At 71.3% G+C, this 57,671-nt stretch carries 51 protein-coding genes and 4 tRNA genes (2 of these 55 only partly in view); 31 read left to right on the top strand and 24 right to left on the bottom strand.

What is annotated here, in order from left to right:
* Positions 1-56, bottom strand: partial view of a hypothetical protein gene (locus QSK30_RS09710; RefSeq protein ID WP_285501513.1) — the 5' portion only. 775 nt of this gene lie to the left of the window's left edge; only the first 56 of its 831 coding nucleotides appear in the window; its start codon is at positions 54-56; its stop codon lies off the left edge, out of view.
* 194 nt (positions 57-250) lie between these two features.
* Positions 251-323, bottom strand: a tRNA-Lys gene (locus QSK30_RS09705).
* A gap of 63 nt (positions 324-386) precedes the next feature.
* Between QSK30_RS09705 and QSK30_RS09700 the strand changes: the two genes are divergently transcribed.
* The 3 genes from QSK30_RS09700 (at position 387) to QSK30_RS09690 (ending at position 2,723) form a co-directional block, all read left to right on the top strand.
* Positions 387-1,241, top strand: a complete 855-nt coding sequence (locus QSK30_RS09700; protein WP_502871810.1) for an exodeoxyribonuclease III — start codon at positions 387-389, stop codon at positions 1,239-1,241.
* A 176-nt stretch (positions 1,242-1,417) separates the two neighbouring features.
* Positions 1,418-2,131: a Crp/Fnr family transcriptional regulator gene (locus tag QSK30_RS09695; RefSeq protein ID WP_285501510.1), complete on the top strand. Its 714-nt coding sequence runs from the start codon at positions 1,418-1,420 to the stop codon at positions 2,129-2,131.
* 58 nt (positions 2,132-2,189) lie between these two features.
* On the top strand, positions 2,190-2,723 hold the full coding sequence (locus tag QSK30_RS09690) for a hypothetical protein (RefSeq protein ID WP_285501508.1): 534 nt from the start codon (positions 2,190-2,192) through the stop codon (positions 2,721-2,723).
* A 99-nt stretch (positions 2,724-2,822) separates the two neighbouring features.
* On the opposite strand, the gene QSK30_RS09685 is transcribed toward QSK30_RS09690, so the two are convergent.
* Complete coding sequence (locus QSK30_RS09685; protein ID WP_285501507.1) at positions 2,823-6,260, bottom strand: indolepyruvate ferredoxin oxidoreductase family protein; 3,438 nt, start codon at positions 6,258-6,260, stop codon at positions 2,823-2,825.
* A 136-nt stretch (positions 6,261-6,396) separates the two neighbouring features.
* On the opposite strand from QSK30_RS09685, the gene QSK30_RS09680 reads away from it, so the two are divergent.
* Positions 6,397-6,876, top strand: coding sequence for an Lrp/AsnC family transcriptional regulator (locus QSK30_RS09680; RefSeq protein ID WP_285501505.1), 480 nt, complete (start codon positions 6,397-6,399; stop codon positions 6,874-6,876).
* 123 nt (positions 6,877-6,999) lie between these two features.
* Positions 7,000-7,566: a hypothetical protein gene (locus QSK30_RS09675; protein ID WP_285501503.1), complete on the top strand. Its 567-nt coding sequence runs from the start codon at positions 7,000-7,002 to the stop codon at positions 7,564-7,566.
* A 359-nt stretch (positions 7,567-7,925) separates the two neighbouring features.
* On the opposite strand, the gene QSK30_RS09670 is transcribed toward QSK30_RS09675, so the two are convergent.
* From QSK30_RS09670 to QSK30_RS09650, 5 genes are all read right to left on the bottom strand, one after another.
* The gene (locus QSK30_RS09670; RefSeq protein ID WP_285501501.1) at positions 7,926-8,054 is read right to left on the bottom strand and encodes a hypothetical protein; all 129 of its coding nucleotides are present in this window, start codon (positions 8,052-8,054) and stop codon (positions 7,926-7,928) included.
* A 147-nt stretch (positions 8,055-8,201) separates the two neighbouring features.
* Positions 8,202-9,548 (bottom strand): sensor histidine kinase, encoded by a 1,347-nt coding sequence (locus QSK30_RS09665; protein WP_285501499.1) that lies wholly within the window; start codon positions 9,546-9,548, stop codon positions 8,202-8,204.
* Positions 9,545-10,234 carry a response regulator gene (locus tag QSK30_RS09660; protein ID WP_285501497.1) on the bottom strand — a complete coding sequence of 230 codons (690 nt, stop codon included), beginning with the start codon at positions 10,232-10,234 and terminating at the stop codon, positions 9,545-9,547. Before QSK30_RS09660 ends, QSK30_RS09665 begins: the two co-directional genes overlap by 4 nt.
* Before the next feature lie 12 nt (positions 10,235-10,246).
* Positions 10,247-10,399: a hypothetical protein gene (locus QSK30_RS09655; protein WP_285501495.1), complete on the bottom strand. Its 153-nt coding sequence runs from the start codon at positions 10,397-10,399 to the stop codon at positions 10,247-10,249.
* A complete protein-coding gene (locus tag QSK30_RS09650) occupies positions 10,399-10,782 on the bottom strand; it encodes a hypothetical protein (RefSeq protein ID WP_285501493.1) in 384 nt (127 codons plus the stop codon). Before QSK30_RS09650 ends, QSK30_RS09655 begins: the two co-directional genes overlap by 1 nt.
* A gap of 126 nt (positions 10,783-10,908) precedes the next feature.
* Between QSK30_RS09650 and QSK30_RS09645 the strand changes: the two genes are divergently transcribed.
* Complete coding sequence (locus tag QSK30_RS09645; RefSeq protein ID WP_285501492.1) at positions 10,909-12,132, top strand: MFS transporter; 1,224 nt, start codon at positions 10,909-10,911, stop codon at positions 12,130-12,132.
* Here the strand turns inward: QSK30_RS09645 and QSK30_RS09640 are convergent.
* Positions 12,028-12,597, bottom strand: a complete 570-nt coding sequence (locus tag QSK30_RS09640) for a DUF5134 domain-containing protein (protein ID WP_285501489.1) — start codon at positions 12,595-12,597, stop codon at positions 12,028-12,030. The genes QSK30_RS09645 and QSK30_RS09640 overlap by 105 nt on opposite strands.
* A gap of 34 nt (positions 12,598-12,631) precedes the next feature.
* Positions 12,632-12,853 (bottom strand): hypothetical protein, encoded by a 222-nt coding sequence (locus tag QSK30_RS09635; RefSeq protein WP_285501487.1) that lies wholly within the window; start codon positions 12,851-12,853, stop codon positions 12,632-12,634.
* 194 nt (positions 12,854-13,047) lie between these two features.
* On the opposite strand from QSK30_RS09635, the gene QSK30_RS09630 reads away from it, so the two are divergent.
* The 3 genes from QSK30_RS09630 (at position 13,048) to QSK30_RS09620 (ending at position 19,208) form a co-directional block, all read left to right on the top strand.
* Positions 13,048-14,370, top strand: a complete 1,323-nt coding sequence (locus QSK30_RS09630; RefSeq protein ID WP_285501486.1) for a GlnX family signal transduction membrane protein — start codon at positions 13,048-13,050, stop codon at positions 14,368-14,370.
* Entirely contained in the window at positions 14,367-15,350 is a 984-nt protein-coding gene (locus QSK30_RS09625; protein ID WP_285501484.1) for a glutamate ABC transporter substrate-binding protein, read from the top strand. Before QSK30_RS09630 ends, QSK30_RS09625 begins: the two co-directional genes overlap by 4 nt.
* Positions 15,351-16,943: 1,593 nt before the next feature.
* The gene (locus QSK30_RS09620; RefSeq protein ID WP_285501483.1) at positions 16,944-19,208 is read left to right on the top strand and encodes a serine/threonine-protein kinase; all 2,265 of its coding nucleotides are present in this window, start codon (positions 16,944-16,946) and stop codon (positions 19,206-19,208) included.
* A gap of 4 nt (positions 19,209-19,212) precedes the next feature.
* On the opposite strand, the gene QSK30_RS09615 is transcribed toward QSK30_RS09620, so the two are convergent.
* From QSK30_RS09615 to QSK30_RS09595, 5 genes are all read right to left on the bottom strand, one after another.
* Positions 19,213-19,641 carry an Imm1 family immunity protein gene (locus QSK30_RS09615; protein ID WP_285501481.1) on the bottom strand — a complete coding sequence of 143 codons (429 nt, stop codon included), beginning with the start codon at positions 19,639-19,641 and terminating at the stop codon, positions 19,213-19,215.
* Positions 19,638-20,426 (bottom strand): DddA-like double-stranded DNA deaminase toxin, encoded by a 789-nt coding sequence (locus tag QSK30_RS09610; protein ID WP_285501479.1) that lies wholly within the window; start codon positions 20,424-20,426, stop codon positions 19,638-19,640. The genes QSK30_RS09615 and QSK30_RS09610 overlap by 4 nt, the downstream gene beginning before the upstream one ends.
* A gap of 74 nt (positions 20,427-20,500) precedes the next feature.
* Positions 20,501-21,646, bottom strand: coding sequence for a metallophosphoesterase (locus tag QSK30_RS09605; protein WP_285501478.1), 1,146 nt, complete (start codon positions 21,644-21,646; stop codon positions 20,501-20,503).
* Positions 21,647-21,655: 9 nt separating this feature from the next.
* Positions 21,656-22,237 carry a PaaI family thioesterase gene (locus QSK30_RS09600; protein WP_285501476.1) on the bottom strand — a complete coding sequence of 194 codons (582 nt, stop codon included), beginning with the start codon at positions 22,235-22,237 and terminating at the stop codon, positions 21,656-21,658.
* A 46-nt stretch (positions 22,238-22,283) separates the two neighbouring features.
* Positions 22,284-23,552 carry an MFS transporter gene (locus QSK30_RS09595; protein ID WP_285501616.1) on the bottom strand — a complete coding sequence of 423 codons (1,269 nt, stop codon included), beginning with the start codon at positions 23,550-23,552 and terminating at the stop codon, positions 22,284-22,286.
* Positions 23,553-23,796: 244 nt separating this feature from the next.
* Between QSK30_RS09595 and QSK30_RS09590 the strand changes: the two genes are divergently transcribed.
* The 5 genes from QSK30_RS09590 (at position 23,797) to QSK30_RS09570 (ending at position 27,438) form a co-directional block, all read left to right on the top strand.
* Positions 23,797-24,252, top strand: a complete 456-nt coding sequence (locus tag QSK30_RS09590; protein WP_285501474.1) for a hypothetical protein — start codon at positions 23,797-23,799, stop codon at positions 24,250-24,252.
* Between the two features lie 2 nt (positions 24,253-24,254).
* On the top strand, positions 24,255-25,550 hold the full coding sequence (locus QSK30_RS09585) for a WXG100 family type VII secretion target (protein ID WP_285501472.1): 1,296 nt from the start codon (positions 24,255-24,257) through the stop codon (positions 25,548-25,550).
* On the top strand, positions 25,547-25,834 hold the full coding sequence (locus QSK30_RS09580; protein ID WP_285501470.1) for a hypothetical protein: 288 nt from the start codon (positions 25,547-25,549) through the stop codon (positions 25,832-25,834). The genes QSK30_RS09585 and QSK30_RS09580 overlap by 4 nt, the downstream gene beginning before the upstream one ends.
* A 265-nt stretch (positions 25,835-26,099) precedes the next feature.
* Positions 26,100-26,879, top strand: coding sequence for a hypothetical protein (locus QSK30_RS09575; RefSeq protein ID WP_285501469.1), 780 nt, complete (start codon positions 26,100-26,102; stop codon positions 26,877-26,879).
* Positions 26,880-26,901: 22 nt separating this feature from the next.
* On the top strand, positions 26,902-27,438 hold the full coding sequence (locus QSK30_RS09570; protein WP_285501468.1) for a hypothetical protein: 537 nt from the start codon (positions 26,902-26,904) through the stop codon (positions 27,436-27,438).
* 77 nt (positions 27,439-27,515) lie between these two features.
* Here the strand turns inward: QSK30_RS09570 and QSK30_RS09565 are convergent, their stop codons facing one another.
* Both QSK30_RS09565 and QSK30_RS09560 read right to left on the bottom strand, forming a co-directional pair.
* Positions 27,516-28,316 carry a helix-turn-helix transcriptional regulator gene (locus QSK30_RS09565; RefSeq protein WP_285501467.1) on the bottom strand — a complete coding sequence of 267 codons (801 nt, stop codon included), beginning with the start codon at positions 28,314-28,316 and terminating at the stop codon, positions 27,516-27,518.
* A 224-nt stretch (positions 28,317-28,540) separates the two neighbouring features.
* Positions 28,541-29,749 (bottom strand): L,D-transpeptidase, encoded by a 1,209-nt coding sequence (locus QSK30_RS09560; RefSeq protein ID WP_285501466.1) that lies wholly within the window; start codon positions 29,747-29,749, stop codon positions 28,541-28,543.
* Between the two features lie 383 nt (positions 29,750-30,132).
* Between QSK30_RS09560 and QSK30_RS09555 the strand changes: the two genes are divergently transcribed.
* Entirely contained in the window at positions 30,133-30,336 is a 204-nt protein-coding gene (locus QSK30_RS09555; protein ID WP_026425160.1) for a cold-shock protein, read from the top strand.
* A gap of 164 nt (positions 30,337-30,500) precedes the next feature.
* Here QSK30_RS09555 and QSK30_RS09550 read toward each other — a convergent pair whose 3' ends face one another.
* The 4 genes from QSK30_RS09550 to QSK30_RS09535 all read right to left on the bottom strand — a co-directional run bounded on the left by QSK30_RS09550 (position 30,501) and on the right by QSK30_RS09535 (position 33,965).
* Entirely contained in the window at positions 30,501-30,842 is a 342-nt protein-coding gene (locus QSK30_RS09550) for a hypothetical protein (RefSeq protein ID WP_285501464.1), read from the bottom strand.
* Between the two features lie 299 nt (positions 30,843-31,141).
* Positions 31,142-33,367: a heavy metal translocating P-type ATPase gene (locus QSK30_RS09545; protein ID WP_285501462.1), complete on the bottom strand. Its 2,226-nt coding sequence runs from the start codon at positions 33,365-33,367 to the stop codon at positions 31,142-31,144.
* Positions 33,368-33,369: 2 nt separating this feature from the next.
* Positions 33,370-33,579: a heavy-metal-associated domain-containing protein gene (locus tag QSK30_RS09540; RefSeq protein ID WP_285501460.1), complete on the bottom strand. Its 210-nt coding sequence runs from the start codon at positions 33,577-33,579 to the stop codon at positions 33,370-33,372.
* A 95-nt stretch (positions 33,580-33,674) separates the two neighbouring features.
* Positions 33,675-33,965 carry a metal-sensitive transcriptional regulator gene (locus QSK30_RS09535; RefSeq protein ID WP_285501458.1) on the bottom strand — a complete coding sequence of 97 codons (291 nt, stop codon included), beginning with the start codon at positions 33,963-33,965 and terminating at the stop codon, positions 33,675-33,677.
* Between the two features lie 225 nt (positions 33,966-34,190).
* Here QSK30_RS09535 and QSK30_RS09530 point away from each other — a divergent pair, with 225 nt between their 5' ends.
* From QSK30_RS09530 to QSK30_RS09460, 15 genes are all read left to right on the top strand, one after another.
* On the top strand, positions 34,191-34,436 hold the full coding sequence (locus QSK30_RS09530; RefSeq protein WP_285501456.1) for a hypothetical protein: 246 nt from the start codon (positions 34,191-34,193) through the stop codon (positions 34,434-34,436).
* A gap of 584 nt (positions 34,437-35,020) precedes the next feature.
* Positions 35,021-35,093, top strand: a tRNA-Glu gene (locus QSK30_RS09525).
* Positions 35,094-35,189: 96 nt separating this feature from the next.
* A tRNA-Asp gene (locus tag QSK30_RS09520) sits at positions 35,190-35,263 on the top strand.
* Positions 35,264-35,420: 157 nt separating this feature from the next.
* Positions 35,421-35,494, top strand: a tRNA-Phe gene (locus QSK30_RS09515).
* Positions 35,495-36,519: 1,025 nt separating this feature from the next.
* Positions 36,520-38,001 carry a sugar transferase gene (locus QSK30_RS09510; RefSeq protein WP_285501454.1) on the top strand — a complete coding sequence of 494 codons (1,482 nt, stop codon included), beginning with the start codon at positions 36,520-36,522 and terminating at the stop codon, positions 37,999-38,001.
* A 92-nt stretch (positions 38,002-38,093) separates the two neighbouring features.
* Positions 38,094-39,173 (top strand): Gfo/Idh/MocA family protein, encoded by a 1,080-nt coding sequence (locus tag QSK30_RS09505; RefSeq protein WP_285501452.1) that lies wholly within the window; start codon positions 38,094-38,096, stop codon positions 39,171-39,173.
* The gene (locus QSK30_RS09500) at positions 39,170-40,150 is read left to right on the top strand and encodes an NAD-dependent epimerase/dehydratase family protein (RefSeq protein ID WP_285501450.1); all 981 of its coding nucleotides are present in this window, start codon (positions 39,170-39,172) and stop codon (positions 40,148-40,150) included. Before QSK30_RS09505 ends, QSK30_RS09500 begins: the two co-directional genes overlap by 4 nt.
* On the top strand, positions 40,150-41,277 hold the full coding sequence (locus tag QSK30_RS09495; RefSeq protein WP_285501449.1) for a DegT/DnrJ/EryC1/StrS family aminotransferase: 1,128 nt from the start codon (positions 40,150-40,152) through the stop codon (positions 41,275-41,277). Before QSK30_RS09500 ends, QSK30_RS09495 begins: the two co-directional genes overlap by 1 nt.
* Positions 41,274-43,358 (top strand): glycosyltransferase, encoded by a 2,085-nt coding sequence (locus QSK30_RS09490; RefSeq protein WP_285501448.1) that lies wholly within the window; start codon positions 41,274-41,276, stop codon positions 43,356-43,358. The genes QSK30_RS09495 and QSK30_RS09490 overlap by 4 nt, the downstream gene beginning before the upstream one ends.
* Before the next feature lie 2 nt (positions 43,359-43,360).
* Positions 43,361-45,211 (top strand): asparagine synthase (glutamine-hydrolyzing), encoded by a 1,851-nt coding sequence (asnB, locus tag QSK30_RS09485; RefSeq protein WP_285501447.1) that lies wholly within the window; start codon positions 43,361-43,363, stop codon positions 45,209-45,211.
* On the top strand, positions 45,208-45,882 hold the full coding sequence (locus QSK30_RS09480; RefSeq protein WP_285501444.1) for an acetyltransferase: 675 nt from the start codon (positions 45,208-45,210) through the stop codon (positions 45,880-45,882). The genes asnB and QSK30_RS09480 overlap by 4 nt, the downstream gene beginning before the upstream one ends.
* Positions 45,879-46,988: a DegT/DnrJ/EryC1/StrS family aminotransferase gene (locus QSK30_RS09475; protein WP_285501443.1), complete on the top strand. Its 1,110-nt coding sequence runs from the start codon at positions 45,879-45,881 to the stop codon at positions 46,986-46,988. Before QSK30_RS09480 ends, QSK30_RS09475 begins: the two co-directional genes overlap by 4 nt.
* Positions 46,985-47,563, top strand: coding sequence for an acyltransferase (locus QSK30_RS09470; protein ID WP_285501441.1), 579 nt, complete (start codon positions 46,985-46,987; stop codon positions 47,561-47,563). The genes QSK30_RS09475 and QSK30_RS09470 overlap by 4 nt, the downstream gene beginning before the upstream one ends.
* Before the next feature lie 575 nt (positions 47,564-48,138).
* A complete protein-coding gene (locus QSK30_RS09465; RefSeq protein WP_285501440.1) occupies positions 48,139-52,092 on the top strand; it encodes a DUF4082 domain-containing protein in 3,954 nt (1,317 codons plus the stop codon).
* 19 nt (positions 52,093-52,111) lie between these two features.
* On the top strand, positions 52,112-53,155 hold the full coding sequence (locus QSK30_RS09460; protein ID WP_285501438.1) for a glycosyltransferase family 2 protein: 1,044 nt from the start codon (positions 52,112-52,114) through the stop codon (positions 53,153-53,155).
* A gap of 803 nt (positions 53,156-53,958) precedes the next feature.
* Here the strand turns inward: QSK30_RS09460 and QSK30_RS09455 are convergent.
* The 3 genes from QSK30_RS09455 to QSK30_RS09445 all read right to left on the bottom strand — a co-directional run bounded on the left by QSK30_RS09455 (position 53,959) and on the right by QSK30_RS09445 (position 56,450).
* Positions 53,959-54,936 (bottom strand): sporulation protein, encoded by a 978-nt coding sequence (locus QSK30_RS09455; RefSeq protein ID WP_285501436.1) that lies wholly within the window; start codon positions 54,934-54,936, stop codon positions 53,959-53,961.
* A gap of 137 nt (positions 54,937-55,073) precedes the next feature.
* Positions 55,074-55,943: a hypothetical protein gene (locus QSK30_RS09450; protein ID WP_285501433.1), complete on the bottom strand. Its 870-nt coding sequence runs from the start codon at positions 55,941-55,943 to the stop codon at positions 55,074-55,076.
* A gap of 9 nt (positions 55,944-55,952) precedes the next feature.
* Positions 55,953-56,450, bottom strand: coding sequence for a SigE family RNA polymerase sigma factor (locus QSK30_RS09445; protein WP_285501429.1), 498 nt, complete (start codon positions 56,448-56,450; stop codon positions 55,953-55,955).
* A 171-nt stretch (positions 56,451-56,621) separates the two neighbouring features.
* On the opposite strand from QSK30_RS09445, the gene QSK30_RS09440 reads away from it, so the two are divergent.
* On the top strand, positions 56,622-57,671 hold the 5' portion of the coding sequence (locus tag QSK30_RS09440) for an Ig-like domain repeat protein (protein ID WP_285501428.1). 516 nt of this gene lie beyond the right edge of the window; 1,050 of the gene's 1,566 nt are visible here — the first part of the coding sequence; its start codon is at positions 56,622-56,624; its stop codon lies off the right edge, out of view.

The following is a 57,671-nucleotide window of genomic DNA, read 5'->3' as shown; positions in this document are numbered from 1 at the left end:
GCGACGCGACAGGCGAGACGCTCCGCCCCATCCAGACCGTCGAGGGGGTCCTCCATCACCCGAGTGAACCACTGCGGAACCGGCATGCCCAGGCAGACACACTTGGGGTGACTCAGCACGTGTACATGGGGCAGGGCTCGGTGAGCCGGTCAGTAGCCGATGCGCTTGGGGACGTGCTCGGTGAAGCGCGGGGTAAACGCGGGGGATGATCTTGCGCAGCAAAGCCCCAGGTCGCTGACCTGGGGCTTTGTGGGCCGCCTGGGGCTCGAACCCAGAACCTACGGATTAAAAGTCCGCAGCTCTACCAATTGAGCTAACGGCCCGGGGTGCCCGAGTGTAGCGGCACCGGGTGGAGGGGGTGTTCGGGCCGGGCTAACGTGGGTGGGGTGCGGGTGGCTACCTGGAATGTGAACTCGGTCAAGCAGCGGATGCCCCGGTTGTTGCCGTGGCTCGATGAGCGGGCGCCGGACGTGGTGTGCCTGCAGGAGACCAAGCTCGCCGACGCGGCGTTTGTTGACTTGCTTGGGCCTGCGTTGGCTGAGCGTGGTTACGAGGTCGCCCTCAACGGTGAGGTGCAGTGGAACGGTGTGGCCATCCTGTCCCGGGTTGGGCTCGCGGACGTCGTCCAGGGCATCCCCGGTGGTCCGGGGTTCCCGCACCCGGAGGCTCGGGCGGTGTCGGCCACCTGCGGTGGTGTGCGGGTGCACTCCCTCTACGTCCCCAACGGGCGGGTGCCCGACTCCGACCACTACCACTACAAGCTGGCCTGGTTGGCCGCCCTGCGGGACCAGTTGGCCGACGGTCCGTCGGACGTCCTGGTGTGCGGGGACATCAACATCGCGCCCGCTGACGTCGACGTGTTCGACCCGGCCGCCTATGTCGGGCACACCCACGTGACGCCCGCCGAGCGGGCGGCGTTGGGGGAGATCCTCGGGCTGGGGCTGCGCGACGTGGTGCGGGACCGGTGGCCCGGGGAGCGGGTCTTCACCTACTGGGACTACCGGGCCGGGATGTTCCACAAGGACCTCGGGATGCGGATCGACCTGGTGCTGGCCGGGGCGGCGGTGGCCGGGCGGGTCGCGGCCGCGTGGGTGGACCGGCAGGCCAGGAAGGGGACCGGGCCCAGCGACCACGCGCCGGTGGTCGTGGATCTCGATGTGGCGCCGGATGGGGACATCGGGCCGTTGGTGCCCGCGCCGTCTGTGCGGGCGGTGACCGGGCGGCTTCCGCAATCCCGGTGACGGGTGTCGCCCGTCAGGAGCACCGGACTACCGTCGGTGGTCTTCTTTCCGCCGTGCGTTGTGGGCTGATCCGGGGCATCGGGTCGGCAGAGGGGTGATTGGTCGCCCGGCTCGGTGGGGTGGCGGCGTGATGACGGCAGGCTGACCTGCGTCCGCACCAGCGAGCGGGAGACGACTTGACCGAACCGCCGTGGCCCGCCGCCAGCCTGCTCGGTCGGCTGGGTGAGAAGACCAGGGCCGCGCTGCTCTCGGCCGGGGCCGAGGTGCGGTACCCGAAGGACCACTACCTGCTCCGCCAGGACGAGCTGGGCGACGTGGTCTACCTGATCATCGACGGCGTGGTCATGGTCTACGTCGAGACCGAGAACGGGGCGATGAGCGTGCTCGGCATCCGGCTCGCGGGCGACATGGTGGGCGAGCTGGGCGCCATCGAGCCCGGCGCCCGGCGCTCGGCCACCGTGCGCGCCTCGACGCCGCTGGCGGTGCGGTCGCTGTCCCGGGCCCGGCTGCGGGCGCTGATGACCCAGCACCCGGACCTCGCCATCGAGGTGAGCCGGATGATCGGCAACCGGCTGCGCTGGGCCAACCGGCGCCGGGTGGATGCCACCATCAAGGGCGCCAAGGTCAAGCTGAGCAGGCTGCTGGTCGAGGCGGCCGCGCAGTACGGCGAGCGGGTCGGCGACCGGTGGGAGCTGCCGATCCCGCTCACCCAGCACGAACTGGGGTACATGGCGGGCCTGGGCAACCGGACCGTGGAGAAGGCGCTGGCCGACCTCGAGGCGGACGGGGTGATCAGCAAGGCGTACCGGCGGATCAGCATCGTCGACCTGGGGAAGCTGCGCGGGATCGCCGGGTGGAACGAGAATCCGCCGCCGTGCGTAGTGCCCTGACGCGATGTGGCCCAGAGTGTCGACCGAGAGGCGCAGTCGACCCGAAAGGCTCAACCCCATGACCCCGACCGGCGCAACAGGCCGGCTGCCCTGTGTCGCGGTCGCCGTGCACGGCCACTCGCCGGGAGACCACCTGATGGCGGTCCTGGCCGACGCCGAGCACACCGCTCGACTCGATCACGCGGACTGGTGGCCGCAGCCGGACGGTGTGCGGCTCGCGGTCCTGCCGCCCGCCTCGGCCGACCGCTTCCCCCGCGCCCTGGACACCGCGCTGGGGCGGCACAACACCGAACACCCCCGCCTGCGCCTGCGCGTGGCCATCCACCTCGACCGCGCCCCGGCCGCGGCCGTCCGGCTCGTCGGGTCCCGCTCACTGCACGACGCCTTGGACGAGGCCCCGGACACGAACCTGGCGCTGCTGCTGTCCGACTCCGCCGCGCCGCTCTACTCGCTGCCGCGGCACAGCGCGCTGCAGCCGGACGAGCTGCACGAGGTCGTGACCCGCGACCGGCACGCCGTCACCGGCGCCTGGCTGTGGACACCGGCGTGGACCGCGACCACACTGTCCACTTCGGATGGTCGGCGGAACTGAGACCCCGGTGGGGTGACACCGGACAGGAGTGGGACGGGCCGCGTCACGGCTCGTCCCACTCCCTCAAGATCTCGGTCTCGCCGGTCTAACCTGGGCAGCTCACTTGGTGGAAGCCACCGGTTCTTGCGTCAGCTGCGCGAGCAGTTCTTGTTGGCGTGCGCGGTAACCCGCGATCGCGGTGAGTTTGATGTCCTCGTAGCCGCGCACCATGTCGGGCAGGTTCGCCAGTTCGACGGCCGTGTCGTAGTGCCGCAGCGATGACAAGAGGTGGCTGACAAGGCTCTCGTACTCGGTGATCAGGGTGCGTTCTACCTTGCGGAGGTGTGCTCGGCCGAAGGGGTCGAACGCGGTGCCGCGCAGGCCTCTTAGCGCCCGCAGCACGGTAAACGCGGGGCGGGCTGTGCGTTTGAGGGTCAGCTTCCGGCGCATGCCCATCGCGCGGAGCATTGGGGGGTGTAGCTGGTAGCCGACCTGGGTGCCTGGGCCGAATTGCGCCTCTACCTCGGCTTGCAGGGCTGGGGACAGGTGTAGGCGGGCGACCTCGTACTCGTCCTTGTACGCCATCAGCTTGAAGAGGTTGCGTGCGACGGCTTCGGTCAAGGTGCCGGGGAGGCCTGCGGTCTGCTCTGCCTCGTAGACCCGCTCTACCGTCGACAGGTAGCGCTGTGCGTACGCCTTATTCTGGTACGCCACCAGTTCCGGTAGCCGGATGTCCAGCAACCTGCGGAGTTCGCCGGTGAAGCCCTCGGCGAGGGGCGACCCAACGGCCGTTTGCGCTGGCGTGCCGGTCATCCAGGTCGGGTCGAGCACTGCCTTGCGGCCCGCGCGGAATGCCTGCGTGGTGGTGGTGACACCGACGCCGTTGAGTTCGATGGCCCGCTCGATCGCCTCGGCCGTCAGCGGCAGCACGCCCAGTTGGTAGGCCGCGCCGATCACCAGGAAGTTCGCCGCCGCCGTGCCGCCGAACAGGCGCTCGGCCAGGTCGAGGGCGTCGAACGCGCGCAGGTCCGCCGTCCGCGCGCCGATCCGGCTGACCAGGTCGTCGCGGCCGGGGTAGGACACGCCGGTGTCGACGACCATCCGGCCGGTCGGGACCTCCGAGGTGGACACCACCGCGACCGTGCGCTCGGCTGCGCAGCGGGACAGGTTCGGCTCCGCGGTGGCGGCGAGGGCGTCGAAGACCAGGTAGCCGTCGGCCGAGCCGGTGGGCACCAGCCCGGGCTGCTCGGTCGGCTCCGGGGTGATCCGCAGGTGCGAGACGACCGCGCCCGCCTTCTGGCTCAGGCCGGTCTGGTCGAGGGCGCGCGCGTCCAGGCCGCTGATCAGGGCAGCCGTGGCGAGGACCTGGTTCGTCGTCACCACACCGGTGCCGCCGATGCCGACCATCACCAGGTTCGCCGCCGTCGGCCGGGAAGCGGGCTCAGGCAGGTCGGCGGGCAGCTCCTCGTGCCTGGTCTTCTTGGCCTCCGCCTTGGCCGGGACCGCCTTGCCCGGGACCACGGTGACGAACGACGGGCAGTCGCCCAGCAGGCAGGAGTAGTCCTTGTTGCACGAGGTCTGGTCGATCTGGGTCTTGCGCCCGAACTCGGTGTCGGTCGGCTCGACGCTCAGGCAGTTCGACTTTCGGCCGCAGTCGCCGCAGCCCTCGCACACCGACTCGTTGATGTACACCCGGGTCGCCGGGTCCGGGGCCAGGCCGCGCTTGCGCTTGCGGCGCTTCTCCGCGGCGCACTCCTGGTCGTAGAGGATCACCGTCACCCCGGGGGTGTCGCGCAGCTCGCGCTGGACCTCGTCGAGGTCGTCGCGGTGGCGCACCTTCACCCCCGGCGCCCACTTGGTGCCACGCGCGTACTTGCCGGTGTCGTCGGTGACCACCACGGTCTTGGCGACGCCCTCGGCGTGCAGCATCCGGGTGACCGCGACCGGGTCGACCGAGCCGTCGGCGTGCTGGCCGCCGGTCATCGCCACGGCGGCGTTGTAGAGCAGCTTGAAGGTGATGTTGGTGCCCGCCGCGATGGCCTGGCGGACGGCGAGGCTGCCGGAGTGGAAGAAGGTGCCGTCGCCGAGGTTCTGGAAGAAGTGCGGGGTGTCGGTGAACCGCTCGGCGCCGACCCAGCTGACGCCCTCGCCGCCCATCTGGGTGAAGCCGACGCTGCGGTCCATGAACGTGGTCAGCGCGTGGCAGCCGATGCCAGCGCCCGCGAGCGAGCCCTCCGGGGTCTCGGTGGAGCGGTTGTGCGGGCAGCCCGAGCAGAAGAACGGGGTGCGGTTGACCAGCGTCAACGCGATCTTGGGGCGGTTGTTCCTGGGCAGCACGACGTGCTCGGTGCCAAGCCGCTCGGCCAGGAACGGGCCCAGTGCGGTGATCAGCCGGTCGGCCTCCAGCGCGCCGTGCACCGGGATCAGCTGCTTGCCGGTCGGCCCCTGCTTGCCGTACACCCGCGGTCGCACGGCGCGGTCGAACAGCGCCTCCTTGACCAGGGTCTCGATGAACGACCTCTTGTCCTCGACCACGACCAGCTCCTCGAGCCCGTCGGCGAAACGGCCCAAGAGGTCGCGGTCCAGTGGGTGGACCATTCCCAGCCGCAGGATCCGTACGCCGCGGTGGCGCAAGGCGTCCTCGGTAAGGCCCATGCGGTTAAGAGCGTCGCGCAGACACGCGTAGTTGTGTCCCGCCGCGACGATGCCGATGCGCGCGTCGCCGGTAGCGCCCTCGATCTGGTTGAGGCCGTTGGCCGCGCCGAACGCCACCGCGGCGGCGAGCCTGCCGTCGAGGACCTCGCGCTCCATCGCCAGCGCCTCGGGGATGCCCACCCCCGCCTTGTGCGTCGGCGCCCACGGGCGACCGTCCCACTCGAACTCCGGCACCACGATCCGCGGCGTGGCGCCCAGGTCGACGATCTCGTACGCGTCGCCGATCGCGGTGACCACGGTGAACCCGGTCCACGCGCCGCTGAAGCGGGACATCTCGAAGCCGAAGCGGCCCAGTCGCAGCACGTCGGCGACGTCCACCGGCGACAGCACCGGCAGGTAGGACTCGGCCAGCGCCATGGTCGAGTTCGACGGCAGCGAAGAGGACTTGCTCGCCGGGTCGTCACCGGCCACCACCAGCACACCCCCGCGCGGGGTGGTGCCCATCCAGGTGCCGTGCTTGAACGCGTCCACCGACCGGTCCACACCGGGCGCCTTGCCATACCAGAGGCCGAACACGCCCTCGAACCGCGCGCCGGGGAGCTGGGTGGCCAGCTGCGAGCCGTAGACGACCGTCGCGCCGAGCTCCTCGTTGACCCCGGGGATGAACTCGATGTCGTGCTCGGCGAGGAGCGCGGCGTTGCGGTCGAGGACCAGGTCGAGGCCTGCGAGCGGGGAGCCGCGGTAGCCGGAGACCAGACCCGCGGTGCGCCAGCCGCGCGCCTGGTCGGCGCGGTGTTGGTCGACCAAGAGCTTGCCGAGGGCTTGGACGCCGGTCAGCGCCCCGCGGCCGCTGTCGCGGCGCACGACGTCAGCGGGCCGATAGTCGGCCAAGAGCTCTGTCATGGACCACACACCTCTCACTTGGACTGCGCGCCACGGGTCAGCGAACGATTTCAGGTGAGCGCTGTGCAAGACTCCGCCCGAGACTTTAAGCGGATCGCTCAAAACTGGCCTGTCGGCGTCGGGAGGGTTGCGCATCGTGGGCATCGTCAACCGCCTCGACCTGCGGGTCATCCGGGAGCTGGTCACCAGCCCGCGGATCGGCATCACCGAGCTCGCCGAGCGGCTGGGCATCGCGCGCAACACCGCGCACGCCCGGGTCACCCGGCTCGAGCGCCAGGGGGTGGTGGGGCACCGCGGCCGCGCGGTGGACTACACCGCGATCGGGGTGGAGGTCACCGCGTTCGTCACCGTCCAGGTCGCGCAGGGCAGGTTGACCGCCGCCATAGAGGACCTGCGGAAGGTCTCTTACGTGCTCGAGGCGCATGGCATCGCCGGTGACGGCGACCTGCTGGTGCGGGTGGCCGCGCGCAACACCCGGCACCTGCACGAGGTGATCAACGAGGTGCTGTCCTGCCACGGGGTCATCCGCAGCACCACCGCGGTGGCGATGACCGAGCAGATCCCGTACCGGGTCGCCCCGCTGCTCGACGCGCTGGAGCGCTCGACCGAGACGTGAAAGTCCTCAGTGGACTGATCGACATGGTTACGGCCGTGCATCGACTTCGGTCGTTGAGCAGTCAACTCCGCCCCCGGTGCGCTACGTTGCCTCGCTACCAACGGTTGGCGAAGGGAACCGCCGATGGAGCACTTCGTCCTCGCGACGTTCAGCTTTCCGGTAGTGCTGTTCACGTTTCTGCTCGTGGTCGTGGCGGGCTACTGGGTGCTCGTCGCCCTGCGCGTGTCCCGTGTGGACGCCCTGGACCCGGTGGCGCCGGAGGCCCTCGGCCTGGGCCGGGTCCCGCTGAGCGTGGCGCTGTCGCTGGCCACGGTGATCGCCTGGGTGGTCAGCCTGGTGGGCGACCTGCTCGTCGGCGACTCCGCGCGGCCGGTGCCGGTGCTCGCCCTGCTGCACACCGCGGTGCTCGCCGCGGCCCTGCTGGGCGCGCTGTTCGGCACCCGGGCCGCGCTCGTCCCGCTGGGCCGCCTGTTCCGCGACGACCCCGCTCCCGCGCTGGTCGGCTGCCCGTGCGTGGTGCGCACCGGGCGGGTCGACCGGACCTTCGGCCAGGCCGAGGTCACCACGCGGGCGGGGGAGACGGTGATCGTCCAGGTGCGCCAGCCGGACACCCGGGCGATCCGCACCGGCAGCACCGCGACCCTGGGCGAGTACGACCGGTCCGGCCGCTTCTTCTGGCTCACGACCTGACCGGTCCGTGCACGCCCTGGCGTGGTGTCACAGTCCCGCGAACCACTGTGCGCGGTGGAAGGCGAAGCCCAGATCGCAAAGCGTGATCTTGAGGTAGCAGGCCAGGGCCGGTCGCAGGCCGTGCTCGCCGACGCTGAGGCCGTCGAGGTGCTGCCCGCGTGGGTTTGCTCGAGGTGTTCTGCGTGATGCCGGTGATTCGCACCCGGACCTGGCCGTCCTGCGGGACCTACTGCGGGCCGACCTCCGGGTCCGGCGTTAAGACAAGACGAGCTTGCTGCGCCCCCTGGTCGTGCTCGCGACCACGAAGGGCAACGAGAAGACCGCCGCGGCTATCGCGGATCACACGGTGCTGCCCACCGTCAGGGCATCGCCCACTGCACCCCGTCGGTCACCGCCTGCACCGAGGTCACCGCGACTCCGAACGCCGCCTCGAAGCGAGCCCCGTGGCCGGCGGTCCCACTGGTCGGCTTGGGCACCGACAGCGACACCGTGATCGCCTCCAGGCCGTTGGACGCCGCGATGATCTATGCGCTGCTTCAGGCCTTCTGGCGCACCCCGGTCCATCCGCGGCGTGGCCGGTGCTCGCAGTTGGGGACCCCAATATGTCCACCAGCCCGTCCAGTGGACAAGGTTGGTCAGGCTGTCGGCAGGCGGACGGTGAAGGCGGCACCGCCCTCGGGGGCGGGGGCCGCGGTGATCGTGCCCGACATGCGGGTGACCAGGCCGTGCACGAGAGCGAGGCCGATACCCGTGCCAACCGGGCGGCTCCCCGCGTACCGGGCGTTGAGCACGCCGCGGTCGAAGGCCATGGCGTACTCCTCTGGGGCTAGTCCTGGGCCGCCGTCGCGTACCTGCAAGACGGCTGTGCCCTGGTCTGTGGCCAAGGCGAGCACGATAGGTCTACCGGTGGGAGTTACCCGCAACGCGTTCTCCGCGAGCCCGTCTACTACCTGGCGGAGGCGGCGTGGATCGGCGAGTACCCATACCTGACCTGGGGCGGATTCCACGGCGAAGCGAACACCCGCTGTCTGGCAGCGGGCCGTCCATACCTCGGCGGTATCGCTAACCAGTGCGGATAGGTCCATCGGGACAAGGTCGAGCCTGAAGTCGTCCGCGCCGAGACGGGCCAAGTCGAGGAGGTCGCTGACCAGCCGGTCTAGGCGGTCTGCCTCTTGTTCGATAGTCCTACCGGCGGCCGGTACAGCATCCCCGGTGACCACGCCGTCCGCGAGAGACTCAGCGAATCCCTTGACTGCGGTGAGCGGTGTGCGCAGCTCGTGTGAGACGGACAGGAGGAAGTCGCGTTGGCGGGATTCGCTGCGCTGCAAGGCGTCTGCGAGTTCGTTGACCGACGCGGCGACCTCGGCGACCTCGCGCGGTCCGTCGACGGGGGCGCGCAGGTCGCGCCTGCCGTGCGTCATCGAGTACGCGACGCCCGCCGTCCGGCGCAGTGGGCGCGACAGCAGCCGGGCCAGGAACAGGCCCGCGACCGCCGCCACGAGCAGGCCGATGCCCAGCGCGACCACGATGTTGCCGATCAGCTTGCGGCCGACGCCCTTGGCCGTCTCGGACTCCCGGACCAAGGCGATCGTGCCGCGCTCGTCGGCGGGCCGCAGCTCGACCAGCAGCGTCCGGTCGCCGACCTGCACGGCCTTGTGCTCGGCCCCCGACACTGACAGCACCCCTGCCTGGCGTGCGGCCTTCTCGGCGGTGGCGTCGCCGCTCACCACGGTCCCGTTAGGACGTACCTGGACGACGGCGATCCCTTGTCCGCGCAGCACTTCCACGACGCGTCTTATCCCGATGCGGCTGTCCGCCAACTGGCCGGCTACCACATCTGCCTGGTCGGAGAGGGTCTGCTGAGACACCTCTCGGGCCGTTTGCACTACCAGGCGCGCGGAGATAAGACCGCCAAGAATCGCCACTACGCCCGCTACCGCTAAGCACAGTGCGGTAATCCGTACCGCGATCGAGCCCTTCACCCGCGCTCCGCCGAGTACCCCACACCGCGCACCGTGCGGATCGGGCTGGATTCGCCGAGCTTCGCGCGCAGCTGGGCGATGTGCACGTCCACGGTCCGCGTACCCGCCACCGCCGCGTACCCCCAGACCGCGCTGAGCAGCTGCGCCCGCTCGAACACCTGCCCGGGCCGCCGCATCAGGTGGGCCAGCAGGTCGAACTCCGTCGAGGTCAGCGCCACCTCGGCCGCGCCGGTCCACACCCGGCGTTCGCGCAGGTCGAGCCGGGTGCCACCGGCCTGGAGCACCTCGCCGCGGGCGGGCCCGTTCGCCCTGCGCAGCACCGTGCGCACCCGCGCCACCAGCTCGCGCGGGCTGAACGGCTTGGTCACGTAGTCGTCGGCGCCCAGCTCCAGGCCGAGCACCCGGTCGACCTCGTCGTCGCGGGCGGTCACGAACAGCACCGGGGTCCAGTCGTCCTCGGCGCGCATCCGCCTGCACACCTCGATCCCGTCGAGGCCGGGCAGCCCGATGTCGAGCACCACCGCCACCGGCCGCACGCGGCGCAGGGCCGCGAGGGCGGCGTGCCCGTCGGTCTCGACGTGCACGCCGAACCCGTCGCGGCGCAGGTAGAGGGTGACCAGCTCGGCGATGGCGCCGTCGTCCTCGACGACCAGCACCAGCCCGCGGCCAGGGTCCCCGGACGTCATGGGCACACCGTACTAGTCCCCGGCCAGGTCCGACTCGACGTTGTCCAGTGTGGACTCGATCTGGTTCAGCTGCTGGTCCACCGACCCGCCGGTGTCCGAGGAAGCCCCACCTTGGCAGGCCACGCAGCCTAAGAGGAGGGCGGTTAGCACTACCGCGCGCCGCATCACTTAGACCCGCAGTACTTGCTCTTGAAGTCCGCCGCGCGCTGTTTGGCCTTGTTCAGCTGATCGATTCGCCCACTTCGCCGTTCGGCCTTTTCCTGCAAGAGGTTCGCGCTGTTCACGCGGCCCGCCGCGCGCTCCTTGTCCGCGCGCGCCTTGAGCCACGCCGACGAACCCTTGACCTCGGGTCCGCCGTTGATCCGCTCGACCAGCTTGGTCACCCGCTGCTCGATCTTGGGAATCCGCTTCTCGCAGATCTGGCCGACCTGCTCGGGGCTGAGCGTGATGGTGACCGGGGTGCTCGGCGCCGCCGCGGCGACCCCGGCACCGGCGAGGCCGGTACCCGCGACGACCGCCGCGATGAGGGCTGCTGACCTGACTCGCATGTGGTTCCTCCCGTGGTGGTGATGGAGCCACTGTCGCGCGCGTTGGTAAAAGGGAAGCCCGGGAAATGTTCGAGTTGGGTAAGCGACGCATTGACGCGGACGTGAAAACACTTCGATGATTGAGCGATGTCACCCGCGAGCCGTTGGCCAGTAGTCCTCGCCTTCGCCGCGCTGGGCGTGTCCACGCAGCTCTGCTGGCTCGCCTACGCCGCCACCACGACTGCGACCGCGCAGCACTTAGGCGTGTCCGAGCAGGCTGTGGGCTGGCTGGCGAACGTCTTCCCGCTGCTGTTCGTCGTGCTGGCCGTTCCCGCGGGGGTTGCCCTCGACCGGTGGTTCCGCCCGACCCTCGCGGTGGGCGCGGTCTTGATCGCGGTAGGCGCGTCGCTGCGCTTCGCGGTGGACGAGTACTGGGCCGCGCTCGCCGGGCAGACGCTCGCCGCGATCGCCCAGCCGATCGTCGCCAACGCCATCACCCGCGTCGCCGCGGGCTACCTCGCGCCGAAGGACCGGCCGCTGGGCATCGCGGTGGGCGCGGGCGCCACCTACGTCGGCATGATCGTCGCCATCGGCTTGGGCACTGCCCTGCCAGGGGACGTCCGAACAGTTGTCGGCATCGGTACCGCTATCGCGGTCCTCACGGCGGTGGCTGCTCTGGTCTCGCTCCGCGTCCCGCCGCCGTTCCTGGGCGAGCGCGAGGCTGTCGGATCCCTGCGGGTGGCCTTGCGCGAACCGGGTGTGCCGGTTCTGGCCGCGGTCGTGTTGCTCGGAACGGGGATCTTCGTCTCGCTGGCCACCTGGCTGGAACCGCTGCTCAAGCCCGCGGGCGTCAGCTCCAGCACCTCGGGCCTGCTGTTGCTCGTGGTCTTGGTCTCGGGCGTGGTGGGCTGTGTGTTGGTGCCACCGTTCGCGGCGCGCAGGCACTGGGAGTCGCGCACGCTCCAGGTGACTGCACTGGTCACCGCGGCCGCGTGTCTGCTGCTCGGTTTCGCGCCCGCGGCCACGGGGTTCGTCGCGGCGGTGCCGATCGGCTTCCTGCTGCTGTCAGCGCTACCGGTGGCTCTCTCCCGGGTCGAGCGCGGTGGGTCTGCCTCGGCTGGGACCATCACCTCGGTCGTGTGGATGGCGGCCAACACAGGCGGTGTTGTGGTGTCCTCTGCCGTGGGTTACCTCTTGGACCTACCGGTGGTGGCGTTCACGGTCTTCGCTGTCCTGGCCGTCAGCGCCTTCTTGCTCGCACGACGGCTAGAGCATCAGGAAGATCAGGTAGCCGGTACCGAGGGCCATGACGAGTTGGCAGGTAGCCGCAACGCGACCGTCGGCCAGGATTCCGCTACCGGTCCTGCGTAGGACCAACGGGCTCAACCGTGCCGCTTGGACTAAGAAGAACGCCACGAATGCCCAGCCGAGCAACGGGAGTGACGCCTGACCCGCGTGCGGGACTGTCCACGATGACGACATCCCGTGCGCGGTGTGCGGTGTGGCCGTGAGCATGTAGAGCATCCCCAGCCCCGCGACCGCGTGCTGCCAGTCAGCCCCGTGCCACCCGACCGGACGCTGCCCAGAGCGCACTGCCGAGCCCAGGAACGACGAGCCCAGGAACCAGGCCGTGACCAGGACGAACACCGTCTGCCACCCGGCCATCGGCAGCGGCCCGCCGACCGGCGAGCACATCACCGCCATGCCCAGCGCCATGACCGCGTGCCCGGCGTCGGTGGCCCGGTGGCACCCGGGGTAACCGCCCGGGAACCGCTCGGCGGCGACGAGCCGGGCGACGCTGTACCCGGCGATCCCGAGGAACGCACCGGTCAGCACCCAACCCAACCACCCCGCCGCCACGCGTCGGCGACTACGGGGTCGGTACGAGCAGTTGGTCGAGCACCCCGCCCTTGACGTCGGCGACCAGGTCGCCCAGCTGGCCGAGGCTCAGCTGGATCCGCTGGCCGAAGTCGTCGGTGATGACCACCCGGCGTTCTTCGGGCGCCTCCTGGTCGATCCACAGTTCGGGACAGCCACAGTCGCACTGTCCGCAGAACGTCGCGATCCGCTGCATGCTGTGCTCACCGTTCATGAGATCACGGTCCCAGACCGCGTACCGGCTAACCAGAGCGCAACCAGGCGACTACGCCGCGCACAAGTGGGAAGGTCGCGGTGACCGGCTGTGTCGGACATGGTGGCGCGCGCGGAAGTATCCACTAGGTTCAGGGCTGACCAGGCATCCGGAGGGGAAGGCGGCGGGCGAGTGCGGTCGAGTGGATCCCGGTGGTGACCGTCGCGCCCGAGCGGCCGTCGGCACTGGCGAAGGTGACCAGGTCGGCCACCACGACCCCGGGTCGGCTCTCGCTCCTGGCCGTCGGACTGCTCGTGCTCACCGTGGTCACCGGGATCGTGGCCGCGCTGACCGTGCAGGCCAAGCGGGACACCCTCGACGACCTGGTCGACCACCGCGAGCCGCTGGCCGCCGCCGCGCAGCAGATCTTCCGCTCGCTCTCCGACGCCGACGCGACCGCGGCCAGCGCGTTCCTCTCCGGCGGTGTCGAGCCCGCCGCGCTGCGCACCCGCTACGAGTTCGACATCGCGCAGGCGGGTGCCGCGCTCGGCAAGGCGTCCTCCGACGTCGGCGGGGACGCGCTCGCCGCCGACCAGGTCAGCATCCTGTCCCAGCAGCTGCCCGTCTACACAGGTCTGGTCGAGACCGCGCGGGCCAACAACCGGCAGGGCTTCCCGGCGGGCGCCGCCTACCTGCGCGAGGCATCGGGTCTCATGCGCTCGAAGCTGCTGCCCGCCGCCGAGAAGCTCTACGAGATCGACTACGACCGGTTGCAGGCAGAGCAAGAGGACGCCAGGTCATTCCCCTGGGGGGCGTTGGTCCTCATCCTGGTGCTTCTCGGCGCGCTCGTGGTCACACAGCGCTACCTGACCCGCAAGACGAACCGGTTGCTCAACGTCGGACTGGTCACCGCCACCATCGCCGTCGTGCTCGCCCTGCTGTGGGGCGCGGTCGCGCTGCTGATCGAGGCGGGCCACGTCGGCGACGCCGAGCGCAACGGCTCGCAGCAGGTCGACGTGCTGGTCCAGGCCCGGATCAACTCGCTCAAGAGCCGCGCCGACGAGACCCTCACCCTGGTCGCCCGCGGCGACGGCCCCGGCTACGAGCAGGAGTGGCAGCAGCTCGCGGCCACCATCACCGGCGGCGGACCGGAGAACCTGCTGCGCCAGGCCGCCGACCTGGCCTCCGGCGACTCGGCCAACGGCGTCGTGGCGGGCGAGGTCCGGCAGGCGGTGGACAACGCCGAGGCCTGGCTCGGGGCGCACCGCAAGATCCGCGAGCTGGACGAGGGCGGCCAGTACGAGGAGGCGGTCAAGGTCGCCATCGGCGACGCCCCGGACAGCGCGGCCACCGCGTTCGGCAAGCTCGACAAGAACCTGATCACCGCCCTCAACGCGGGCCGCGAGGAGTTCTTCACCCAGACCACCAAGGCCGCCAACTCGCTCAGCGGGCTGGTGCCCGGCCTGTTCGTGCTCGGGCTCATCGCCGCCGCCGGGATCACCCTGGGCATCCGGGAACGACTGCGGGAGTACCGATGAGGCGCGCGCTCACCCTGACCGCGGCGCTGGTGGGCGCCGCGCTGCTCACCGCCTCCTGCGCGTCGCCGGGCAAACCGGTGGACCTGGCCACGGTCACCACCGTCGACCGGCCGCAGCCCGCCGGGGTCGAGGTGAACCCGCCGACGACCAGCGGGGCCGCGACGCAGGTGCCGCCGTGCGACCCGGCCGCCAGCCTGCGGCCCGGCCCGCAGCCGCCCGCCGGGTCGATGCCGCAGGGCTCGACGATGCGCGCGATCCAGGACCGCGGCAGGCTCATCGCCGGCGTCGACCAGAACACCTTCCTCTTCGGCTTCCGCAACCCGACCAGCAACGCGCTGGAGGGCTTCGACATCGACCGCGTCCGCGACGTCGCCGCGGCGATCTTCGGCGACCCGAACCGGGTGCAGTACAAGGTGATCACCTCGGCCGAGCGGATCGACGCGCTCAAGCGCAACGAGGTCGACATCGTGGTGCGCACCATGACCGCGACCTGCGCGCGCTGGGTCGACATCAACTTCTCGGCCATCTACTACGTCGCGGGCCAGCGGCTGGTCGTCGACCGCTCGTCCCCGATCACCGGCATCGACCAGCTCGGCGGCAAGCGCGTCTGCGCGGCCAAGGGCTCGACCTCGCTGAACAAGCTGCGCGAGTCCCCGGCGCCCCCGGAGGCGGTGGCGGTCGACAACTGGTCGGACTGCCTGCTGATGCTGCAGCAGGGGCAGGTGGCCGCGGTGTCCACAGACGACACGATCCTGGCCGGGATGGTCGCCCAGGACCCGAACATCAAGCTGGTCGGGCCCAAGTTCACCGAGGAGCCCTACGGCATCGGCATCCCCAAGCAGAACGAGGACATGGTGCGGTTCGTCAACGGCGTCCTGGAGAAGTCGGTCACCGGCGGCTCCTGGACGGCGAGCTACAACCGCTGGCTGGCCAAGGCGGGCGAGCAGGCCGCGCCGCCCGTGGCGAAGTACCGGGACTGAGGTGGCCGCATGACGCACTGGACCCCGCCGGGCGAGTCGGACCCGGTCCCGCCGAAACCGGCTCGGTGGAACTTCGACGCACCGCAGGCAGCCCAACCGTCCGAAGAGGACAGTGTGCGTCCGGGAGCCGGTTCCGCCGAGGTGGTCGGGTCGAGCGCGGACGTGCCGGGCGGTGCGCGCGAGTCGGCCGACGGGGAGACGTCGGAGGCGGCCTGCGCGGCGGAGAACGCTGCGACAGCTGAGGACTCCACGACAGCTGGGGATTCCCGGACAGCTGAGGACTCCACGACTGCTGAGAAGGCCGCGGCTGGCCGAGGTGCCACAGCCGCTGGAGGCACTCCGGCTGCTGAGGGCGCCTCGGGTGTGGAGAACACGACTGGTGAGCAGGCCGTGGCCGTCGACGGTGCCACTGCTGTCGCGGGCGCGGCGAATTCTGAAGGCGCTGCGGCTGTTGGGAGTGGAGCGGCTGTGAGCGGCGCCGAGAGCGCCACGGCCGCTGAGAGCGCGTTGGCCGCTGAGGGCGCCGCAGTGGGTGAGAACGCCGCAGGTGCTGAGGGCGCCGCTTCCGCGTGGCGGGTTCCGTTGTCGCCGTGGGCGCCGCCGGAGGCGGGGGCGGTCCAGCCCGGGCCGCCGCCCAAGCGGGCGACCCCGCGGCGCTCGGGAGGCAGGCATGCGGCCGTCGACGACCCCGAGCCGGCGCAGTCGACTGGGCAGCACCCGGTGCCGGTCGGTCCGCAGGGACAGCCGTTCCCCGGGACTGGGCAGTACCCGGCGCCGGGGAGCCACCCCGGTCCGACGACCACCGGGCAACGCCCGTACCCGCCGGTGGGCGGTCCTGGCTATCCGGCTGGGCAAGGGTTTCCGGGCGGCGGACCAGGCCAGACCGGCGGTTTCGCCCGACCCGGCTACGCCGGTGGGCAGCCCACGCCCGGTCAGCCGGGACAGCAGACCCAGGCCGGGCAGCAGACCCACCGCGGGTACCCGTTCCAAGCCGGGCAGCACCCCCAGGCCGGACAACCGCTCCAGCCCCGGCCGCTCCAGGCCGGTCCGCCGGTCAACAGCGGTCATCCCCCTCAGCCCGGGCAACCACCGACTGGACGACCATTCCCGGCCGGGCCGCCCACCCCCGCGGGGCAACCCAACCAGGGCGGGCATCCGCCTCAGGCCGCGCAGCCGGGGCACGGTGGGCAGCCGAGCCCTGTTGGGCACGCGTCCCCGACCGGGCAGCCACCCCATGTCGGGCAACCGTCCCAGGCTGGGCAGCCACCTCAGACCGGGCGGTCCAGCCAAGCAGGGCCACCTCCCCCCTCGGGGCGGCCGGGTGCGCCCGGGTATCCGCTGCCACCAGGTGCGTCCGGCCCGGCAAGCCAAGCACCGCCGCGCGGCCAACAGGGTCAGCCGTTCCCGTCGGGTTCGTCGAGCCAGTCGGGCCGGGGTGATCAGGGCAGGTCGCTGTCCGATCAGGCGAACACTCCGTTCTCGGGCAGGCCCGGGACGTCACCGCGGCCCAGTCCGCATCCGTGGTCGGGGCCTGGTCCCCAGCTGGGGCAGGCGACCACCCAGTTCCCGCCCGTCGCGCCGCGTCAGCCCGGGGTGCTCCCCGAGACCGCGTTGGCGGCCGACGAGCCGCAGCCCACCAGTGTCCTCAACACCCACACGCTGACCCAGAGCATCGTCCCGCCGCGCCCCGACGAGCCCGAGCCGCCGGAGCCGGAGACGCAGCTGGTCAGCCGCACGGACAACGGGCCGGGCACCGGGTCCGGGTCGTTCCCCGGCACCGGGCGCCGGACCGGGTCGCGGGCCTCGGGCCGCGGGCGGTTGGGCGCCGGTCTCGTCGAGGTGCCGGTGGTCCCGGTCAAGGACCCGGCCAGCGCGGTGCTGGACAACCCGGTCGTCGCGGAGGGCAAGCGGTTCTGCAACAACTGCGGCGCCGAGGTCGGCCGGGGCAACGATGGCGAGCCGGGGGACCCCGAGGGCAACTGCCCGACCTGCGACCAGCCCTTCAACTTCCGGCCCCGGCTCTTCCGCGGCGACCTGGTCGGCGGGCAGTACGAGGTGCTGGGCAGCATCGCCTACGGCGGGCTCGGGTGGATCTACCTGGCCAAGGACCACAACGTCAGCGACCGCTGGGTAGTGCTCAAGGGTATGATCGACACCGGCGACGAGACGTCGATGGCCTCGGTGGTCGCCGAGCGGCGGTTCCTCGCCGAGGTGGAGCACCCGAACGTCGTCAAGATCTACAACTTCGTCGAGCACCCGGACCCCAAGACCGGCTCCCTGATCGGCTACATCGTCATGGAGTACGTCGGCGGCCAGTCGCTGCGCCAGCTCGCGCTCGAGCACCACCGCGAGGCCGGGCGGGCCGAGCCGCTGCCGATCGGGCAGGTGATCGCCTACGGCCTGGAGATCCTGCCCGCCATCGGCTACCTGCACAGCATCGACATGCTCTACTGCGACCTCAAGCCGGACAACGTGATCCAGGCGGGCGAGCAGCTCAAGCTGATCGACCTCGGCGCGGTCCGCAAGACCGATGACTACGAGAGCCCGCTGTTCTTCACCGCCGGGTACGCCGCGCCCGAGCTGTCCACCGAGGGCGCCACCGTGGCCTCCGACATCTACACCGTCGGCCGCACGCTGGCGGTCCTGTCGATCGAGTTCGCCGGCTACACGACCCGCTACCGGCACACCCTGCCCGGGCCGGACGCCGAGCCGCTGTTCGCGCTGTTCGTCAGCTACCACCGGGTCCTCAAGCGGGCCACGCACGCCGACCCGGTGCTGCGCTTCGCCTCCGCCGAGGAGATGGCCGACCAGCTCACCGGGGTGCTGCGCGAGGTCATGGCGCTGGGCACCGGCAGGCCGCGGCCCGGACTGTCCACTGTGTTCGGTGTGGAGGCCAGGACGTTCGGCGCGGGCCTGGTCGTGGCCGACTCGCTGCCGGTGCCCGACCCGGTCGAGGTCGCCTCGGTGCTGCCGCTGCCGCTGGTGGACACCGACGACCCGGCCGCCGCCGTGCTGGCCAGCATCACCGCGACCGAACCCGCCGAGCTGGTCGCCGCGCTCGCGAGCGCCCCGCAGGACTCGATCGAGGTCCGGCTGCGGCTGGTGAAGGCGCGGATGGAACAGGGCGACCTGCGCGCGGCGGGCGCCGAGCTGGCGGCGGCCCGCAAGCTGGTCACCCACCCGACCGACTGGCGCCCGGACTACTTCCACGGCCTGCTGGCCCTGGCCGACAACGCGCCCAAGGCCGCGCGCGAGGCGTTCGACCGGGTCTACGACGCGGTCCCCGGCGAGGTCGCGCCGAAGCTGGCGCTGGCGGTCAGCGCGGAGTACGCGGGCGACCACTTCGCCGCCGCCCGCTACTACGAGCTGGTCTGGCGGGTGGACCACTCGTTCGTCAGCGCCGCGTTCGGCCTGGCCAGGGTGTACCTGGCGCAGGGCGCCCGGGCGGGCGCGATCGAGGTCCTGGAGTCGGTGCCGGACACCTCCAGCCACCACGTCGCCGCCCAGGTCGCCGCCATCAAGGTGAAGGCCAGGGCGCACGAGGTGGCCAACGTCGTCGAACACGAACTCCACGACGCCGCCAAACGCCTGGAGCGCCTGGCACTGGACGCGGAACGGCGCACGCAGCTCTCGGCGGAGGTCCTGGAGGCCGCGTACGGCTGGGTCCGGGCGGGCAAGCCCGGCGCCAACCCGGCCCACCCGCAGCGCACGGTGCTGGGGTGCGAGCTCTCCGAGCGCGAGCTGAGGTTCGGCCTGGAACGCTGCTACCGCGCCCTGGCCCGGTTGGCGAGCTCACCGGAACAGCGGCACGCGCTGGTGGACAAGGCAAACGCGATCCGACCGCGCACGCTCACGTAGTGGGTCAGGTGAACTGGGACATGGGGTGCGCGGCTTCCTGCCACTGCACGCAGGTGGGGCGTGTGCGGGTGGTCAGGAATTCGGCGAGGGCTTGGTAGACGAGATCGATCGGGACTTCCGCGTGGGGTGGGACCGGGCTTTCGTGCGAGCCCGCGAGAAAGTAGCCGATCCACTCGGGATTGGTACCGGTCTTCGGCACGTCGCCCCGTCGAGCGGCGTCCCAGTGGAGAACACCTACGGCGTTGTTCACTCCCACGACGAACATGACCTGCGTCTTGGAGTGGATGTCGAAAGCCTGCTCGGTGATGACCCACATCCACGGGACCTCGACCCCGGCCTCGTTCAGGGACCGCACCTCGCGCACCAGGTCGACGCCGGCCGGAAGGGACTCCAGGTCGATGTAGGCCCGGTCGGTCACCGGTGTGGCGGTCATCGATCAGCCTTCCCGTCGTAGGTTCGTTTGAACGGCGCCCCGCGCGCGTCTGTGCCAAGCACGGTCATCCTAAGGCCGACTGGTAGAAAGGCCGGCAGGTAGTTGTCGCACCCTGCCCGATCATTGGGCTCCGAACCGCACGGCGAATGGTTCAGCGTGACCTGTGCGTGGGTTCCTGTTCCCTGAATGAGGATGATGGCCGCTTTCATCTCCACGTGGTTGGCGACCAGGTTCGCACCGTTGAGTTCGAGTTCGAACACTCGCTCCATCACGTCTCGGGTCCACACATCTCCGCGTCGTGGGGTGATCGAGCCGATCAGTCGTCCGTCGATCTCGATGTGGGCCACCAGCGGTGCGTTCTGCGTGCCCTTGCGCACCCGCGGAGGCAGTTCGTCGGAGTACGGCAGCGCTTCGCGCGGGTACCGATCCCCGTGCCGGTTCGCGATTCCTGATGGTGACGGCGTCCGCGGTGGTGGTGCGGTGGCCTGGTCATCGCGGACGGAGCCCACTGGTGCCGCGGGCCGGTGGGCGCCCAGGTGGTGGTCGGCCGCGTCCTGGATCGTGCGCTCGGCCTCGACGAGAGCGGTGTCCAGTGCCGCGAGCGTGGCCATCGCCGCCTCGACCGCCCGTGCGGCCACCTCATAGGTGGTCGTGCCGTGGAGCAGGGCGCCCACCGTGATGTGTGCTTGGTCGAGCGCCTTCGAGCAGTCGTCCAGGGTGTTTCGTGTTTGCCCGATCCGGTCTGCGATCGCCCGGAGTTCGGTCGCCTCATCGCCGATGGACACGGTGGTGACCCTAAGCGCTCAGCTCGTGCGTGTCGTCGAGTCAGTGCTGTCTTCGCCCGATGCGGCTAGCGGGACTAGGGCGTCAGCTCCACCACGGTGATGTCCGGGGGTGCGCCGACTCGGACCGGGGGACCCCAGGAGCCCGCGCCGTTGGTCACGTACAGCCAGGTGTTGTCTACTTTGGACAGGCCGGACACCGCGGGCTGGGCCATCCGGACCACGTAGTGGAAGGGGAACAGCTGGCCGCCGTGGGTGTGGCCGGAGAGCTGGAGGTCGACGCCCCGGCTGGCCGCGCCCGCGACCTGGACCGGTTGGTGGGCCAGCATCACCGTCGGCAGTGCACTGTCCCTTCCGGACAGTGCGCGGTCCATGTCCGGTGCGTCCCCCATCGACTTGCCGGTCACGTCGGTGACGCCCGCGAGGGTGATACCGCCCGCGATCTTGGTGTTCTCGTTGTGCAGGTAGTGCAGCCCGAGGCGTTCCAGTTCGGTGACCCACTCCTGGTAGCCCGAGTAATATTCGTGGTTCCCGGTCACGAAGTACGTCCCGTGCGGCGACACCAGGTCCTTGAGCGGCTCGGCCGCCCGGCCCAGTTCGGCGACCGTGCCGTCGGCCAGGTCGCCGACCATGGCGACCAGGTCCGGCCGCGTCTCGTTGATCATCCGGACGATCCGCTCGGTGTGCGCCCGGCCCAGCAGCGGTCCCAGGTGGATGTCGCTGACCACGGCGATCCGGAAGCCGCGCAGCCCCGGGTCGAGCCTGCTGATCGGCACCGCCAGCCGTTTGACCTCCGGTGGGCTCAGCGCCGTCACCGCGCCCGCGCCGACGATGCTGGTCGACGCGGCCCCGGCGACGACCGCGCCCGCGCGGGACAGGAACAGCCGCCTGCTCTCGTCGACCTCCGGTGCCCCCTGGTCGGCCCTCGGTGCCCGCAGCCACTTGCGCAGCGCGAGCCGGGGCAGCTCCAGGACCGCCAGGATCAGCAGCAGGTAGAAGAACACCGCCAGCCACAGGTACCCGGGCCAGGCGAACCAGCCCGAGTTCGGCACCCCGACCACCCGCGGCAGGGTCAGGGCCGCCAGCGCGAACGCCAGCAGCAGGCCCAGCACCACCGTGCCCGCCCGCCGCACCCGGGTCGTCCTGGTCGTGTCCTTGACCAACCGCTTCCACAGGTACAGGTGCAAGAGCGCGACGCCCAGCCCCACCACGACCACGAACATGGCGCCAGCCTACGGATTGAGCTCCACCGGCGGACGGCCCAGCAGGTTCGGGTCCGCCGCGACCGCCCGCAGGTCCTCGGGCCTGCCGTTGTCGATGAAGTGGCTCAGCTCGACGGTGACGAACAGCGCCCGCGCGCGCACCGCCACCGGCCCGTCGTCCGTCCCGAGTCGACCCTTGGCGCTGACGTAGACCTTGCGGCCCGCCACCCCGTCGAGGTGCGCGTCGATCACCAGGGTCGTGCCGACCGGGACCGGCAGCAGGAAGTCGGTCTCCAGCTTCCCGGTCACCGCGGGCCGCCGCAGCAGGTGCCCGACCGTGGTGCCCAGGGCCTCGTCGAACGCGCACGCCAGCAGACCGCCGTGGGCCAGGCCGGGCGCGCCCTGGTGGGCCTCGGTGACGGTGAACCGGGAGCGGAGCGTGTGCCCGTCGCCCATCTGGGCGCGCAGGTGCAGGCCGTCGTCCTGCCGGTCGCCGCAACCGAAGCAGAACGCGTAGTGCGGCGGCAGGTCGGTGCCGGGCGCCGGGGTGTCCGGGTGGCGCTCGGGCAGCTCGGTGGCCACCGGTGGCCACGCCTCGGGGGTGCGACTCATTACCGAAGGGTAGGCATTCGGTCCACTGTGGCCCCGCACACGCCCCTCAACGCCCCGCCGGCTCCAGGTCCCGGGTGCTCGCGCGGGCCCCGCGCAGCGACTTCCCGGCCGTCTCGGGCAGCAGGAAGATCGGCACGGCCGCGACCACCGCGGCACCCATCAGGTAGTACGCCGGGACGAGCTGGTCGCCGGTTTCGGTCACCAGCTTGGTCACGATGAACGGCGCCGTCCCGGCGAACAACGCCGTGGACAGGTTGTAGCCGATCGCGAAGGCGCCGTAGCGCACGTTGGTCGGGAACATCGCGGGCAGCACGGACGGGATCGTGGCCAGCAGGAACGCCAGCAGCAGGCCGATGACCGCCAGGCCGAGCACCAGCAAGGCGGTGCTGCCGCGCGCCATCAACGTGAACGCCGGGATCGGCAGCACCAGGAACCCGGCGCAGGCGGCGTAGAGCAGCGGCTTGCGGCCGATCCGGTCGCTCAGCGCACCGACCGGCGGGATGATCACCATCATGCCCAGGATCACCGCCATCACCACCAGCAGCGGTGTCCGACCGGACAGTCCCAGCGTGCTGGTCAGGTAGGACTCCATGTAGGTCAGCAGCACGTAGTCGGCGATGTTGAGCAGCACGACGTAGCCGATCAGGTGCAGGATCGCGCGCCACTGCGTGCGCAGGACGGTCCGCAGCGGCGAGGCCGACACCTCCTGCCGGGCCGCGACCTCGCGGAACAGGGGCGTGTCCTCCAGTCGCGTGCGCAGGTAGAGCCCGACCAACCCGAGCGGTCCGGCCGCCAGGAACGGGGTCCGCCAGCCCCAGTCGGCCATCGCTGTCTCGCCCAGCGCGACCGTCGTGAGGGTCACCGCCCCCGCGCCGAGGAAGAAGCCGCCCAGCGAGCCGAACTCCAGCCAGCTGCCGAGGAACCCGCGGCGCTTGTCCGGGGCGTACTCGGCGATGAACGTCGCCGCCCCGCCGTACTCGCCGCCCGCGGAGAAGCCCTGGACCAGGCGCGCGAGCAGGACCAGGATCGGGGCGAGCACACCGGCGGTGCGGTACGAGGGGAACAGTCCGATCGCGAAGGTCGACCCGGACATCAGGATGATCGTGGCCGCCAGCACCCGCTGCCTGCCGATCCGGTCGCCGAGCGGTCCGAAGACGAACCCGCCGAACGGCCGCGCGACGAACGCCACGGCCAAGATCGCGAAGGTGCCGAGCACGTTCTCGGCGGGGGTGGCGGCGTCGAAGAAGACCGCGCCCAGGACCGCGGGCATGAAGCCGAAGACCCCGAAGTCGTACCACTCGACGCAGTTGCCCATCGCTGAGGCGGCGACAGCGCGACGCACTGTACCGGGTTTCGTGTCCGATTCACCCACTCGGGCAGGGTAACGTCGGAAATCAACGCACGCTGAGGTGTGCGAGTTGCCCAGATGAGCGAGTGATGTGCCCAGTTGTGCACAAGGCAGCGGCTAGGGGTAGAACCAGGAGTCACGGCCAGTCACCCTGATACGAGACGGCTAGGGGATCCCGGCGCGACCGCACCGCCCGGGACGGGAGGAACTCATGACGCGGGTTCGCAACATGCAGCAGGCCGAGGCGATGCGGCACGACCGGGGGCGGGTCGAGCAGGTCGCGGTCGTGCTCCCCGAGGTGACCGCCGCCGCGCCCGGCGACCACCGGGTCACCGGCACCGGCATGGACGGCGTCGAGGCCGACTACGCCGCGCTCGCCGCGGCCGACCGGGAGCTCGCCGCGCTCTACGACGACCTGGTCGGCCAGCTGCGCCGGGCGCAGGAGCTGGCCGACCCGCTGCAGGGCGGGCTCGGTCCGGTCGCGGCGCCGATGGCCAGGGCGTTCCTCGACCGGGCCGACACCGAGGGCGGGGTGCGGGCGGCCCTGGTCGACTACATCGAGGAGCTCTACGAGGTGCGGATGACCATCCGGGACACGCTCAACGCCTACCGGGCGGTCGACCAGCAGGCCGAGAGCGACCTGCGGCGCGCGGGCGAGGGGGTCTGACCGTGGCTGACCTCGACTACAACGACCACCGCAGGCGCGAGTACTACACCGAGGCGAACCCGCCGAGCGCGGCCGCCGAGAAGCAGAGCCGCCGCCGGGCCGAGCAGCGCGCGCACAACCGGCACGTCACCGACTTCGACGCGATCCGCTGGGAAGCCTACGAGCACCACCAGCTCTACGACATGATCATGACGGCCAAGCCCGAGGTGATGGGCGAGCACGCGGTGAAGTGGGCGGGCCTCTCCGGCGAGATCGAGGGCACCACTGGCCGGGTCCGGGACATCGTGCAGGGCCTGCTCGGCACTTGGCGCGGGCCCGCGGCCGTGCGGGCGGGCGAGTCGAACACCCGGCTGACCCAGTGGGCGGGCGAGGCGGCGCACACCGCGGGCAAGATCGGTGAGGGGCTCTCGCGCTACACCGACGCGGTGGCGCACGCCCAGTCGCGCATGCCGGAGCCGGTCTTCTACCACGCCGAGCACAACTTCTTCGCGGGCTACGACGTCAAGGCGGTCGACGGCCCCAGCGGCGCGGTGCTGCTCAAGCAGCTCACCGACGACCACCAGCCCAGGCTGGAGGCCCGCAACGCGGCCAAGGCCGAGGCGGTGCGGGTCATGGAGGGCTACGCCGCGCGGAGCCAGGACGTGCACGAGAAGCTGCCGGTGTTCTCCGACGCCCCGGCCGCGCGACCGGTCGACCCGGCGCCACCGAGCGGGCGGTTCCCCGCGCCTGCCCCGACTCCGCCCAGGACACCGACGCCCGCCCCGCCGACGGCACCCGTGCCGCCCGCACCCCCGGTTCCCCAGGGGACCGATCCGGGCGACGCGCTGGATCCGACGGGCACCGGCACGTCGACCTACACGCCCACCACCCCGGTCACCGGTCCGGGTGCGGGCGGGTCCGGCGGCTACGGATCCGGTCCCGGCGCGACCACGGGGTTCGGACCGGGCGGCGGTGGACTCGGTTCAGGCGGCTACCCCGGCTCAGGTGGTTACCCCGGCTCAGGCGGCGGCTACCCCGGCTCTGGTTATGGGCGCGGCGGCGCCGGTTCGGGCGGTGGCCCGGGCGGCGGCGCGTTGTCCGGCACAGGTGGTCTCGCCGCTCGCGGGCCCGCAGGCGTGGCAGCGGTCGAGGCGGCTGCCGGCCGCGCCGGGGCCGGCGGGACCAACGGCATGTACCCGCCCATGGGCGGCGCGGGCGCGGGCCGCGAGGACGACGACGAGCACAAGAACAAGTACGAGGAAGGCCTCGACCTGTTCGACGACCTCCCCCCGGCCTACCCACCCGTGTTCGGCGCATGAGCGGCTACACCACCGACCCGGCCGAACTCGCGGGCACGGCGTCCCTGCTGCGCTCGACCGCGGACGCCCTGACTGAGTCCACAGTGGACGAATCGCTGCCCGCGCACACCGGCCCACCCCGACTGGCCGAGTCGGTGGCGGCCTTCTCCGCGCAGGCGCGGACGGTGATCGCCACCTCGGCCGCGGTCCTCGCCGACACCGCGACCCTGGTCGCTGCCGCCGGTGCGGATTACACCGAGACCGACTCCGCTACCGCGCAGGTCTTGCGCGCCTTGGTGGAATGACCGTGCGCGGCTACCGGCGCTCGGCGTCTGAGGTCTCGGTGATGATCGCGAGCGCCGAGTGGCAGTCGGCGATCACGGCCACGGGTCCGCGTCGGGGCCGCGATCTTGGTGGCGGCTTTGGGCATCGGCCGTCCGGCTGTCGGCTCGGTCCTGGTCCTGGTCCTGGGCGGTCGATCGCGGTCGGGTCGGTCGTGGTTGGTCCGGTCGCTGCCCTCGACGAGGTGGCGATCTTGGTCGCCGGGCCGGTGCTGGGTGGTGCGGGGTCGTGACCGGGTATCGGGGGCTGGGGTTCGACCCGACGCCGGGTAGTCCGGATGCCGTGGCTGCGGTGGCGGCCGAGTACGGCGCGGCCGCCGAGGCGTTGGCCCAGGTCGACCCGGTCCTGCGCCGGGACACGACGTCCTGGGCTGGTCCGACCGCCTCGGCGTTTCGCGATCGGCTCGCTCAGTTGCCGCCCGACCTAGACGAACGCGCCACTGCTTTGCGCCGTGCCGCGGACACCCTGGCGACCTGGGCGCAGACCCTCGTCGCCGCCAAGCGCACCGCCGACGAGTTGGACCGGGAGGCGGTCGCTTTGCGCCGTCGCATCGCCGACGCCCAGGACGAGGTGCACGCCCGGCGCACCGACCTCGACCTGGCCTCGACCGCCGCGGCGGCGGCCACCGCGGCCGCGGACCACGCCCGCGCCGAGTCGGGCCTGGCCGACCTGTCGGACCGCCTCGCCGCAGTGGTCCGACGCGCCCGGACCCTGGCCGCCGACCACGAGCGGGCCGCGGCGGACGTCGCCGATGCCCTGGACGAGCTGCGCGCACCGGGAGCCGCGCCCGCCACGACGCCCCCGGACACCACCCGCGGGGTCGTCGCGCTGCTGGACCGGATGTCCACCACGTCCGCCGCGCTCGCCAGCCTGTTCGCCCCGCGCCGGGACACCTTCGCCCGCCCGCCCAGCGCACTGTCCACTGTGGCCAGTGGAGTGGCCGTGCCGGTGCCGCCCCCGGACCGCGGGCTGATCATCGTGGGCGAGACCGCGCTGGGCCGCCGATGAGCCGAACCCGGTTGGGGCGCCGGTGAAGCTGGCCGCGGTCGACGGGGTCACCCCCGTCTCCCTGCGTTCGCCCGAGGACACCGCCCGCGAGCTCGTGGCGCTGATGGTCGCCGCCCGCGGCCCGGAGTCCGCGCACGACCCGGGACTCGGCCACGCCGCGCGGGACGCCGCCGAGCTGGCCCACCGCGACGGGGCCGGGCTGGTCGCCCTGCTCACCCACCCGGACGCCGACCCCGCGGTGCTGGTCGCGGCGGTCGTCGTCACCGACACCGCACCCGCCTCCGCCGCCGAGCTGCGCGGGCACCTGGCCGAGTCCGGCCCGGACATCCAGGACGTCACCGAGTCCCGGACCGAGCGCGGCCACCCGGTGGTGATCGCCGAGCGGATCACCACCGCCGACCCCGGCCAGGTCCCGGGCTGCAGGCTCCAGGCGGTCGTGATCGACCCGGACGGTCGCAGGCTGGCCGTGTTCACCCTGCACTCACCGACCGGCCGCGGCTGGCTGGAGCTGGCGGGCATCCTCGGCAGGCTGGTCGCCTCCGTGGCTTTCCCCGGGTGAGGCCCGCGGGTGGTACTGCCCGCGAGCCTGGCGGACACCAGCTGGTCGGAGCGGGCACCGAGGTCGCCCGCCCCGGGTCAGATCAGCACCGACTCGCGGTAGTCGCGCGGGGTCTGGCCGACGGACTTGCGGAACGTCCGCGAGAAGTGCGCCGCGTTGGCGAAGCCGCACTGGCGGGAGATCTCACCGATCCCGCGCACGCCCTGGGCCGGGTCGGCGAGCAGCTCCTTCGCCCGCTCGACCCGCATCGCGCGGATCCGGCCGGACACACCGTCGCCGTCGTCGAAGAGCTGGTAGAGCCTGCGCCGGGAGATGAACAGGGCGTCGGCGATCCGCTCGGCGGTCAGTGCCGGGTCGGCCAGGTGCAGGCGGATGTAGTCCACCGCGTCCCGGCGGCGGGTGGCGATCGCGTCGGCCCGGTCCAGTTCGGTGCGCAGGGCGGTGCGCAGGACCAGCTCGGCCAGGCCGGTGAGGTAGGCGCGGGCGCCGTTGGTGTCCAGGGTGTCGGCGGCGGCCAGCAGGTGGGCGATCGAGGAGGAGAACAGCGCCTGCAGCCCGCGGGTCACCGGTACCGGCTGGAACAGCAGCGGCCGCAGCTCACCGAAGCCGACCGAGAGCCGGTTGGCGGCCACCGTCAGCAGGACCACGCCGTGCCGTTCGCCGCCGCGGACCTCCAGGCTCGCCTCGCCGAACGCGAGCCGCACGCCCTGGGGCGGCAGACGGGGCAGGGTCGCCCGCATGAGGACCTGCACGTGGTCGGGGTCGGTGCGCGCCTGGCCACCGTGCAGCGCGGCCGCCATGGCCCGCGCGGCGGCCGCGGCCCCCGAGGCGCGGACCACCAGCGAGCCCGCGGCCACCTCGGAGAGCGCCTCGGTCACCGGGACACCGTAACCACTCACCCGGGCGGTGGCCCGCTTGCCCGGACACGCGCCGATGTCCCCGCTGGATAGGTGAACGGGAATCCGATTGGCGCCAGTGGCGAGTCTGATCTGTTCGTGTGGTTGGCGCTTATCCGGGAACGACCGAGGGCGGCCTCCGCGTGGAAGGCCGCCCTCGGGTTACTCCGTATCAGTCCGTCCCCGCTATCAGTTGGTGCCCGCTATCAGTTGGTGCCCGCCGACATGGCCTGCCACTTGTCCCAGCTGACTGCCCAGTCGTAGTAGTCGCCGTCCGCCGCGCTCAACTGCTGGTTGCTGCCGGTGATCTCGACCGGGTCGCCGGTGAGCACGGTGTCGTAGTAGAGCTTCGCGTTCGCGGGCGAGAGGTTCACGCAGCCGTGGGAGACGTTGCGCTTTCCCTGGGCCGAGATGGAGCCCGCGTAGCCGTGCACGAACTCGCCGTTGTTCGAGATCCGGACCGCCCAGGGCACCATGACGTTCTCGTAGTGGTACTTCGGGTTGGTCATGCCGTAGGTCGCGTGCTTGCTCATCACCACGTGCGTGCCGCTCTTGGTGACCCGGCCCGGGTCGGACTCCAGGCCCATCGAGGCCGGGAAGTCGAAGGTCTGCACGCCGTCGGTGACCACGATCATCCGGTGCGTCTGGGTGTCCGCCTTGACGACCTGCGAGCGGCCGATGGTGAACGAGGAGCTCACGTCGTCGCGGCCGTACACGCCGCCGCCGAGGTCGACGCCGTAGATGGCGGCGGTGACCCGGACCGTGGTGCCCGGCTTCCAGTACTCCTTGGGGCGCCAGTGCACCGTGTTGTCGTCGAGCCAGGCCCACGCGCCCTCGGTCTCCGGGGTGGTGGCGACCTTGAGCGCCTTCTGCGCGGCGACCCGGTCCTTGACCGGGGCGTCGAAGTTGACCACGACCGGCATCGCGATGCCGTAGGTCTGGCCGTCGCCGGTGTTGAGCTTGGCGCCGTTCTGCTTCTTGGGCTTGACCGTGCTGAACGTCCCCGCGATCGGGGTGGCCTTGCCGTCGGTGCCGACCGCGCTGCCCGCCCAGGTGTAGGTCTTGCCGTAGCCGAGGTGCTCGGTGACCGTCCAGGTCGCCTTGTCCTCGGACAGCTCCCCCTTGACCTGCTTGCCCTCGGCGTTGGTCAGCGTGACCGCCTCGAGCTTCCCGTCGGTGACCGCCACGGTGATCGGGCCCGCCGGGCTGGCGTCCTTGGCGTCGGCGGCCGGGGTGGCCACGACCTTGGCGGCCGGGGTCTGCGGGGTGCTCCGGGTGCCGCCGTTCGCCTCGCTGACGGTGGCGGCGGCCGACTCCCCCGAGGTGCACCCGCTCAACGCGAGCGTCGCCACCAGACCCGCCCCGAGCAGTGCGACCGGGAGCCAGCGCCTTCCTGTGAGCCTGCGCTTGTCCATACCGGCTACCCCTTCCCCCATAACCCTTCCGACACCCAATAACGACGCTGTGGCGGGAGGTGACGTTGGCCGGAACGGGTGTGACTCATGTCACTTTCAATGGATTTCTCGCTGAATCCGGAGAGCGATGCGATCACTCCGGAGAGTGTCGGCGTAGATCACCCGCTTGGGCTAGCCGAGCGCCCGTCAGGCAGTAGTGCGGCCTGCGACGAGCCGATACCCTTTCCGTTGCAGGCCGTGGTTTTGCGTGTTCGTGCTATTCACGCTCGCGGAACGACTATGCGGGCGCGCTGCTTTTCCGCCGCAAGTCGGCGGGAGTATCGCCCGGGGGCGGCCCGGGGTTGCACGGTGCAGCCCCATGCTCCTGCGATGGAGGCAGGTTTATGGCACAGGGCACTGTCAAGTGGTTCAACTCCGAGAAGGGCTTCGGCTTCATCGCGCAGGACAACGGCGGCGCCGATGTCTTCGTGCACTACTCGGAGATCCAGTCCAAGGGTTTCCGGACCCTTGAGGAGAACCAGCGGGTGGAGTTCGAGGTTGGTCAGGGCACCAAGGGCCCGCAGGCGACCAACGTCGTCCCGCTGTAAACAGCCGAGGCGGTAGACAACCGAGGCTGTGCCGACCGAGACGCGACTCAGCCCCGGCACGCGGGCCGGGGCTGAGTCACGTTCGGGTGGTCGGAGAACGCGCTGACGAACAGCGCTGACGGGAACGGCGGTGGTGGGATCGTCGCCGGGGGCCGGTCGGTGGGTCAGGAGCGCTGCAGCTGCTGCGCTTCCCACTCCAGTCGCTGCATGATCCACTCCTGGGCGAGCGCCATCGGCGAGGTCTGCCGGTAGGCGGCCAGCTCGCGCAGCTGCTCGTTCGCCATCAGCGACAGGCGCAGCTGGTAGACCTCCGCGCCGCCGAAGCGGCGGCCGGAACCGGTGGTCTCCGGGTCGGAGTCGGGGGCGAGCGCCGCGAGGTAGGACTCGAGCTCGCGGTCGGGCGAGGCGTCCTCGGCCTGCTCTCGCTGCGGGGTGCGGTGGCGCCCCGTGCTGGTGCCGACCGCCTTGAGGTCGGTGCGGCTGCGTCCGAAAGAGGGAAAAGGCACCGGGACAAGATAACGGTTGGGTCGCGAGCCCGCAGGTACTGTGATGGTCGCCACAGCGCCCGGTCGAGTGAGGGTTCCTCGCGAATCCCGCTGACCTGCGGAGATGGAGAAGCCCCCGCGCCAGGGGGAGGAACGCGGGGGCTGGAGGGGAATCTCCACAGGTGCTGACCGGGGGTGTGTCAGCTCCACGATTGTTGCACGCGCACTCGTTCGTGGGGAGTGTCCGCGTGGGAAAAATTGTCGCGAATGTTCACCTGATGTTCGTCTTGCTTTGTCGCCTTCTCACGGGTAGGCGCTGGTCAGGCCGCCGCGGGTCGGAACCGCCGCAGCCGGAGGCTGTTCGACACGACGAACACGCTCGACAGCGCCATCGCCGCCCCCGCCAGCATCGGGTTGAGCAAGCCGAACGCCGCCAGCGGCACCCCCGCGGCGTTGTAGGCGAAGGCCCAGAACAGGTTGCCCTTGATGGTGCCCAGCGTCCGCCGGGACAGCGCGATGGCGTCGGCGGCCAGCCGCAGGTCGCCGCGCACCAGGGTCAGGTCGCCCGCCTCGATCGCGGCGTCGGCGCCGGTGCCCATGGCCAGCCCGAGGTCGGCCGCCGCCAGCGCGGGCGCGTCGTTGACCCCGTCACCGACCATCGCCACCACCTCGCCGTCGGCCTGCAGCCGCCGCACGACGGCCACCTTCTCCGCGGGCATGACCTCGGCGACGACGTCGGTGATCCCGACCTGCGCCGCCACCGCCCGGGCCACCGCCTCGTTGTCCCCGGTCAGCAGCACCGGCCGCAGCCCGAGGGCGCGCAGCCGGGTGATCGCCTCGGCGCTGGTCGGCTTCACCGCGTCGGCGACCGCGACCAGGCCCAGCGCCTTGCCGCCCGCGGCCGCGGCGATCACCGTGCGGCCCTGGGCCTCGGCCGCCGCTTGGGCGGCCAGCAGCTCGTCGGACAGGTCGACGCCGTGCTCGGCCAGCAGCCGCGGCCTGCCGACCACCACCGGCTCACCGTCGACCACACCGGTCACGCCTAGCCCCTCGGCGTTGCGGAAGTCCTCGACTGGGGGCACCGCTCCGTGCTCGGCGGCGTACGAGGCCACCGCCCGCGCGATCGGGTGCTCGGACGCGGCCTCCGCCGCGCCCGCCAGCCGCAGCAGCCGCTCGACGGTGGTCCCGTCGGCGGGCACCACGTCGACGACGGTCATCCGGCCGGTGGTCACCGTGCCGGTCTTGTCCAGCACCACCGCCGTCACCCGGCGGGTCGACTCCAGCACCTCGGGGCCCTTGACCAGGATCCCCAGCTGGGCGCCGCGCCCGGTGCCCACCAGCAGCGCGGTGGGCGTGGCCAGCCCGAGGGCGCACGGGCAGGCGATGACCAGCACCGCGACCGCGGCGGTGACCGCGGCGTCGGCGTCCGCCCCGGTGAGCAGCCAGCCCACGAGGGTGAGCACGGCGATGCCGAGCACCACGGGCACGAACACCGCCGAGACGCGGTCGGCGAGCCGCTGCACCTGCGCCTTGCCCGTCTGCGCCCGCTCGACCAGCCGGGCCATCTGCGCCAGCTGGGTGTCCGCGCCGACCCGGGCCGCCCGCACCAGCAGCCGACCGCCCGCGTTGACCGCGCCGCCGACCACCGCCGACCCCGGCCCGACCTCCTCGGGCACCGACTCGCCGGTGACCAGCGAGCGGTCCACCGCCGAGGTGCCGTCCTCGACCACGCCGTCGGTGGCGACCTTCTCGCCCGGCCGCACCACGAACACCTCGCCGACGCCCAGCTCGCCGATCGGCACCCGGGTCTCCACCCCCGCGCGCAGCACGGCGACGTCCTTGGCGCCCAGCGCGAGCAGCGCCCGCAGCGCGGCGCCCGCTCGGCGCTTGGACCGGGCCTCCAGCCAGCGGCCCAGCAGCAGGAAGGTGGTCACCCCGACGGCGACCTCGAAGTAGATGTCGGCGGTCGCGTGCCCGGTGGCGGGCAGCAGGGAGAACTCGTGCCGCATCCCGACCGCGCCCGCGCCGCCGAAGGGCAGGGCGTAGACCGACCACAGGGACGCGACGGTGACACCCAGGGACACCAGGGTGTCCATGGTGGCCGCGCCGTGCCGCAGGTTGACCGCGGCGGCCCGGTGGAACGGCCACGCGCACACCAGCACCACGACCCAGGACAGCGCCAGGGCGGTCCACTGCCAGGTGGGGAACTGCCAGGCCGGGACCATCGACAGGGCGATCACCGGGGCGCTGAGCAGGGCCGAGATCCCCAGCCGCAGCCGCAGGTCGTCGGCCGCGGGCTCGGTGTCCGCCACCTGGTCGGCCACCGGGGTGGCCGCGTAACCGGCGCCCTCGACGGTGCTGACCAGGGTGGCGGTGGCCAGCCCGGCGGGGACCTCGACGGTGGCCCGCTCGGTCGCGAAGTTGACCGAGGCGCGCACGCCGTCGAGCCGGTTGAGCTTGCGCTCGATCCGGCCCGCGCAGGCCGCGCAGGTCATCCCGCCGATGGCCAGTTCCACCCGGTCCGGGGTGGTGGTGCCGGTGCGCACGGCTAGCTCGCGAGCTGGTAGCCGGCCTCGGTGACCGCGGCGGCCACCTCGTCCCGGCTGAGTTCACTCGAACTGGTGATGGTGACCGCGCCGGTGACCAGGTCGACCTGAACGTCGGAGACGCCGCCGAGCTCGGTGAGCTCCTCGGTGACCGAGCTCGCGCAGTGGCCGCAGGTCATGCCCGCGACGGTGTAGACGGTCCGCAGAGACAACGGAGTGGATCCTCTCTCGGGTGGTGCCGGGACTTGCCGACTGGAACTCGCCGGCGGGGATCGGGCGACTGGGGCTGGGGACCGGGGACGGCCGGCTAGGACTTGACGAGCCGGGCGATCGCGTCGGCGGCCTCGCGGACCTTCGCCGCGGCCGCCTCGTCGCTGGTGCGGGCCGCGTCGACGACGCAGCCCGCCAGGTGTTCCTCGAGCAGCTCCAGGGCGAACGCCTGCAGGGCCTTGGTCGCCGCGGAGACCTGGGTGAGGACGTCGATGCAGTACGCGTCCTCCTCGACCATGCGCTGCAGGCCGCGCACCTGACCCTCGACCCGGCGCAGCCTGCGCAGGTGGGCGTCCTTGTTGGCGCTGTACGGGTGGGCGTGCTCCATGCCGCGGACTATACCCCTAGGGGGTAGGGGTTCCGCCCGGTGAACCGGTGGGCCCGCCCGCTCCGGCGGGACCGCGATCGGTCAACTTCTGCCGACCTCGCCGCGGCGACGGGAAAACTGGTGACACAACGCTACCGAGCGTGTACCCCGGTTCACTCTGCGGGGGGCTGTGGGAGCGAGGAGTTGTCTCATAGCCTCACGCCAAACAAAGCCGGGGAGGCAGCCATGAGCGGGTCACTTGAAGTGCGCAGTTTCCTTCTCCAGCAAGACAGTCTTGGGGGGTCTGGACAGTTCTCGACCGGAGTCCCCGCCCCCCGTTCGGGCGAATCTGCCCGGGTCTCCGACGAGCAGGTGCGCCGCGCGCGGCTGGCCGTCGCGATGGGCGCGCAGGGCACCGAGGACTGCCGTGAGCTGCTGGAAATGCTCGGCCTGATGGACGGGGAGGACGGCCTCCCGGCAGTGCGCCGCTGAGCCGTCGAGTGCCCCGGGGCGCCAGTGGGCCCCCGGTCGGACCGTCGGGGCAATTGCCGCCCGACCGCGAAATCAAGATCATTTACTGGGGACCCTGCGTGACATTGTGGAATCGCGGTCGAGGTACAGCTCGGCGATTCATGTTTATTCTTCCGTAATCAGTGACACACCGTGACCCCCGCTCGGTGCCGCGAGCGGGGGTCACCGCTGTCCGGTGCCTGGCATGCCGGCTGCGGGCGGCCCTTCGGGGCGGTCCGACACGTCTGCCGCTCGGGTTCGCTGGATCGCTGCGCGACGACAGCCAACGGCCGGTCGTAGTACGTCTGCGCCTCGCACCGCCCGGTTCGGGCGCCAGGCTGGAGCTAGACCGAGGATCTGGTGGCGCTCCCCGGTCGCAGGCCCCGCGCAGCCGGCGCGCGGGTCGCGCGCCGGCGGCCCGAACCGGCCGTTCACGCAGCTAGGCGGCGGTATGGGTAACCCGTTTTGGAGTACCCAGGGGGTGTGCCCTAAGCTATGGATGCTCCCAGCGACACGGCGACGTGGACCTGGAAGCGCGGTCGATCGGTTCGCCCGGAATTGGTCGGGCTCCCATCGTCTAGCGGCCTAGGACTCCGCCCTTTCAAGGCGGCAGCGCGGGTTCGAATCCCGTTGGGAGCACGGTAAGACAAGCAGTACCGTAAGATCGAAGTTCGGTGGCATCTCCGGTAGCGCGGTGACACGCGGTACAGCCCCCGGACGGCGCGGTTAGAGCAAGGCCCTGTGGCGCAGTTGGTTAGCGCGTCGCCCTGTCACGGCGAAGGTCGCGGGTTCGAGTCCCGTCAGGGTCGCTCGCTTTGGTGGCTCCTCGTCTGCGGAACACGCAGGCGGGGTTGCTCGCCGAAGCCCCCGGAGGGAAACCTCTGAAACCCCCCACAGTGCGAGCTTCATCAGACCCAGCGGTGCTGGGTTGGGTGGGAACAGCATGGGTGGGGGTTTGTTTTGTCTGGCCAGGTAGCTCAGTTGGTACGAGCGACCGCCTGAAAAGCGGTAGGTCGGCGGTTCGACCCCGCCCCTGGCCACCGTTGAACGGCCCTCCTCCGTGGGGGGCCGTTTTGCGTTGTGGGGGACCCGCCCCCGGCTTCGGGGCTCGGGCGTGGGTGGTGGATCGCCGGAACGCGCTCTGCGGGGGGCGGCTGCCGGTGGCGCGGGGGCTCGGCGGGTGGGCAGGAGCCAGTAGGTGGGGCGCGGGTGCCTGCACGGGGTCGAGGGTGAGTTGGGTCTCACGGGGGTGGGCTCGGGTTGATGGCCGCTGCCCGCCGCGGGGGTGCTGGGTGGGGTTGGGTCGGCAGTCGGGTGAAGTGGGGTGTCCCGGGGCTCCCGAGGTGGGGCCGGCTGGTGTAGTGGGGGGTCGGCCGGGTGGCGGCAAAGATCATGTGAGCCGGGACACATATACGTGTTGTACATAAGGCCGCCGGTATGGGGCGGACGGGTGTTCCGCTGACGCGGTGTATGTTGCGTGATCTTTAACGGCAGGTCTCCAGCGCGGAGCATCTGCTGGTGGTGGGGGTAAAACGAGTCTTTGGGGGGAATTGCGGCCGCGATTGGTGCAATCGGGGTGGGGCTGTCCGGCGGCGCCCAACTCGGGTGCGCTATGCCACCCTGGACAGCTGTGATCTTGGTGGCAGTCCCGTTTTTCGACGTTGGCATTCGGCGGAGTTATACGCTCCGTCACAAGTTTGGTTGTCCGGGGTGGACAGTCGCTTGTGATCATGACGTACCTGGTCACCTGCGGTGTTGCCCTCGGGTAGGTCAACGCTGTGCATCGGCGGTTGCTACCCACCGTGTAGTCAGTCACCTACACACGGCCCCTCTCACCGATCGGGTTACATAACAACTAACCCTCCGTGTAACGAGGCCGGGGAACCAAGCGAATGAGGTATCGCAGCCTTGGTCCGGTCATCGCAGCTCGGGCAGTCGGCTTCGCACCACATTTGTCCATGGCGTGGGCACTCGGGGACGCCCCGCGACCGTGCATGCCCGATCCGCCCGAACCGGGGGATACACGATGCGTGACCAAGTTGGGTTCCCGCGAAAGAGAGCGACCATGTGGCCCGCCCCCGCCAGTGCCCGCCGTGGCCAGAAGCCGCGCCGCGCCCTGCCCGCGGGTGAGCCGTCCTTCCCGCCGGTGGCGGGCTGGGAGCCGCGCTACCGCACGGGAGTCCTGCTCTCCGACCTCTTCTCCATCCTCTTCGGGGTGCTGGTCGTCGGTGGCTTCGTCGCCAACCGGGTCGACCCCGACGGTCCACTGGTCACCCCGACCGGCGGCGTCACCTTCGCCGTCCTGCTCGGGTCGCTGATGGTGAACCGGGTGTGGAACCTGGCCGTGCTCGGCCAGGGCGCCGAGGAGTTCCGCAGGCTCGGCCGCGGGTTCGCCGCCGCCGCGGTGGTGCTCGCCCTCGGTGGGCTGCTCTTCGACATCACCCGGATCCGGCCGTGGGTCTTCGTCGTGGTCCCGGCGACCGCGCTGCTGGTCTTCCCGATGCGCTACGTGCTCCGCCAGTTCCTGCACCGCGCCCGCCGCGAGGGCCGCTGCCTGCTGCCGGTGATGGCCGCGGGCAACCTCGAGACGGTGCGCGACCTGATCACCCGCACCCGCGGCTCGGCCCACCTGGGCTGGCGCGTGGACGCGGTCTGCACCGCCGACGGCCTCGGCGAGGGCGTCACCGAGATCGACGACGTCCCCGTGGTCGGCCAGCTGCGCGACCTGGCGACGCACGCCCGGCGCGGCGGCTACCGCATCGTCGCGGTCACCCCGGACGCCTACTGGACCCCCAAGCGCCTGCAGCAGCTCGCCTGGAAGCTCGAGGGCTCCGGCGCCGAGATGGTCGTCGCCCCCGTGCTGATGGAGGTGGCCGGTCCCCGGCTGCACGTCGACGCGGTGCTCGGCATGCCGCTGCTGCGCGTGTCCTCCCCGTCCTTCTCCGGCGCCCGCCGGATGGTCAAGGACGTCTTCGACAAGGTCGGCTCCGCCATCCTGCTGACCCTGCTGGCCCCGGTCATGATCGCGGTCTCGATCGCGATCGCGGTCGACACCCGCGGGCCGGTGTTCTACAAGCAGCGCCGGGTCGGCAAGGACGGCCGCGAGTTCACCATCATCAAGTTCCGCACCATGGTGGTCAACGCGCACAAGCTGGTCAGCGAGCTCGCCGAGCAGAACGAGGGCCACGGCCTGCTGTTCAAGATGCGCAAGGACCCCCGGGTCACCCGGGTGGGCGCCATCCTGCGCCGCTACTCCATCGACGAGCTGCCGCAGCTGTTCAACGTGGTCGCGGGACCGATGTCACTCGTCGGCCCCCGCCCGCCATTACCCGAGGAGAGCGCCCGCTACGCCCCCGACGTGCGTCGCAGGCTCCTGGTCAAGCCCGGCCTCACCGGCCTGTGGCAGGTCAGCGGCCGCAGCGACCTCCCGTGGGAGGAAGCGGTCCGGCTCGACCTGCGCTACGTCGAGGACTGGTCGCTCGCGCTGGACGCGGTGATCCTGTGGAAGACCTTCCGGGCCGTCTTCAGCGGCCAGGGCGCGTACTAGTCGCACCCGGCACGTCCATTCGAACCACCCACACCGGCGCAGGGGCCGGTGTGGGCTGGGCACCAAGCACAAGGCAATGAAGGGGATTCAGCGTGGGAACCATCGGGCTAGCCGTGATCGGCGCGGGTTACTGGGGGCCGAACCTGGTGCGCAACGCCCAGGCCACTCCGGGCCTGCGGTTGCGTTACCTCTGCGACCTCGACGCCGACCGCGCCAAGCGCGTCCTCGGTGAGTACTCGACGGTCGCGGTGTCCGACTCGCTCGACGAGGTCCTCGCCGACCCGTCGGTCGACGCCGTCGCGATCGCCACCCCGGCGGCGACGCACCTGCCGGTGGCCATGGCCGCCCTCGAGGCGGGCAAGCACGTCCTGGTGGAGAAGCCGCTCGCGGCCACCTACGCCGAGGGCCGCCAGCTGGTGGAGGCCGCCGACAAGCGCGGTCTCACGCTGATGCTCGACCACACCTACTGCTACACCCCCGCGGTCGCCTACCTGCGCGACCTGCTGCGCGGCGGCGGCATCGGCTCGGTGCAGTACCTGGACTCGGTGCGGATCAACCTCGGTCTGGTCCAGCCCGACGTCGACGTGCTCTGGGACCTGGCCCCGCACGACCTGTCGATCTTCCTGTCGATCCTGCCCGAGGGCGTGCAGCCGCTGGCCGTAGCCGCGCACGGGTCGGACCCGATCGGCGCGGGCCGCGCGTGCGTGGCGCACCTGACGATCGAGCTGACCGGCGGCGCGATGGCGCACGTGCACGTGAACTGGCTCTCCCCGACCAAGGTCCGCACGATGATCATCGGCGGCTCGCAGCGCACGGTGGTCTGGGACGACCTGAACCCCGCGCAGCGGATCGGGATCTACGACCGCGGCGTCGACCGCACCGAGGCCGCCGACATCGGCGCCGAGAAGCGCGCCCAGACGATGATCTCCTACCGCACCGGCGACATGGTCGCCCCCGCGCTGCCGGAGAAGGAGGCGCTGCGCGCGGTGATGGCCGAGTTCCACTCGTCGATCACCGAGAGCCGCCCCCCGCTCACCGACGGCCGCTCCGGCCTGCAGGTGCTCTCCATCCTCGAGGCCGCGTCCGCGAGCCTCGCCCAGGGCGGGGCCTTCCTGCCGGTGCTGGGCGCCGAGCTGTCCAACGGCCAGGTCCGGGAAGGTGTCAACGCATGAGCGCGCAGCCGATCGAGGGTCAGCGGATCCTGGTCACCGGTGGTGCGGGCACCATCGGGTCGTCCGTGGTGGACCAGCTCATCGCCGCCGGTGCCGCCGAGGTGACCGTGCTGGACAACTTCGTCCGCGGCCGCCGGGAGAACCTGGCCGACGCGGGCGCCGCGGCCGGTGACCGGCTCGTGGTCGTCGACGGCGACATCAACGACCGGGCCGTGGTCGGCGAGCTGACCAAGGGCCGCGACCTGGTGTTCCACCTCGCCGCGATCCGGATCACCCAGTGCGCCGAGGAGCCCCGGCTGGCGCTGGAGAGCCTGGTCGACGGCACCTTCACCATCATCGAGGCGGCCGCCGAGCACGGCGTCAAGAAGGTCATCGCCTCCTCGTCGGCCTCGGTCTACGGGCTGGCCGAGACGTTCCCGACCGACGAGCGGCACCACCCGTACAACAACGACACCTTCTACGGCGCCGCCAAGGCGTTCAACGAGGGCATGCTGCGCAGCTTCAAGGCGATGACCGGCCTGGACTACGTGGCGCTGCGCTACTTCAACGTCTACGGCCCGCGGATGGACGTGCACGGCCTCTACACCGAGGTGCTGATCCGCTGGATGGAGCGCATCGTCAACGGCGAGCGGCCGCTGATCTTCGGCGACGGCGCGCAGACGATGGACTTCGTGCACGTGCACGACATCGCCAGGGCGAACCTGCTCGCCGCCCGCGCGGACGTGACCGACACCGTCTACAACATCGCCAGCGCCTCGGAGACCAGCCTGCTCGGCCTGGCCGAGGCCCTGCTCGCCGCGATGGACTCCGACCTGGGCGTCGAGCACGGTCCGGAGCGCAAGGTCAACGGCGTGACCCGGCGGCTGGCCGACATCAGCGCCGCCGAGCGCGAGCTGGGCTGGCGCCCGGAGATCAAGCTCGACGACGGCCTGCGCGGCCTGGTCGAGTGGTGGCGCGCGGAGAAGGGCAACCTCTGATGGCCATCCCGGTGATGAAGCCGCTGCTCGGCGAGGAGGAGGCGCAGGCGGTCGCCGAGGCCGTGCGCTCCGGCTGGGTGGCCCAGGGCCCGCGGGTCGCCGCCTTCGAGCAGGCGTTCGCCGCCCGGGTCGGCGCCGAGCACGGCATCGCGGTGTCCAACTGCACCACCGCGCTGCACCTGTGCCTGCACCTGCTGGGTGTCCAGCCCGGTGACGACGTGGTGGTGCCGTCGCTGTCGTTCATCGCGACCGCCAACGCCGTGCGCTACTGCGGCGCCAACCCGGTGTTCGCCGACATCGACCCGCTGACCGGCAACCTGACCGCGGCGACCGTCGCGGCCGCGATCACCCCGGACACCAAGGCCGTGCTGCTGGTGCACCAGGGTGGCGTGCCCGCCGACGTCGACGCGATCCGCGTCGTCGCGGGCGACATCCCGGTGGTCGAGGACGCCGCGTGCGCCGCCGGGTCCACCCTGTACGGCAAGTCTGTCGGCACCGGCGCGCTGCTGGCCGCGTGGTCGTTCCACCCGCGCAAGCTGCTCACCACCGGTGAGGGCGGCATGATCACCACTGACGACGCCGAGTGGGCCAAGCGCCTGCGCAGGCTGCGCGAGCACGGCATGAGCATGTCGGCCGCGGACCGGCACGCGGCGGGCGGCGCGGTCGTCGAGTCCTATGTGGAGACCGCGTTCAACTACCGGATGACCGACATCCAGGCCGCCATGGGCCTGGTGCAGCTCGGCCGCCTCGACGGCATCGTCGAGCAGCGCCGGGCGCTGGCCGCCCGCTACCACGAGCTGCTGGCCCCGCTGGGCCTGCGCGCGGTGGCGGACCCGGCCTACGCGACCACCAACTACCAGTCCTTCTGGGTCGCGCTGCCCGAGGGCGCGCCGCCGCTGGTGGACGTGCTCTCCAGCCTGGCCCAGGACGGGATCTCCGCCCGCCGGGGGATCATGGCCGCGCACCTGGAGCCCGCCTACGACGGGCACCCGCACGCGGCGCTGCCCGGCACCGAGGAGCTGGCCCGGCGGTCGCTGATCCTGCCGCTGCACCACGAGATCACCGACGCCGACCAGGAGCACATCGTCGCCTCGCTGGCCCGGGCGCTGACCCTGGTGGCCTCGTGACCGCCCGCCCGGTCGCGGTCGTGGTCGTGACCTACAACAGCGCCGAGATCATCGCCGACTGCCTGCGCGCCCTGCCCGCCGCCCTGCGCGGCGCGGGCGAGGCCAGGGTCATCGTGGTCGACAACGCCTCCACCGACGGCACCGCCGAGGTGGTCGCGGCGACCGACGCCGAGGTCAAGGTCGTGCACCGGGCGGGCAACGACGGCTTCGCGGCCGGGGTCAACACCGGCTTCGCGCACGCCCAGGGTTGCGACGTGCTGGTGCTCAACGCCGACATCCGGCTCGCGCCGGGCGCGGTGGCCAAGCTGCGCGCGGCCGTGCGGCCCGGTGTCGGCGTGGTCGTCCCGAAGCTGACCGAGGCGGACGGTCGGGTGCAGCACTCGCTGCGCCGCACGCCGACGGTGCTGCGCACCCTGGGCGAGGCCGTGCTCGGCGGCACCCGGGCGGGCCGGTTCGGTCCGCTGGGCGAGAACGTCACCAAGCCCAGCGCCTACGAGCGCGCGGGCGTGGTCGACTGGGCGACCGGCGCCGCGTGGCTGGTCACCCGGGAGTGCGTCGACGAGCTCGGCCCGGTGGAGGAGCGCTACCTGCTCTACTCCGAGGAGACCGAGTTCATGCTGCGGGCGGGGGCCAAGGGCTTCGCCACGTACTACGAGCCCGCCGCGCAGGCGGTGCACCTCGGTGGCGAGTCGGGCACCTCGCCGCGGCTGTGGTCGCTGCTGGTGACCAACAAGGTCCGGCTGCACCGCGAGCGCCACGGCCGTCCGGCCGCCGCCGCGATGTGGCTGGCCACGCTGCTCAACAGCCTGCCGCGCGCGCTGCGCGGTGGGAACAAGACCATCCACCGGGCCGCCGTGCGCGGCCTGCTGCGCCAGCGCCGGTGGCCGGAGCCGCTGTCCACCCCGGACCGCCAGGCGGGCAAGGACCTGCCGCCCTACGTGTGCTTCTCCGCGCAGGACTGGTGGTACCACAACCAGGCGCACTCGGACTTCCAGCTGATGCGCCGGGTGGCCGAGCACCGCAAGGTGCTGCTGGTCAACAGCATCGGGCTGCGGATGCCCACACCGGGCAAGAGCACCCAGTTCCTGCGCCGGATCGCTCGCAAGGCGGGCAGCGTGGCCAAGCTGGTGCGCCGCCCGCTGCCGGACGTGCCCGGCTACTACGTGATGACCCCGCTGCCGCTGCCCTTCTACGGCAGCGCCCGCGTGCGCGCGCTCGGGGCGGCACTGGTCCGCGCCCAGGTGCGGGTGGTCTGCGCCGCGCTGCGGATGCGCAACCCGGTCGTGGTCGCCACCATCCCCACCGCGTGGGACGTGGTCGAGCCGATGCGCCGCCGCGGTCTGGTGTTCAACCGGTCCGACCGGCACTCGGCGTTCCCCGAGGCCGACCAGGGCACCATCGCGGCCCTGGAGAACAAGCTGCTCGAGGGCTCCGACCACGTGCTCTACGTCAGCCGCCAGCTCCAGGAGGAGGAGTCCGCCGCCACCGGCGAGCGGGCCTACTTCCTCGACCACGGTGTCGACCTGCAGCACTTCCGCCGCCGCGCCGACCTGCCCGCCGACATCGCGCGCATCCCCGGCCCGCGGATCGGGTTCTTCGGCAGCCTGGACGACTACCTGGTCGACTTCGACCTGCTGGAGCGGTTGGCGCAGGAGTTCCCGCAGGCGTCCCTGGTGCTCATCGGCGACGCGACGCTGTCGATGGACCGCTTCGCCAAGTACCCGAACGTGCACTGGCTGGACTTCCGCCCGTACGCCGAGATCCCGGGCTACGGCACCGGCTTCGACGTGGCGATCATGCCGTGGCTGGACAACGACTGGATCAAGCACGCGAACCCGATCAAGATGAAGGAGTACCTCGCCCTGGGCCTGCCGGTGGTCAGCACCGACTTCCCCGAGGTGCGCCGCTACGCCGACCTGATCCGGGTCGCCAAGGGCCAGGACGGGTTCGTCGAGGCGGTCCGGGCGACCCTGGAGGACGGCGGGTTGTCCACTGTCGAGGGACGCCGGGAGTCGGTCCTGCCCGCGTCGTGGGATTCTCGGGCACGGCAGCTGATGGACCTCGCCGAAGGGCAGCGCTAGTCATGTGCGGAATCGCGGGAGTGCGCAGGCTCGACGGGGCGCCGGTCGACCCGGCCGTGCTCGTCGAGATGGCCAGGCGGTTGCACCACCGGGGCCCGGACGACGCCGGGACCTGGATCGACGGGAGCACCGGCTTCGCGCACACCCGGCTCTCGATCATCGACCTGGGCGCCTCGCAGCAGCCGATGCGCAGCCACGACGGCCGCAAGACGATCGCGTTCAACGGCGAGATCCTCAACTACCGGCAGCTGCGCTCGCACGTGGACTACCCGTACCGCACCGGCGGCGACACCGAGACGCTGCTGGCGGTGTACGAGAAGTACGGCGTCGACGGGGTGGACAAGCTGCGCGGGCAGTTCGCCTACGCGCTCGACGACGCCGACACCGGTGAGCTGCACCTGGTGCGCGACCGGCTCGGCATCCTGCCGCTGTACTACTACCTCGACAACGAGGTGTTCGCCTTCGCCTCGGAGATCAAGGCGCTGTTCCCGGCCATCGGCGACCGCCAGGTCGACCGGGCCAGCCTGCACGACTACCTCGCGCACCGGTCGGTGCCCGCGCCGTACACCCTGATCGAGGGCGTGCGGAAGGTGCCGCAGGGCCACCGGCTCACCCTGGGCCGCGACGGCCAGGTCCGGCTGCGCGCGTACTGGCAGATCCCCCAGGAGAACCACCGCGAGGTGGCCCCGGAGGAGGCCGTGCGGATGGTGGCCGACGCGCTCGACGCCTCGATCGCCGACGCGCTGGTCGCCGACGTGCCGGTGGGCGCCTACCTCTCCGGCGGCATCGACTCCAGCCTGATCTCCGCGCTGGCCGCCAAGGCCAAGGGCGGTACCGGCCTGCACACCTTCGCCGCCGGCTTCGGCGACCCCCGGGTCGACGAGCTGAACTGGGCGCGCAAGGTGGCGGGCATCGTCGGCAGCGAGCACCACGAGGTGATCGTCACCGCCGAGGACTTCAAGGAGAACTGGGCGCAGCTGAGCTGGCACCGGGACGCGCCGCTGTCCGAGCCCGCCGACGTGGCGGTGTTCAAGCTGGCCGAGCTGGCCCGCCGCGAGGTCAAGGTCGTGCTCTCCGGCGAGGGCAGCGACGAGCTCTTCGGCGGCTACCCCAAGTACCGCTTCGCCGCCGCCACCCGCTGGGCCGGGCTGGTCCCGGGCGCGGTGCGCGGCCGGATCCTGCCCCGCATCGAGCGCGCGCTGCCCGCCTCGCGTGCGCGGCTGGGCGTGGCGGTCCGGGCGATGGGCGAGGGCAGCTCCGCGGAGCGGATGCGCGGCTGGTTCGCCCCGTTCACCGAGCGCGAGCGCGACGGGCTGCTCGGCGGTCCCGCCGTGCGCAGCGCGATCGCGCCGTACGAGCGCGGCCGCGGCGACGCGCTGAGCCGGATGCTCTACGCCGACTCGCACGCCTGGCTCGCCGACAACCTGCTCGAGCGCGGCGACCGGATGTCGATGGCCGCCTCGCTGGAGCTGCGGCCGCCGTTCCTCGACCACCGGCTGGTGGAGCTGGCGTTCTCGCTGCCCAGCTCGGTCAAGGTGCGCGGCGGGGTGACCAAGTGGGTTATCAAGGAGGTCGCGCGCAGGCACCTGCCCGGCGAGGTCGTCGACCGCGCCAAGTCCGGCTTCAAGGTGCCGCTGGACGCCTGGTTCCGCGACGGCCTGCGCGAGATGGCCAACGACCTGCTCACCGGCCCGTCGTCGTTCGTCGGCGGCGCGCTGGACCCGGCGGCGGTCCGCAAGCTGCTCACCGAGCACGACGCGGGCACCCGCAACGAGCAGCCCCGGCTGTGGACGCTGCTCTCGCTCGAGGTCTGGCACCGCGAGCTGTCCCGATCGGCGTGGGTGCGCACGTGACTCGCCCGTTGCTCTTGGTCGGCGCCGGTGGCCTGGCCAGGGAGGTGCTGGCGGCCGCCCGCGCGCTGCCGGACCAGTTCACCCCGCTCGGCCTGCTCGACGACGACCCCGTTCGGCACGGGGTCACCCTGGACGGTCTGCAGGTGCTCGGCCCGGCCGAGCTGGTCCACCAGCACGAGGACGCGCTCGTGCTGGTCTGCGTCGCCTCCCCCGGCCGCCCGGACGGGCGGGCCAAGGTGGTCCGCAGGCTCAACCTGCCCGCCGAGCGCTACGCCACGCTGGTCCACCCGATGGCCTCGGTGGCCGCCGGGACCGAGCTCGGCGAGGGCACCGTGCTGCTCGCCGGGGCGGTGATCACCGCGCCGCAGCGGGTCGGCGCGCACGTGCTGGCCATGCCGCACGTGCTGTTCACCCACGACGACGTCGTCGGCGACTTCGTGACCTGCGCCGGGCGGGCCGCGCTCGCGGGCGCGGTGACCGTGGCCGAGTCGGCGTACCTGGGAGCGGGTTCGCTCGTTCGCCAGGGTGTCCGCGTCGGCGCCCGTGCCGTGATCGGCATGGGGGCTGTCGTGCTGTCCGACATCCCGGACGGCCAGACCTGGGCAGGCGTGCCCGCCAAGCAACTCATCGACCGGGCACCGTGCCCGAAGCCTCGCGAGGAGACCGCATGACCGGCCCCATCCCCCTGGTCGACCTGGCCGCGCAGCACGCCGCCGTGGCGGAGGAGGTGGCCGCGGGCTGGTCCCAGGTGCTCGCCAAGACCGCCTTCGTCGGCGGCCCGCAGGTGGCCGCCTTCGAGGCGGAGTACGCCGAGTTCTCCGGTGCGGCGCACTGCATCGGCGTCGGCAACGGCACCGACGCGCTCGAGTTCGCGCTGCGCGCGCTGGAGATCGGCCCGGGCGACGAGTGCATCGTGCCCGCCAACACCTTCATCGCCACCGCCGAGGCCGTGGCGCGCACCGGGGCCACCGTGGTCCTGGTCGACTGCGACCCCGACACCGCGCTGATCGACCCGACCGCCGCCGCGGCCGCGGTGACCACCCGCACCCGCGCGGTGCTGCCGGTCGACCTCTACGGCCAGGTCGCCCCGATCGAGAAGCTGCGCGCGCTGCTGCCCGCCAACGTCGCGATCGTCGAGGACGCCGCGCAGTCGCAGGGCGCCACCCGCCACGGCGAGACCGCGGGCTCGCTCGGCGATATCGCCGCCACCAGCTTCTACCCGGGCAAGAACCTCGGCGCCTACGGCGACGCGGGCGCGGTCACCACCTCGCGCGCCGACCTGGCCGAGCGGGTCCGGCTGCTCGGCGCGCACGGCTCGCCGCGCAAGTACGAGCACCCGGTGCTGGGCTTCAACTCCCGGCTGGACACCCTGCAGGCCGTCGTCCTCTCGGCGAAGCTGCGCAGGCTCGCGGGCTGGAACGCCGCGCGCCGGGAGGCCGCCGACCGCTACACCGCGCTGCTGTCCGAGGTGGACGGCGTGGTCACCCCGGTGGTCGCCGAGGGCAACGTGCCGGTCTGGCACCTCTACGTCGTCCGGGTCGCCGACCGCGACACGGTGCTGGGCAAGCTGCACGCCGAGGGCATCGGCGCGGGCATCCACTACCCCACCCCGGTGCACCTGACCGGCGCGTTCGCCGACCTGGGCCTGGGCGCGGGCGCCTTCCCCAACGCCGAGCTGCTCGGCCGCGAGATCCTGAGCCTGCCGCTGTTCCCGGAGATCACCCCGGCCCAGCAGGAGCGCGTGGTGTCGGTCGTGGCGGACGCGGTGCGCTCGTGACCGCGGTCGACTCCGGGGTGTTCGTGCACGCCCAGGGCCTGTGCGAGAGCGACCAGGTCGGCGCGGGCACCCGGGTGTGGGCCTTCGCCCACGTGCTCCCCGGTGCCCGGGTGGGCGCCGACTGCAACATCTGCGACGGCGCGTTCGTCGAGACCGGCGCCGTGCTGGGCGACCGGGTCACGGTGAAGAACGGGACCCTGGTGTTCGGCGGCGTCACCTGTGAGGACGAGGTGTTCCTCGGCCCCAACGTGCTCTTCACCAACGACCTGCGCCCCCGCGCGGCGATCAAGCGGGGACCGGACCAGCTGGTCGACACCGTCGTCCGGCGGGGCGCCACGCTGGGTGCGGGCACCGTGGTGGTGTGCGGTGTTGAGATCGGCGCCTTCGCCTTCGCGGGCGCGGGCTCGGTGGTCACCAAGAGCGTCGCCCCGCACGCTTTCGTCGCGGGCAACCCGGCGCGCCGGAAAGGCTGGGTCTGCGAATGCGGTGCTCGCCTCGATGACGCACTGCGTTGCGCCGACTGCGGACTGCGTTTCCGCCCCGCGGCCGACGACAACGGGCTGACCCGGGCCTGATTTTTCACGTTCTCGCAATGGCCGCCGACGAAAGTCGGCGGCCATTCGGGTATTCACCCACCCGCACCGCTGTTGGCCGCTGTCGCACTGGGTCGATCGGGTGATTCCGCGCCGGTGACGCCCCTCACTCCGACCGCCCGGTTTGGTTCTGGAGTCGCGTGTGGACGCTGGGTAGCCGGGTGGCGGACCTGCCCGCAGGTCAAGGGGCGCGGGGGATGCGCCCACGTCAGCGCGTGTCGTGCCGGCTACCCTTGGTCGTTGGACTGGAATGGCTTTGGTCGAAAGCTGTGTGTCCAGTAGCGACAGTCGGTGACCGTTCTTGGTCCGGGACCTACTACCTTCCCCCATCGGGGGTAACAGGGTGGGATGTTGTAACGATGTGAGGGTAAATAGGAACCGCGTCCCCTGTCGCGCGTCCCCTATTCGGTGCCAAGTTGATGCTTTAACCCTACATACGGTTACTCACCGTGGAGGCTCGGATGGACCGTGCGATGCACGACGCACGCGGTCGGGGACGGGTGGGGCGCTGGGTGCGCGCTGCCCTCACAGGAGTTTTGATCGTCGTCGGACTGCCCGTGCTCGTCGCTTCGCCGGCTTCCGCCGGTCCCTGTGACGCGCCGGTCAACCCGATCGTCTGCGAGAACTCCAAACCCGGCACGCCGCAGGAGGACTGGAAGGTCGAAAGCCACTACGGCGACATCGAGGGCTTCGGCACCGCCGCCAGCGTCCAGCCCGGCGAGCGGCTGGACTTCAAGATCAAGACGCCGAGCACGAACTACCAGGTCGACATCGTCCGCCTGGGCTACTACGGCGGCACCGGTGGTCGGCTGCAGACGACGCTGGCCCCCACCGCCCACCTCCCGCAGACCCAGCCCAACTGCGCCTACCAGGCCGCGTCCGGGCTGGTCGACTGCGGCAACTGGGCGGTCTCGACGAGCTGGTACGTCCCCAGCACCGCGGTCCCCGGCTTCTACGTCGCGAACTTCATCCGCAACGACGGCGCGGGCGCGGGCGAGTTCCCGTTCGTCGTGCGCAACGACTCCTCCACCTCCGAGATCGTCGTGCAGACCTCCGACCAGACGTGGCAGGCCTACAACAAGTACGGCGACAAGGAGGGGGTCAACGAGTACAACCTGTACGAGGGTGGCTTCACCGGGTCGTCCGACGGCCGCGCGTACAAGGTCAGCTACAACCGCCCGTACCGCAACGGCGGCACCTCGAACTTCCTCAACGCCGAGTACCCGATGATCCGGTTCCTGGAGCGCAACGGCTACGACGTGACCTACCTGTCCGGGGTCGACGTCACGCGCAACCCGAACCTGCTCAAGAACCACAAGGTCTACATCTCCTCCGGCCACGACGAGTACGTCAACGCCGCCCAGCGCGCGGGCATCGAGTCGGCCAAGGCCGCCGGGGTGAACCTGGTCTTCTCCTCGGGCAACACCATGTTCTGGAAGACCCGGTTCGAGAACTCCATCGACGGCGCGAACACCGCGATGCGCACCCTGGTCTGCTACAAGGAGACCAAGGCGCCCAACGGCCAGAAGATCGACCCGAGCCCGGAGTGGACCGGCACCTGGCGCGACCCGCGCTCCTCGCCGCCGGCCGACGGCGGCCGCCCGGAGAACGCGCTCGTCGGCACGCTGTTCAACGTCAACGGCTACCGCGCCGACGCCATCCAGGTCCCGGCCTCCTTCGGCCGCAACCGGTTCTGGCGCAACACCTCGATCGCGACCGCGACCACCACGACCACGCTGTCCGCGGGCACGCTGGGCTACGAGTGGGACGGTGACCCGGACAACGGTCTGCGCCCCGCGGGCTCGGTGCCGCTGTCGGACACCACGGTCACCGTGGACAACGGTCAGCTGCTGCAGGACTACGGCAACCTCTACACCGGCGGTCCGGCCAACCACAAGCTCGTGCTCTACCGCGACCCGACCAGCAAGGCGCTGGTGTTCAGCTCGGCCTCGGTGCAGTGGTCGTGGGGTCTGGACGCGGAGCACTCCTTCCCGGCGGGCGCCCCGTCGTCCGCGCCGGTGAGCCCGCAGATCCAGCAGGCCACCGTCAACCTGCTCGCGGACATGGGCGCTCAGCCCAGGACGCTGATGTCGGGCATGTTCAGCGCGAGCAAGACCACGGACACCACCGGTCCCACGGTCACCATCACGTCCCCGGCCAACGGCAGCACCGTCCCGGCGGGCAGCCCGCGCACCATCACCGGCACCGCGGTCGACAGCGGCGGCGGCAAGGTCGGCTCGGTCGAGGTCTCCGTCGACGGCGGCGCGACCTACCACCGCGCGACCGGTCTGGACAACTGGAGCTACGCCTGGACCCCGAGCGTGCTCGGCCAGGTGAGCATCAAGGTCCGCGCCTCCGACGACAGCGCCAACCTGGGCGCCACCGTCACCAGCAACGCGACCGTCGGCGCGCAGCAGTGCCCGTGCACGATCTTCGGCACCCAGGTGCCGGGCACCGTGGACGGCAACGACACCGCCCCGATCGAGGTCGGCACCAAGTTCAACACCTCGGTGAACGCGACCGTCACCGGTGTCCGCTTCTACAAGGCGACCACGAACACCGGCACGCACACCGGCACGCTGTGGACCTCGGCGGGCCAGCAGCTGGCGACCGGCACGTTCAGCGGTGAGTCGGCCTCGGGCTGGCAGACGCTGACCTTCGCCCAGCCGCAGCAGATCCGCTCCGGGCAGACCTACGTGGTCTCCTACAGCGCGCCCAGCGGCCATTACTCGGTCGACGCCGGGTTCTTCAACGGCAAGGGGGCGGGCATCGTCCCGCTCACCGCGCCCGCGACCGGCAACACCCCCGGCGGCAACGGCGTGTTCAAGTACGGCGTCGGCTTCCCGAACAGCTCGTACAACGGCGGCAACTACTGGGTCGACGCGGTCATCACGACCGACACCGCGGACAACACCCCGCCGGTGGTCCAGTCGACCTCGCCCGCCTCCGGCGGCACCAACGCCTACGTCGACGGCAGCATCTCGGCCACGTTCAACGAGGCCGTCGACCCGGGCAGCGTGCAGTTCACCGTCAACGCCAACGGCAGCCCCATCCCGGGCTCGGTCAGCGTCGACGACAAGGTGGTCACCTTCACCCCGACCGACCTGCTGCCCGCGAACAAGGTGCACTCGGTGACGCTCAACGCCACCGACGGCTTCGGCAACGCCCTGGCCCAGGCCAAGACGTGGAGCTTCACCACCGGCACCAACCTGCAGCCGTGCCCGTGCAACCTGTTCAAGTCGCGGACCCCCGCGACGGTGGACGCCGGGGACGCCAGCGACGTGGAGCTGGGCGTCAAGTTCACCGTCGGCGCCAGTGCCAACGTGACCGGTGTCCGGTTCTACAAGAACTTCAACAACACCGGCACGCACACCGGCTCGATCTGGAGCACCACCGGCCAGCGCCTCGCGACCGGGACCTTCGCCAACGAGTCGGGTTCGGGCTGGCAGACGCTGACCTTCGCCCAGCCGCTGCAGATCCAGGCGGGCCAGACCTACATCGCCTCCTACCGGGCGCCCAACGGGCACTACTCGGTGGACAACGGCTACTTCGCCGCGCAGGGCGCGGGTCGCGGTGTGCTCACCGCGCCCAGCTCCCCGGCGGGCGGCGGCAACGGCGTGTACGTCTACGGCGGCGGCTACCCGAGCAGCTCGTACAACGCCAACAACTACTGGGTCGACCCGGTGGTCGACACCAACGGCGCGGACAACACCGCTCCCACGGTCTCCTCCACCACCCCGGCCTCCGGCGCGACCGGCGTGTCCACCGGTACCGGTGTCACGGCGAACTTCTCCGAGCCGATCAACCCGGCCTCGCTGCAGTTCTCGGTGACCCAGAACGGTGTCGGCGTGGTCAGCGGCACCACCGAGGTGGCCACCGACGGCCGCAGCGTGACCTTCGCCTCGACCGCCGTGCTGGCGGGCAACGCGACGTTCACGGTGAGCGCCCGGGCCGCGGACGCCTGGGGCAACACGATGCCCAGCGCGTACACGTGGACCTTCACCACCGGTGCCGCGGGCCAGTGCCCGTGCAGCCTGTTCCGGCCGACGGACAAGCCCGCGAACAGCACCACGGACGCGACCGTGGAGCTGGGCATGCGGATCACGCCGGGCCAGAACGGCTACATCACCGGTGTCCGGTTCTACAAGACCGCGGGCGACCCCGGTTCGCACACCGGAACCCTGTGGAGCAGTGCGGGCGGCCAGCTGGCCACCGGCACCTTCAGCGCCGAGTCGAGCAGCGGGTGGCAGACGCTCACCTTCGCCCAGCCCGTCCAGGTGACCGCGGGCACCAGCTACGTGGTCTCCTACTGGGGCTCGGCGGGCCACTACGGCTACACCGGGCAGTACTTCACCGCGGACCGGACGAACGGGCCGCTCACCGCGCCCGCGAGCTCGGAGGCGGCGCCCAACGGCCTCTACCGCTACGGCAGTGGTGGCCTGGTCCCGAACGGATCCGGTAACGGAACCAACTACTGGGTCGACGCAGTGTTCGCGACGAGCATTTCGTAGACCCGAGGGGGCTTTACCAGTGGCCAGCGTTGATGTGGTGATCCCGTGCTACAAGTACGGGTCGGTCCTGCCGACCGCCGTGCGCAGCGTGCTCGACCAGCCGGGCGTGGACGTCCGGGTGCTCGTGATCGACGACTGCTCCGGTGACGGCAGTGCCGATGTGGCCCGCGCTCTGTCCGATGTGGACAGCCGGGTGACCGTTCTGGAGCACGAGCGGAACATGGGTCACATCGCCACCTACAACGAGGGCCTGATGGAGTGGGCGAGCGCGGACTACTGCGCTCTCCTCTCCGCCGACGACGCCCTGACCCCGGGTGCGCTCCGGCGGGCGACCCGCCTGCTCGACGCGCACCCGGAGGTCGGGTTCGTCTACGGCCGCCCGCTGCACTGGGACGGCAGCGAGCCGCTGCCGATGGCCAGAACCGAGGACAAGGGCTGGACCGTCTACAACGGACTTTCCTGGCTCCGCAGGCGGTTCACCCTCGGCGAAGGTTGCATTACTTCGCCGGAGGTCGTGGTGCGCACCTCGCTGCAGCGCGAGCTCGGCGGCTACGACCCGGAACTGCGCCACACCGGCGACATCGAGATGTGGATGCGCTTCGCCCTGCACGCGGACGTCGGCTACCTGCGTGGCGTGGACCAGGCGTACTACCGCGTGCACGGCCAGAACATGTCGGCCGCGTACTACGCGTCGGTGGTCAACGACCTGCGCCAGCGCCTCGCGGCCTACACCGCGATCAGCGAGCGCACGGACAACAACCTCCCGGACAAGCACGACATGGACCGCCAGGTCCGCAGGGTCCTGGCCCGGGACGCACTCCGCAGGGCAGGCCGGGCCTTCGACAAGGGCCGCGCCGACACCGACCCGGTCCCCGAACTGATCGACTTCGCCCGCGAGGCCCATGGCGACATCGAGAGCCTGCCGGAATGGCACACCTTGCGCCTGCGCCAGCGCTTGGGCGCACGCAAGGCCCGTGCCCTCTCCCCGCTGGTGCTCACCGCCCCCGCCAGGCGAGTCCGCCAGCACGCCCGCGTACTCCGCTGGCAACGCGAGGGAATCTAACTAGAGACACTCAAGCAGACACACACCGAGAGACCCCAGCGCCCACGGCCTGGGGTCTCTCGGCGTTTCTCCGCCCAGCCGCCCAGCCCCCCGGCTACCCAGCCACCCAACCCCCCGGCCACCCGGCTACCCAACCGCCCAACCCCCCCGGCCACCCTCATCCCGCCCCGCCCCGCCCCGCCCCGCCCCGCCCCTTGGCCTCAGCCTCCGTCCGTTCCCCTCCGTTTCTCCTTCCATTCGATCTCTTCTTCTCTTCATCCCTAATTCTCAAGCCCTACGGAACGCAACACCCGTTACGGATGTGCTCGATCTGGCGGACTCCCTTTGTGTGGGGGAGGAGTGCCGCTAACCTTGACCTGGTGGTGGGGATGCCCTTCACCCCACGCTTTTTCCCCACTGCGGTGCTCTAGGGGCCCCGCGCAAAGGGAGTTCGCCAGATCGAGCCTGCGTCTTAGTCGGGCAACCTGTATGAGCTACGCGTCCTAAACTGGGTGTAGCTCATCCAGGTTGCCCGACTTAAGAGCGAGCTCGATTCAGTGAACTCACTTCGTGCGGGGCCCCTAGAGCACCGCGGTGGTGAAAAAAGGGCGGGTGAAGGGCATTCCCCACCACACGGCAAGTTTAGCGGTACTCTCCCCCCGCACGAAGTGAGTCCACTGAATCGAGCACTGGCGTAGCGGGTGTTGCGTAGCGTGGGGCTTGGCCTTTAGAGAGCGACAAGCCAAGGGCAAATGCGAGTGCAAATGCCAGTGCAAGTGAGTGCTAGGGCAAGGGAATGCAAGTGCTAGGGCGAGGGTGGTGCCTCAGAACTCTTCGCCGCCGCCGTCGTCCCCGTCAATGAGTCCGCCGTCCAGCATGTCGCCGATGATCATGCCGCCGACCAGGCCACCCGCGACCCCGGCAACCATCCCGCCCATCCCAGGCCCACGCCGCTGGTGCTGCCCCGGATGCCCGTACCCCGGCTGTCCATAGCCAGGCTGGCCGTAACCCTGCTGCCCATACCCCTGCTGCCCATACCCCTGCTGCCCAAATCCCTGCTGCGCCTGCCGCCCAGCCAGAGTCTGCTCCAGCCAAGACCCCACAACCGCAGCCCAATCCTGCGCCTGGGCCTCCTCGTGCGAAGCCTGGAACCGCCCAACCCCAGTCCCGCCGAATCGCTTGTCCGCCTGCAGCAAAACCGTCACGCCGGCCGCCGAGGCAATGATGCTCAGTTCCACCTCGCTCACGCCACCAGCGAACTGCGGCGGCGGGTAGAACTCGATCTCCTGGTAGAACTGCAGTTCCTGCCGAACCCCATAAGCCTGTCCGCCCTCAAGCGATACCGACTTGAAGTGGAATCCGAGTTCCCCGAAAGCGTCGAGCACAGCGTCCTGCGACGGCAGTGGGGCGATGTAGACCGGGTCCAGATCGCCCTTGTCCACCGCTTTCGCGATCGACAGTTCCGTGCGCAGTCCGAGTGAGATGCCCGGTAGTGGCTGGCCGGACACCTCGGTCACCGGTGTTTCCCAGGGGAGTGGCAGGGTGAACTGGACCGTTCGCTGTTCCTTCGCTCGCAGTCGGGTCGCGCCGGAGACGACTGCTCGGTGGAATTCGACCTGGCGGGCGGTCGACTGGGTGACCAGGGACAGTGCGATGTGCTCGATCTCGGCGTCGGCCTCGCCGCCGGTCAGGCGGACCTCGCCGTTGAGCGGTCCGCCCGGTACGCCGCGTGGGTCGGACAGGACGGTGTCCACCGTCGGGCCGCCAACGCCGAACTTCTGCAGCATCTTCTTGAAGACCACCGGTCATTCTCTCCCTGAGTAGGTGATCGGGTACCCGACGCCACCACTCTACGGAAGTTTCGGACAAAACGGCCACTTCGGCACACGCGAAGAGGCCGCCGGTCCACAGTGGACCGACGGCCTCCTCTGGGTGGTGGCTAGCGCAGGGTGAACTTCGGTTCGGTGGTGAGTCGGGCCAGCTGCTCGACGGTGAACGGCTCGTTGGCGATGCCGGGCAGTTGGGCGGCGAAGTACCCCTTGGCCTGCGCGAGGAACACGACGGTGCCGTCCGGGTGCTTGTAGGCCGCCCACTGGTCCAGTCGCTTGTCCACGCCCGGCTTGGTGACCACGCCGACCTTCTTGCCGTCGACGTCGACCAGCGAGCAGGTCCCGCCCATGCCCCAGTAGCTCTGGGTCAGCGCGCAGCCGTCCAGGGCGCTCTCGCCGTGGTGGACCTCGGCGCTGAGCCTGCCCCACTTGCCGTCCCCGGTGCCGACCGGGATGTGTGCCTGGTACTCCCAGCCGACCCCGCCCTCACCGGTGGTGGCCTGGTGGTGGCGGAGGGCCCACGGTCCCTGCAAGGACTCGCCCATCACCCCGGGCGGCGAGGTCAGACCCGCGGGCACCGATCCCAGCAGGGTGTCGGTCAGCCGCACGGCCAGGTCTTCCTGCGGTCCGCTGGACTGCGTGTGGCCACCAGGGCTCATGGTGCCCGACGTCGTACCGGTCCTGGTCGGCTTTGTGGGCTTGGTCGACCGGCTGGTCGCGGACGGGCTCGTGGTGATCGTCCCCACGGCGCCCTCGGCGACCGCCGGGCCGCTGTCCGTGCCGCCGAGTCCGGGCAGGAGCACCGCCCCTGCGGCGATCGCGGCCACGGCGGCCGCACTGCCCAGGCCGGCCAGGGTGGCCCGCCTGCGCCGTTGGTCGTGCTTCGCGGCGTCCAGCACCGCACTGCTGTTCATGGCCGGGGGCGTTGCCATCCCGTCCATCGCGCCGCGCAGGGCGTGGCGCACCTCGTGCTCGTCCATGGGGTCCTCTCAGAGGGCTGCGGTGGTGGCGGGGAGGAGAGCGCGCAGGTTGACCAGGCCGCGCGACGCCTGGCTCTTCACCGTGCCGGTGGAGCACTTGAGCGCTCGGGCGGTCTCCTCCAAGGAAAGGTCTTCCCAGTACCGCAGGACCAGTGCGGCGCGTTGCCGCGCGGGCACTCTGGCCAGTGCCCGCAGCAGCACCATCCGGTCTTCCGGGCTGCCCTGCGCGGGGGCGGCCCAGTCGCCGGGCTCGTCGGTGACCTGCTCGCGGCGGAAGAACCCGCGGCGGGTCTCGTCGAGGAAGGTGCGGACGAGGATCTGCCGGGTGTAGGCGTCGAGCTTGCCGTGCTCGGAGATCCGGTTCCACACGCGGTAGAGCTTGACGAACGACGTCTGCACGAGGTCCTCGGCTCGGTGCCAGTCACCACACAGCAGGAACGCCGTGCCGCGCATGGCCCCGGACCGCGCCGCGAAGTACTCGGCGAAGCCCCTGTCCCGATCGTCCATCGAACCCCCTGGGTGCGTAGCTACGGGTTACTCACGCCCGCACCGACCACCAGGGTTGCACGGGTTCGTCTGCTGCTCACCTGCGTCGCCTCACCTGGTCACCCGGTCCGCGCAGGATCGCGGCAACGCGCGCGTGCGCGAGGGGGAGCGACGTAAGACATGGCTGGGTACGTGGCTAGGTACATTGCGCTGGCAGCGTCGAAGAACACCCTGCGGCGGATCGCCGTCGGCGCGGTTGTGTTGGCGTGCACCGCGGTGCTCAGCCTGACCGGCACCGCCGCGGCCGCCGCGGACGGCACCCTCACCCCGACGCTGTCGGGCGGCACCACAGAGGACACCGGTATCACCTACCGCACCTCCGGCCCGTGCGCGGTGGGTGCCACGACCTACCAGCTCACCGCCCGCGGCCCGAACGGGTACGCCGAGGACCTGAACCTCTGGTCCTCCGACCCGGTGTCGATCACGGAACCGTTCACCGCACACCAGGCAGCGCCGTTCGCCGCCTACGGCCGCCTGCTGACCCGCGGTACCTACACGGTCACGCTCACCTGCACGGCGAACTTCGGGACCGAGGTGTTCAACAGCTTCAGCACCGACATCTACCTCAACAGTGCGACGAGGTGGTCGATCTGGCCGCAGCCACCGGTCCCCACGACGGTCACGGTGTCCGTCACGCCGGACAACCCGCGCTTAGCGCCCTACCACCCGGTAACCCTGACCGCGACCGTCTCCCCGCCCTCCGCTGCCGGGCGGCTCAGGTTCCGTGACGGCACGCCGTTGGGTGAGCTCTGGAAACCGGTGGTCGACGGCGTCGCGACAACCCGGGTTAGCTACCCGCTCGGTACGCGCAGCGTCGTCGCCGAGTTCGTCGGGACCGTTCCGGAGGTCGGGGACTCCACCTCGGCACCGCTGGACCTGCTGGTCACCGATCCCGAACCCGTCGCGGTCACCCTCGAGCGCCGCGCGGCTGAGATCGTCGTCGTGGGCAGCCCGTTCGAGCTGCGCGCGACGGTGAGCCCTCGCGAGGCCACCGGCAAGGTGTACTTCTTCTTCCGGGACACCCGCGGCCTCGGCCCGGTCTACCGGGCGGATGTGGTCGGCGGTGTCGCCACCGTGCGCGACGAGGTCCCACCAGACCTCGGCACCTACGGCGTCGTGGCGCAGTTCGTGCCGCCCACGGACCGTTGGGCGGTGTCGGAGTCCGCGCCGGTCCCGATGACC

It is taken from the genome of Actinokineospora sp. NBRC 105648 (genome assembly GCF_030269645.1).
Taxonomy (GTDB): Bacteria; Actinomycetota; Actinomycetes; order Mycobacteriales; family Pseudonocardiaceae; genus Actinokineospora.
Note: the sequence above shows the minus strand (reverse complement) of the source record. Positions and strands in the feature narration are given on the sequence as shown.

Bases quoted from the DNA above. Each gene is read 5' to 3' on its own strand.
- QSK30_RS09685 (WP_285501507.1), bottom strand. From the start codon at position 6,260: ATGACAGAGCTCTTGGCCGACTATCGGCCCGCTGACGTCGTGCGCCGC.
- QSK30_RS09535 (WP_285501458.1), bottom strand. From the start codon at position 33,965: ATGGAGCACGCCCACCCGTACAGCGCCAACAAGGACGCCCACCTGCGC.
- QSK30_RS09555 (WP_026425160.1), top strand. From the start codon at position 30,133: ATGGCACAGGGCACTGTCAAGTGGTTCAACTCCGAGAAGGGCTTCGGC.
- QSK30_RS09500 (WP_285501450.1), top strand. From the start codon at position 39,170: ATGAGCGCGCAGCCGATCGAGGGTCAGCGGATCCTGGTCACCGGTGGT.
- QSK30_RS09445 (WP_285501429.1), bottom strand. From the start codon at position 56,450: ATGGACGATCGGGACAGGGGCTTCGCCGAGTACTTCGCGGCGCGGTCC.
- QSK30_RS09580 (WP_285501470.1), top strand. From the start codon at position 25,547: ATGAGCGGCTACACCACCGACCCGGCCGAACTCGCGGGCACGGCGTCC.
- QSK30_RS09495 (WP_285501449.1), top strand. From the start codon at position 40,150: ATGGCCATCCCGGTGATGAAGCCGCTGCTCGGCGAGGAGGAGGCGCAG.
- QSK30_RS09450 (WP_285501433.1), bottom strand. From the start codon at position 55,943: ATGGACGAGCACGAGGTGCGCCACGCCCTGCGCGGCGCGATGGACGGG.
- QSK30_RS09625 (WP_285501484.1), top strand. From the start codon at position 14,367: ATGAGGCGCGCGCTCACCCTGACCGCGGCGCTGGTGGGCGCCGCGCTG.
- QSK30_RS09660 (WP_285501497.1), bottom strand. From the start codon at position 10,234: ATGACGTCCGGGGACCCTGGCCGCGGGCTGGTGCTGGTCGTCGAGGAC.
- QSK30_RS09615 (WP_285501481.1), bottom strand. From the start codon at position 19,641: ATGACCGCCACACCGGTGACCGACCGGGCCTACATCGACCTGGAGTCC.
- QSK30_RS09510 (WP_285501454.1), top strand. From the start codon at position 36,520: ATGTGGCCCGCCCCCGCCAGTGCCCGCCGTGGCCAGAAGCCGCGCCGC.
- QSK30_RS09530 (WP_285501456.1), top strand. From the start codon at position 34,191: ATGAGCGGGTCACTTGAAGTGCGCAGTTTCCTTCTCCAGCAAGACAGT.
- QSK30_RS09645 (WP_285501492.1), top strand. From the start codon at position 10,909: ATGTCACCCGCGAGCCGTTGGCCAGTAGTCCTCGCCTTCGCCGCGCTG.
- QSK30_RS09650 (WP_285501493.1), bottom strand. From the start codon at position 10,782: ATGCGAGTCAGGTCAGCAGCCCTCATCGCGGCGGTCGTCGCGGGTACC.
- asnB (WP_285501447.1), top strand. From the start codon at position 43,361: ATGTGCGGAATCGCGGGAGTGCGCAGGCTCGACGGGGCGCCGGTCGAC.
- QSK30_RS09595 (WP_285501616.1), bottom strand. From the start codon at position 23,552: ATGGGCAACTGCGTCGAGTGGTACGACTTCGGGGTCTTCGGCTTCATG.
- QSK30_RS09675 (WP_285501503.1), top strand. From the start codon at position 7,000: ATGGAGCACTTCGTCCTCGCGACGTTCAGCTTTCCGGTAGTGCTGTTC.
- QSK30_RS09560 (WP_285501466.1), bottom strand. From the start codon at position 29,749: ATGGACAAGCGCAGGCTCACAGGAAGGCGCTGGCTCCCGGTCGCACTG.
- QSK30_RS09475 (WP_285501443.1), top strand. From the start codon at position 45,879: ATGACCGGCCCCATCCCCCTGGTCGACCTGGCCGCGCAGCACGCCGCC.
- QSK30_RS09590 (WP_285501474.1), top strand. From the start codon at position 23,797: ATGACGCGGGTTCGCAACATGCAGCAGGCCGAGGCGATGCGGCACGAC.
- QSK30_RS09690 (WP_285501508.1), top strand. From the start codon at position 2,190: ATGACCCCGACCGGCGCAACAGGCCGGCTGCCCTGTGTCGCGGTCGCC.
- QSK30_RS09655 (WP_285501495.1), bottom strand. From the start codon at position 10,399: ATGCGGCGCGCGGTAGTGCTAACCGCCCTCCTCTTAGGCTGCGTGGCC.
- QSK30_RS09600 (WP_285501476.1), bottom strand. From the start codon at position 22,237: ATGAGTCGCACCCCCGAGGCGTGGCCACCGGTGGCCACCGAGCTGCCC.
- QSK30_RS09605 (WP_285501478.1), bottom strand. From the start codon at position 21,646: ATGTTCGTGGTCGTGGTGGGGCTGGGCGTCGCGCTCTTGCACCTGTAC.
- QSK30_RS09635 (WP_285501487.1), bottom strand. From the start codon at position 12,853: ATGAACGGTGAGCACAGCATGCAGCGGATCGCGACGTTCTGCGGACAG.